Source organism: Streptomyces lanatus, from assembly GCF_014655715.1.
Lineage (GTDB): Bacteria > Actinomycetota > Actinomycetes > Streptomycetales > Streptomycetaceae > Streptomyces > Streptomyces lanatus.
Genome location: NZ_BNBM01000002.1, coordinates 1 through 56885 on the forward strand (window position 1 = coordinate 1; position 56885 = coordinate 56885).

Consider the following 56885-nt stretch of genomic DNA (forward strand, 5'->3'; position numbering starts at 1 on the left):
CTGGCGGCTGATGCCGTAGTAGCGGCAAGTGGCAGCCACACTCCCGCTCACCTCTTCCACGTGGCGCAGCACCGCCAACCGGTGCCTGGCACGCCTTGAAAGCTCGCGTTCGGTCATCATGGAGGTCTCCTAGATACGAGAGACCCACCTGTCAATAACGTCCGTCAGTTTTAGAACTAGGGCCTGACAGGTGGCCCTCAGGGCCCCGGTTACGTGCGGGTAGAGTGGCCGCGTCGTCATCACACCCGTACGGGGGAAAGCCGGTGCAATTCCGGCGCTGACCCGCAACCGTGAGCCGGTCGTCGAAAGCCGGTGAGCCGGATCGCCCCGGGCGGAGAAGTGACCGGCTCACGTGCCCGGCAGCCTGCCGGTGCGCGGCACCGTCGAGGTATACGGAGCCGAGCCGCCGGGGGTCCCCCCTGTGCTGCCCGGTCCCCTTAGGGAAGGGCACCCGCCGATCATGAACGTCCGTCGCAGCGCCGCGGTCCTGGCCGCCGCCGTCGTGATCGGCGCGGCCGCACCGGCCGTGGCCGCCGATTCGTCGCCCTCCGCATCGCCGTCCCAGGCGTTCCCCGCCGAGCTGTACGGCGGCACCGACCCGACGTACGACGGCGTCTGGCGTCAGTCGCTCGCGCTGCTCGCGCAGGACACGGTGGGTGTGCGGCCGGCCAAGGGGGCGGTGGACTGGCTGGTGGGGCAGCAGTGCGCCGACGGGGCCTTCGCTCCGTATCGTGCCGAGCCCGCCTCGGACTGCGGCCCCAAGAACCTCGTAGACACCAACAGCACTGCCGCCGCCGTACAGGCCCTCGCCGCCCTCGGCGGGCACGACGCCGCCACCGGGAAGGCGGTGACCTGGCTGAAGTCCGTGCAGAACAAGGACGGCGGGTGGGGATACACGGCCGGTGGGGCGAGTGACACGAACTCCACGTCGGTCGTGATCGGTGCGCTGGCCGCCGTCGGTGAGAAGCCGGACGGGGTGGTGAAGGGCGGGCAGTCGCCGTACGACGCGCTGCTCAAGCTCGCCCTGCCCTGCGAGGGCGACGGCGCGGGCGCCTTCGCCTTCCAGCCGGACAAGAAGGGCGCCCTCGTCGCGAACGCGGACGCCACCGCGGCGGGGGTCGTCGGCGTGCTCGGCAAGGGGCTCGTGGTCACCCCCGGTAAGGCGGCGTCCGCCCCGACCTGCGCCGACGCCCGCACCCCGGAGCAGGCCGCCGCCAACGGGGCCGCCCACCTCACCCAGGCCCTCGCCAAGGACGGCCACCTGATGTCCGCCCTCCCCGGCGCCGAGGACCAGCCGGACTACGGCAACACGGCCGACGCGGTCGTCGCGCTCGCCGCCCGTTCCGGTGCCGACGCCGCGCAGAAGCCGTTGCGCTGGCTGGAGCAGAACTCCGCCAAGTGGGCCCAGCAGAGCGGCCCGGCCGCCTGCGCCCAGCTGATCCTCGCCGCCCACGCCGCCGGCGCCGACCCGCGTGACTTCGGCGGCGCGGACCTGGTCAAGCAGCTCAACGCGACCGGCCCGGCACCGCAGCAAGCGGCGACCGACAAGCAGGAGGAGAAGAAGGACGACGACAGCCCCTTCGGCGTCTGGTGGTACGTCGGCATCTTCCTCGTCGTCGGCATCGGCATCGGTTTCCTGCTGAGCGGCCGTAAGAAGGGCCCACAGGCGTGATCCGCCGTGTACTCGCTCCGCTCCTGGCCGCGCTGGTCCTGCTGACCGGCGCGGCCCAGGCCGCCCAGGCGACCGGCTATCGGTACTGGTCCTTCTGGGAACGCGAGGGCAGTGCCTGGACCTACGCCACCCAGGGCCCCTCCCTCGCCCGCCCCTCCGACGGCGACGTCCAGGGCTTCCGCTTCGCGGTCAGCGCGGACTCGAAGGACGCGGCACAGCCGAGGGGCGCGGCCGAGTTCGCGGTGATCTGCGCACGCACGCCCGCGCAGGACGGCAAGAAGCGGGTGGCTCTCGTCATCGACTTCGGTACGGCGGCCGACGCCCCGTCGGGCGAGACGCCCCCGGCCCGCCGTACGGCATGCGCCCGGGTGGCTCCGGACGCGTCGACGGCGGAGGCGCTGGCGGCGGTCGCCAAGCCCCTGCGCTACGACACGAACGCCCTGCTGTGCGCGATCTCCGGGTACCCGCGGAAGGGATGCGGGGAGCAGGTGTCGGGGACGGACGAACCGGGGACCGGTGTCGAGAGGAGCACTGCGGACGACGACGGCCCGTCCGTGGGCCTGATAGCGGGCATCGCCGTAGTCGCCGTACTGGGGGCGGCAGCCGTCTGGCAGGCACGGCGGCGGCGTTCCTGATGGGGCTGCACCCCGGCGCCTGGTGGCTGTGGTCCCTCTCCCTCGGCACCGCCGCCACCCGCACCACCAACCCCCTCCTCCTCGCCCTCCTCATCGCCACCTCGGCCTATGTCGTGGTGACCTGTCGCTCGGACGCCCCCTGGGCCCGCAGCTACACCGCCTTCGTCAAGCTCGCCCTCGCCGTCCTCCTCATCCGCCTCGTCTTCGCCGTGGCCCTGGGCTCCCCCATCCCCGGCACGCACGTGATCGTGACGCTGCCCGAGATTCCGCTCCCCGACTGGGCCCAGGGCATCCGGCTCGGCGGCAAGGTGACCGCGGAGACCCTCGTGTACGCCCTCTATGACGGCCTGCGCCTCGCGACGCTGCTCATCTGCGTCGGCGCGGCGAACTCCCTGGCCAACCCCACCCGCCTCCTCAAGTCCCTCCCCGGTGCCCTCTACGAGATGGGCGTGGCCGTGGTCGTGGCCCTCACCTACGCCCCCCACCTCATCGCCGACGTCCAGCGCCTGCGCGCCGCCCGCAGGCTGCGCGGCCGCCCCCACACCGGCATCAGGGGCCTGCTGCACGTCGGACTGCCGGTCCTGGAGGGCGCGTTGGAGCGCTCGGTCGCCCTCGCCGCCTCGATGGACGCGCGCGGCTACGGCCGTACCGCCGACGTCCCGCCCCGTGTCCGGCGTACGACGACCGCGCTCACCCTCGGCGGCCTGCTGGGCGTCTGCGCGGGAACGTACGGCCTGCTCACCGCCGAGGGCGGCACCTACGGCCTCCCGGTCCTCCTCATCGGGCTGGCCGCAGCGCTGGCGGGGCTGCGGCTTGGCGGTCGCCGTGCCCTGCGGACCCGTTACCGCCCGGACCGCTGGGACGCCCGTGCCTGGCTGGTCGCCGCCTCCGGCGCGGCGGTCGCGGCCCTGCTGACCCTCGCCGCCGACCGCGACCCGGCGGCCCTGCACCCCGGCGTGGTCCCGCTGGTCGCCCCGACCCTCCCCCTCTGGCCCGCGGCGGCGGTACTCCTCGGCCTGCTCCCCGCCTTCCTCGCCCCCGCACCCCGAAGCCCAGCCACCCGCAAGGAGCCGTCGTGATCCGCTTCGAGAACGTCTCCGTGACGTACGACGGCGCCCCCGAACCGACCATCCAGGGCGTCGACTTCGAGGTCCCCGAAGGCGAACTGGTCCTCCTCGTGGGCCCCTCCGGCGTAGGCAAGTCCACCCTCCTCGGCGCGGTGAGCGGCCTCGTCCCGCACTTCACCGGCGGCACCCTGCGCGGCCGCGTCACGGTCGCCGGCCGCGACACCCGCACCCACAAGCCGCGCGAACTCGCCGACGTGGTCGGCACGGTGGGCCAGGACCCCCTCTCCCACTTCGTCACGGACACCGTCGAGGACGAACTCGCCTACGGCATGGAGTCCCTGGGCCTGGCCCCCGAGGTGATGCGCCGCAGAGTCGAGGAAACCCTCGACCTGCTCGGCCTCGCCGACCTGCGCGACCGCCCCCTGGCCACCCTCTCCGGCGGCCAGCAGCAGCGCGTGGCGATCGGCTCGGTCCTCACCCCGCACCCCAGCGCCCTGGTCCTGGACGAACCGACATCGGCCCTCGACCCCGCCGCCGCGGAGGAGGTCCTCGCGGTCCTGCAACGCCTGGTCCACGACCTGGGCACGACGGTTCTGATGGCCGAACACCGCCTGGAGCGGGTCATCCAGTACGCCGACCAGGTGCTCATGCTGCCCAGCCCCGGCGCCGCTCCGGTCCTGGGAACCCCGGCCGAGATCATGGCCGTATCGCCGGTGTACCCGCCGGTGGTGGACCTGGGCCGACTGGCGGCCTGGTCACCACTGCCGCTGACGGTGCGGGACGCAAGGCGCCGGGCGGCGGACTTGCGGCAACAGTTGGAGCAACGGGACGGCAACGCGCCCCTTAAGGGGCGCGGGGAACTGCGCGACCAGCCACAAACCACCCGCACTCGCCACCACACCACACCCCCCACCCCATTGGGCGAACCCACCCCCCGCCGCTGGTTCCAACGCAGACGCGCCACCCCCACCCCTGAATCCCTCTACGCAGCCGAGGTAAAGGCCCTCTCCGTAACCCGCGACCACATCCAAGCCCTCAGCAGCATCAACCTCACCATCACCCCCGGCGAGACAGTCGCCGTAATGGGCCGCAACGGCGCCGGCAAATCCACCCTCCTCAACACCCTCGTAGGCCTCATCAACCCCACCTCCGGCAAGGTCACCCCCGGCGGAGCCGTAGGCCTCGTCCCCCAAGAACCCAGAGACCTCCTCTACGCCGACACAGTCGCCGCAGAGTGCACAACCGCAGACGCCGAAGCCAGCGCAGCGCCCGGCACCTGCCGCGCCCTCGTCTCCGAGCTCCTCCCCGACATCGCGGACGACACCCACCCGCGCGACCTCTCCGAGGGCCAGCGTCTGACGCTCGCGCTGGCCATCGTCCTGACGGCCCGCCCCTCGCTGCTCCTGCTGGACGAACCGACCCGTGGCCTGGACTACGCGGCGAAGGCCCGCCTGGTGACGCTGTTGCGTGACCTCGCGGCGCGGGGCCACGCCATCGTCCTGGCGACGCACGACGTGGAGCTGGCCGCCGAGCTGGCGGATCGCGTGATCCTTCTCGCGGAGGGCGAGGTGATCGCCGACGGCCCGACCGCGGACGTCGTCGTGTCGTCCCCCTCCTTCGCGCCGCAGGTGACCAAGATCCTCGCCCCGCAGAAGTGGCTGACGGTCGCGCAGGTACGGCAGGCCCTGTCATGACCGGCGCTCAAGGGCAGGCGCGCCCCATCCCCCTCGGCCCCCGCTCCATCGCGGCCCTGATCCTGGTGAGCGCGGTCGGTGTCGCCGCCCTCGGCTGGCCGTTCCTCGCGCTGCCCGCCTCGCAGGTGAGCGCTCACGCTCAGGACGCGCCGTGGCTGTTCACCGGCCTTTTGGTCCTCCTGGTCGCCATCGTCGCGGCGACGATCTCCGAATCGGGGCTCGGCCCGAAGGCGGTGGCGATGCTGGGGGTGCTCGCGGCGACCGGTGCGGCGCTGCGTCCGCTGGGCGCGGGGACGGCCGGTCTGGAGCCGATGTTCTTTCTGATGGTGCTCAGCGGGCGGGTCCTCGGGCCGGGTTTCGGCTTTGTCCTGGGCTCGGTGACGATGTTCGCGTCGGCGCTGCTCACGGGTGGGGTGGGGCCGTGGATGCCGTTCCAGATGCTGGCGATGGGCTGGTTCACGATGGGGGCGGGGCTGCTGCCGGGCTCGGACCGGCTGCGTGGCCGGGGTGAGCTGGTCCTGCTGGCCGGCTACGGCTTCTTCGCCGCCTTCGCCTACGGCACGGTGATGAACATGCAGGGCTGGCCCTATCTGCTCCAGGACGGCTCGAACATCGCCCCGGACTCCGACGCCGGGCCGCTGGGGAACCTGGCCCGCTTCATCGCGTACTGCCTGGCCACCTCGCTGGGCTGGGACCTGGGGCGGGCGCTGGTGACCGTCGTGCTGACCTTCGTTCTCGGCGCGGCGATCCTCAAGGCGCTGCGCCGGGCCACGCGGCGGGCTGCCTTCGAGAGCCCGGTCACATTCGACGCACCCACAGGGTGAGCGCCCGCGCACGGACCGTCATACGAGCGGTGAAGCACCCCACATGACTCACATCACCTACGATCCACCTTAGTCGGGCAAATCGGACGCCATGTACATGCAATCACCATGCCTGACCTGCGCATTGAGAGCCAGCTCACACGATCACCGACTCCCCCGCATACGACGACAACTAGCAAAAGCGCCCATTGCGGACACCATCCCGACCTGTTTCTGTTGAGGACGTCGCACGGCGCCGATGTGCCCACAGGGCCACGGCGCCGACGCATGTCCCCGACGAAAGGTTCTCCGTGTCCGCCGTTTCTCTCTTCCGCCGCGTCTCCGCCCCGAAGAAGGCCCTCGCCGGTGCCGTCCTGGCCGCCGCCACCGCCGGCACGATGTTCGCCGCCGCGCCCTCGCAGGCCGCGGAGAGCGGGTCCTCCTCGGCGCAGTCGATCGCGAAGAAGATGATCTCGGACTCGGCCCAGTACCAGTGCTTCTCGAAGATCGTCGACCACGAGAGCGACTGGAACGTCAACGCCACCAACTCCTCGTCCGGCGCCTACGGCCTGGTCCAGGCCCTGCCGGGCAACAAGATGGCCTCCGCCGGCTCCGACTGGAAGACCAACCCGGCCACCCAGATCGAGTGGGGCCTGGACTACATGAAGGACCGCTACGGCAGCCCGTGCGGCGCCTGGGGCTTCTGGCAGTCCAACGGCTGGTACTGAGCCCGAGCCATCCCGGCCCGGCTCCCAGCCCCCTGAACCGAAGGCGGCGACCCCCGATCCCCGGGGTCGCCGCCTTCGCCATGCCCCCGCGCATCTGGGGGACGACGCCTCGGGGGAGGCAGGAACGGGGCGTAGGGATAGGGGGTGCTCCTGCCTCCCTCGGGACGGGTCAGCCTCAGCCGGTGCTGACCTGTAGTTCCTTCACACCGTTGATCCACGCGGAGCGAAGACGGCGCGGATCGCCGGCGAGTCGAAGATCCGGCATCGCGTCGGCGACGGCGTTGAAGAGGAGGTCGATCTCCAGGACGGCCAGGGACTTGCCCAGACAGAAGTGGGGGCCGCCTCCGCCGAAGCCGAGGTGGGGGTTGGGGTCGCGGGTGATGTCGAAGGTGTCCGGATTCTCGAAGACCTCGGGGTCGTGGTTCGCCGAGGCATAGAAGATGCCTACCCGTTCTCCCTTCTTTATGCGCTTCCCGCCCAATTCCGTGTCCTGAGTGGCGGTTCGCTGGAAGGAGACGACGGGGGTCGCCCAGCGGACGATCTCCTCGGCCGCCGTCGCCGGCCGCTCCGCCTTGTACAGCTCCCACTGTTCGGGGTGGGTGAGGAAGGCGTGCATGCCGTGGGTGATGGCGTTACGGGTGGTCTCGTTGCCGGCGACGGCCAGCATCAGCACGAAGAAGCCGAACTCGTCGGAGCGGAGGCTGCCTTCGTCCTCGGCCACCACCAGCGTGGTGACGATGTCCTTCGCCGGGCACTCCTTGCGGTCGGCGGCCATGTTCATCGCGTACGAGATGAGTTCGGTGGCCGACTCGGCGCCGACCTCCTCGGTGATGGCGTACTCGGGATCGTCGTAGGCGATCATCTTGTTCGACCAGTCGAAGATCTTGGCCCGGTCGTCCTGCGGTATGCCGATGAGTTCGGCGATGGCCTGGAGGGGCAGTTCGCAGGCGACCTCGGTGACGAAGTCGAAGGGGCCCGAACGGTCACGGGCGTTCGCGGCGATGTTCCGGGCCCGGTCACGCAGCCGCTCCTCCAGCGCCCGGATGGCGCGCGGAGTGAAGACGCGCTGGACGATCTGGCGGACGCGGGTGTGCTCGGGCGGGTCCATGTTGAGCAGGATCAGCCGCTGGGCGTCTATCGCGTCCCGCTCGATGTGCTCGTTGAAGCGGATGATCGCGGTGTTGAGGGAGGACGAGAACAACTCCGGGTGCGTCGACACATATCTGACGTCCGCGTGCCGGGTCACCGCCCAGTAGCCCTCGTCCTGGAAGCCGGCCACATTGGCCGACTGCGGGATCCAGCGGACCGGTTCGGCGCGGCGCAGCTCGGCGAACTCCGGGAGGGGCACGCGGTGGTGCAGTACATCGGGATCGGTGAAGTCGAACCCGTCGGGAAGCGCGGGACAGGGCGGCATGGGCAGCTCCTGACGGTTCATCAGCTAGGAGGGATCGCGGTGACGGTAGTAACGGGTTCTACAACTCGCAATAGGCATGGACTCCCCAATTGCCCGCACGACCCTTGCGGTAAGCGAGTGTCCATCAGCACACTGCACACAGAACTAGAACACGTACCAGTTCCGCAGCGCCCGGAGAGGATCCGCACCCATGGCTGCCGAACCCGTGATCGTCGAAGCCGTACGCACCCCGATCGGCAAGCGCGGCGGCGCGCTCGCCAACCTCCACCCCGCCTATCTCCTGGGCGAGACCTACCGCGAACTCCTGGGTCGCACCGGCATCCCCGCCGACTGTGTCGAACAGATCGTCGGCGGCACGGTGACCCACGCCGGCGAACAGTCCATGAACCCCGCGCGCACGGCCTGGCTGACCATGGGCCTGCCCTACGAGACGGCGGCGACGACCGTCGACTGCCAGTGCGGTTCCTCGCAGCAGGCCTCGCACATGACGGCCAACATGATCGCGGCGGGCGTCATCGACGTCGGGATCAGCTGTGGCGTCGAGGCGATGTCCCGGGTGCCGCTGGGGTCGGGCTCCAAGCACGGGCCCGGCAAACCGTTCCCCGACGAGTGGAACGTCGACCTGCCCAACCAGTTCGAGGCGGCGGAGCGGATCGCCCGTCTCCGCGGGCTGACCCGGGAGAACGTCGACTCGCTCGGACTGCTCTCCCAGGAACGGGCCGCCGCCGCGTGGGCGGAGGAGCGGTTCAAGAGGGAAACGTTCGCCGTCCAGGTCCCGACGACGGAGGACGAGCAGCGCGCCGGGCAGGGCATGTGGCGCCTCGTGGACAAGGACGAGGGCTTGCGTGACACGTCCATGGAGGCGCTGGCCCGGTTGAAGCCGGTCATGCCGACGGCCGTCCACACCGCCGGAAACTCCTCACAGATCAGCGACGGCTCGGCGGCGATCATGTGGGCGTCGAAACGGATGGCTCGCGCCCTGAAGCTGCGGCCCCGGGCACGCATCGTGGCCCAGGCGCTGGTCGGTTCCGACCCGCACTTCCACCTCGACGGCCCGATCGACGCGACCAAGGCGGTGCTGGGCAAGGCCGGGATGTCGTTGAAGGACATCGACCTCGTGGAGATCAACGAGGCCTTCGCGTCGGTCGTGTTGAGCTGGGCGCAGGTCTTCGAGCAGGACCTGGCGAAGGTGAATGTGAACGGCGGCGGAATCGCACTCGGGCACCCGGTGGGGGCCACCGGGGCTCGGCTGATCACGACGGCGCTTCATGAACTGGAGCGGGTGGACAAGGAGTTCGCACTGGTGACGATGTGTGCGGGTGGTGGGCTGGCCACCGGCACGATCATTCAGCGGCTGTAGTCCAGGCGAGGAACGCGGTGAAGGTGGCGGGCTCGATGGTGAGGATCGGGCCCGCCGGGTTTTTGGAGTCGCGGATGGCGACAGCGGTGGTCATTCCGGCGATTTCGATGCAGTCGCCGCCCTGGTCACCGCTGTAAGTGGACTTACGCCACTGGATCCCCGTCAGAATCCCGGTGCTCTCCATAACGCTCCTCCATCACACGCCGGATCAACTCCGCCGAGTCCTTGAGGGAGAGGGCGGCGGCCTGGAGATGATCGTATCGGAGCGAGCAATCCTTGACGCTGTCCGGGTTGGCGGTGGGATGCCCGCTGCCGTACCCCTCGGTGTAGACGATGGTGGGATCGCTAGGGAAGCGGTAGACGTTGAATGAGCCCTGCAAACCCGCGTGCGCTCCGGCCGAAAACGGCAACACCTGGATGTTGACCCTCGGGTTGTGCTCGAAGGACAACAAGTGGGCCAATTGCTCGCGCATGATTGCCGGACCGCCCACTTCCTGGTGGAGCGCCGCCTCACCCAGGATCATCCAGAAGACCGGCGGCTCGCCCTTCTCGAAGATGCGCTGACGGGACAGCCGTACCTCGGTGCGGTCGTCGAGGTCGGTGTCATCCAGCACGCCGAGTACGGCACGCGCGTACTCCTTGGTCTGTAGAAGTCCATGCACAACCTGCGACTGGAAGGTACAGATCTCCGTCGCCCGCGCCTCCAACTCCGCCACCTGCTGAAACCAGGCCGGAAGTTGACTACGCATCACCAGCTCATGCAGCCGGGACAACGCCCCGCCCGTCCCCAGCGCCGCATCCACCCGCTCACTGAAGGGCAGCGTCGGCAACTTGCGGGCCGTTTCGATCTGGCCGACCAGTGAGCCGGTGCAGTACACGATGCTTCCGAGCTGCTTCTGCGTCAGTCCCGCCGCCTCTCTGTACCGGCGTAGCTCGAAGCCGTAGTAGTCCAGCGGCGAGGCGCCCGGGTCGAGGGTGTTGATCTGGGTCACGCAGCGGCCCCTCTCTTGCAACTCGGCCCACTTCGGGACCTGTTGTGTCCGTTCGGTAGCCCAGAGTAGTTGCGCGAGGTCACGCTCGTACCGTGAACGGATACATTCCCCCCGCCTACCAGGCCCCCCGGCGTCCGCAGTACCGACTCCGACTCACCGTCAGCGAGCACTCCGCCCGGCATATCCGGGCCATCGCGCGCTCGCTGCTCGGTGAGTGGGAGATGGGCGAGCTGACCGACGCCGTGGAGCTGGGTGTGACCGAGCTGGTTTCCAATGTCGTACGGCATGTGCCCGACCGGCGTTGTGAGGTCCTGATCCTGCGGCAGATGGCGGGAGTGCGGGTGGAGGTGACGGACGGGGCGGATCAGTTGCCGTCGCCGTCCTGCGACCACCCCCCCGACGCGGAGACGGGGCGCGGCCTTCTGCTCCTGGGCGCGGTGACGGAGAAGTGGGGTGTGGCGCGCTGCGCGGCGGGCGGTAAGACGGTGTGGTTCGAGTGCGGGGCGAGCTGAAGGCGGGTGCGGCGGGAGACGAGGCGGTCCGCTTCCGGGGTGCGCTGGTAGTAGACGCGGTTGCCTTCGCGGGTGCGGTTGAGGAGTCCGACGCGGTACATCCGGGTGAGGTGGTACGACACCGTGGAGGCGCTCATGTGGTGGCGTTCGGCGAGTTCCGTGGTGGTGCGGGAGCTGCCGAGGTCCGCGAGGAGGAGCAGCCGGGCCTGTCCGATGACCTTGCCGAGTGAGTCCGCCCCGTTCGTGTCGTCGGCGGGGAGTTCGCCCTTCGGGCCGGGGCGTACCGGATAGGACAGGTGCGTTCCGTCCTCGCCCCAGGGGTCGTGCCGCAGCTGCCAGGTCCTGACCAGCGGGGAGGGGTGCAGGACGATGCGCCGCGTTTCGATGACGTTGCGCACGGCCGCGTCCTGGATGAGGAGCGTGCCCGACTCGTACGAGAACACGGGGTGCAGGGAGCTGAGCGTCGAGGCCAGTCCGCGTTCGGCCATGGAGGCGGCGCGGTGCCGGATGTCGCCCTCCATGAGCGGGCGCATCGCGTTCCAGCGGGTGGAGACGCAGGATGCCCAGAAGTGGCCCAGCTCGTCGGCCATCCGGCGGGCGAACGCCCGCTCCCCGCCCTCCAGCGCGGTGGTGATCCTGCGCAGTTCGCCATGGTCGGCGCGGTCGCCGCTTCTCGCGGTTCTCAGGAATCTGTTCATCTGGCGGGCGATCAAGTGGCCGGGAGTGTCTGCCACTTGCCGGAGTTCCTCCTCCAGTGAGGTGCGTCCGCCCCCGCCGGCGAACAGGAAACCCGGCACATAGTCACGCCGAGTTCTGCGGAACGCCATCAGCAGGGTGAGGTCGGGGCCTCTCAGGACCTTCGCGAGCGGCGGCTCGGCGAGGCGCCCGGCGCCGACGGCCGTCAGTCCGAAGTCGAGCAGAAATCCCATCTGGGCCAGCGGGGAAACCACGAATCTCGCGTCCATGAGAGCGTCAGAAGCCAGGCGAACCGATATCACCAATCCCCCAGGGTCGTTTACCGGCGCACCTTCGACCAGGTCAGGGATCGACCGGTGCGCGCAGACCACGCATACGGGAACCGGGAAACGGCCCCCGTCGCCGTTCGAACGGATCCTCACACGACCCCGCACGTTCCACCAGCATGATTTGTGGGACAGAATCGCCGAATAACAGACATTCGAGCGTGTTCAAAGGTCCTTAGGTGGGTCTTTAGGTGGTCCTTAGGTGGGTCCTTGGGTTATGGGCAGTTGCCGGGGCGGGCGTAGACCAGGATCTGCGCGCCGTGCACCGTGGTCCGGCGGCAGATCCGGAATTCGGTCCCGAGCACCTCGCGTTTGATCTTTTCCTGGGGGAAGGGGTCGAGCGGCTGGCCCGCGGGGTCGGTCAGTGCGATGACGCGGTCGGCGGCCAGGACGCGGCGCCGGATGGTCTCGGCGGGCAGTTCGGTGCCCTGGAGGGTGTGCGAGGCCGTCGGGGACTCGGCGAGCGCCACGTCGTCCAGGCGGTCGAGGACGGCCGGGCGGGACAGCAGCCACTCCCGGCGCCGGGCGGGCAGGAACAGCACGGCGTCCCCGTCGCGCGCGGAGGCCTCGACGGCTCGGGCGACGGCGACCACATCGTCCTTGCGGCTCTCGGGCGAGCGCACCAGCAGCGACCAGGGCAGCAGCACGGCGACCGCCGTACCGGCCGCCAGACAGGCCGTCAGGACGCGGGTCGGTACGGCGAGACGGTGGCGGTGCCGGATGGCGTGGGCCAGGGCGGCGCCGGTCAGCAGCGCCGGTCCGGTCATCCCGTACAGGACGTAGCGGTCGACGTACCAGGGCTTGGCGAGGGAGACCACCATCAGCAGACCGGTCGGGGCGAGCGCCAACGGGACGGCGAGGGTGGTCAGTTCGGATCGGCGCCGGAGAAGTCGGGCGAGCAGCAGAGTGACGGCGGCCATGGCCAGGAGCTGGAGCCAAGCGCTCAGGCTCGGGCGGCCCAGCCAGCCGAGTTGCCGGTCCGCCTGGCCCGAGCTCACCACCATCAGGGGCAGCAGGGCCAGCCCCACCCCGGCCGCCGCCACGCCCCACCCCCGCCACACCGACTGCGGCACCCGCAGGCGCCACAGCGTCAGGGCGTGGGCCACCAGCGCCAGGGCGGCGAACTCGTGCAGCCAGCAGGAGAGCCCGAGCAGCAAGCCGTACACGGCCCACCAGCGAGGCAGTCCGGGTTCGCGGACCGCGCGCAGGAAGGCGTACGTCGCCCAGGTGACACCCGCGGTGACGAGTGCGTACGACCGTCCCTCCTGCGCGTACTGCTGGGTCACCGGCAGCAGCGCGAAGACCAGCCCGGCCAGGGTGCCGGCGAGCCGTCCCGACAGCCGGGCGCCGATCGCACCGACCCCGGCCGCCGCGCCGGCGGTCGCCAGGACCGAGGGCAGCCGCAGGGCGACGAGGCCGCCGTCCCACAGGGCGAAGACGGTGTGCATGAGGAGGTAGTACAGGCCGTGCACGGCGTCGATATGGCCTAACAGGCCCCACAGTTCGGCGAGCGGGCGGTGGGCGACCTGGTAGGTGACGGACTCGTCGCGCCACATGCTGTCCTGCCGGTCGATCCCCCACAGGCCGAGGGCGAGCGCGGCCATGGCCGGGACGATCAGGTGCAGGCCCCTGGTCCTGGCCCTGGCCCGGTCCTGCCGCGCAACCGTCGTCCGGGGGGCGTCGGCGAGCTCGCGGTCGACTTGCTGAGTGATGGTCTCCTCCTGAGAAGTCGTGTCCTGAGAAGTCGTGCCGGTCTCCCGGCCTCTTGGTCAGCAGTGGTCACCGCGCCGGTACACCTCGATCCGGGCCGTGCCGACGGCCGTTCGGGCGCACCGTGTGAAGTGGTCGCGCAGCGTCGCTTCCTTCGTCTCCTCCCGCGCACCGGTCTCGTGGCGCTCGCGCGCGGGCTCGCGCACCACCACGACTCGTGAGACGAGCAGGAGCCGGTCGGGGATGAGTGAGGGCGGCAACTCGGTGCCGTAGAGGGTGTGCGAGCGTTGCCGCGACTCGGCGAGCGCGAGATCGAGCGCGCCGTAGGAGGCGGGTTCGTGGCCGAGCGTCCAGACGCGGCGGCTGCCGGGGAGGAAGAGCACGCCGTCGCCCGGGGCCACGGTCTCCCGTAAGGCGTGGGATATGGCGGTGACGTCGTCGGTCCGGCTCTGCGGGCCGCGCAGATGGGTCCCGACCGGGCCCAACGCGGCCCCTACGGCCACGGCGGTCGACAGTGCCAGGAGCGTGCGGGCCCGCCCGGACCGCCACAGCGCGTCGAGCGCGGCGCCTGCGAGGAGGGCGAGGCCGGCCTGGGCGTACAGCACATACCGGTCGACGTAGAGCGGCTTGACCGCCGAGGCCAGCAGGAGCAGTGCCGGGGGCAGGGTGAGGAGGGGCAGCGCCGTCGTGTCGAGGCCGGTGCGCGGGTGGGCGGGCAGTGCTCGGCGCCGTAGTGCCACGCAGGCCAGTCCGATGCCCGTCGTCAGCAGGAATCCGGTGACGTCCCCGCCCATGGACACCTCGATCCAGGCGACCTGGCCGGACTGACGCAGGCTCAGCAGCACCAGCGGCGTGACCGTCGCCGCCGCGCAGCCGCCGGCCACCGCCCACGCCACCACGGCCGCCCGGCCCGGGCGCGCGGCGAGCAGGGCGACGCCGTGCGCGACGAGCGCCAGCAGCGCGAACTCGTGCAACAGTCCGGCCGACGCGACCAGTACGGCGTAACCGGCCCACCACGCGCGACGCCGATGCCGGGCGGTGCACGCCCGTAGCAACACCCACGTCTGAGCCACGACCAGCGCGGTCACCAAGGCGTACGACCGGCCCTCCTGCGCATAACGCTGCACCGCCGGAAGCAGGGCGAACACGACACCCGCGGCCAGTCCGGCACGCGGCCCGGCGAGTCTGCGTCCCAGCGCGGCGACCCCGGCCGTCGCCGCGGCCATGGCGAGGACGGAAGGCAGCCGCAGCGCGACCAGACCGCCTTCCCAGAGGCGGAACAGGCCGTGCATGAGCAGGTAGTACAGGCCGTGCACGGCGTCGGCGTGACCGAGCGTCGCCCACAGCTCGGGCAGCTCGCGGTGGGCCATGTCGTAGGTCACGGCCTCGTCCTGCCAGAGGGAACCTTGGCGGCGGATGCCCCATAGGCCGGTCATGAGGGTGAGGAGTGGGGGCAGCCATACGGATGTGTGGTGGGCCGGGGTGGGTTGGGGTGGGGCTGGGGTTGGGGTCCGGCGGGCGGGTCGGTGGTCGAGGGGCGGGTGCAGCTGTGATGCGGCGATGGCGGACTCGGCTTTCGTCGTCGAGTGGTGGGCTCGGCAGCCGTCGAGTGGTGGGCTCCGCAGCCGTCGTGCGTTGGGCTCCGCAACCGACCTCACCAGCGCGCGCATTGATAGGCAGTCCCCTGATGGATCACCTATCAATTCGGTGACCGGCTAGCGTGACGTGCGGGTCCGTGGGCCGGGGCCCATCGACGAAGGAGTGAGCGCGTGGGACGCCGTGAGAGAGAGTTGGACCCCGACGAGGGGCCGGTCCAGCACCTCGCGCACGAGCTGCGTCGGCTGCGCGAGAAGGCGGGCAGTCCGTCGTACCGGGAACTGGCCCGCCGCGCCGGCTACTCCGCGCCGACCCTCTCCGAGGCGGCGGCGGGCAGGCGGCTCCCCTCCCTCCAGGTGACCCTCGCCTACGCCCGCGCGTGCGGCGCGGACCAGGCCGAGTGGGAGACGCGCTGGCGTGCCGTATCGGCCGGGGCCGAGCAGGAGGCGGCGGCCACCGCCGACGACACCGCTCCGGCGCCCTACCGCGGTCTGACCCGGTACGGCGCCGACGACCGGGACCTGTTCTTCGGCCGGGACCCGGAGATAGAGCGGCTGTTACGGCTGACGGCCGAGCACCGTTTCGCGGCCCTGGTCGGCGCCTCGGGCAGCGGGAAGTCGTCGTTGCTGCGGGCGGGGTTGGTGCCGGCGCTGCGGGAGGGCGACGGCATCACAGGCCTCCGCCCCGCCGCCGTACGGATCTGCACGCCGGGGCCCGATCCGGTGCGCGACCGGCGTGCCCTGCTGGCTCCGGTCGAGGGGGTGGAGGGGGACACGGTGGTGCTGGTCGATCAGTTCGAGGAGCTGTTCACGCTGTGTCAGGAACCGGCGCGGCGTCGGGAGTTCATCGAGATGCTGCTGACGGCGCGCGCCGCGGACAGCCGGCTGCGCGTTCTCATCGCCGTACGGGCCGACTTCTTCGGGCACTGCGCCGACCACCAGGGGCTCGCGGAGGCCGTCAACGACGCGCATCTGTTGGTCTCCGGCATGTCCGTGGAGCGGTTGCGCGAGGCGATCGTGCGGCCCGCGGGCGCGGCGGGGCTGCTCGTGGAACGGGCGGTGACGGAGCGCATCCTCGCCGAGGTCGCGGACGAGCCAGGCGGACTGCCGCTGATGTCGCACACGCTGCTGGAGCTGTGGCGGCGGCGCAAGGGCAAGCGTCTGACGCTCGCCGCGTACGAGACGATCGGCGGGGTGCGGGGTGCCGTCGCGCACACCGCGGAGGAGGTCTTCGAGCGACTGGAGCCCGCGGAGGCGGCGTCGGCCCGTGCCACACTGCTGCGGCTGATCTCGCCCGGTGAGGGAGGCCCGGACACCCGGCGGCCCGTCCCCCGTGCCGAACTCCAGGCCACGGGTGCCGCGGCCCTGGTGCTGGAGCGGCTGGTCGCGGCCCGGCTGGTGACGGCCGACGGGGACAGCGTGGAACTGGCGCACGAGGCGCTGATCACCGCCTGGCCCCGGCTGCGCCAGTGGGTCGAGGACGAGCGGGAACGGCTGCGGCTGCACCGGCGGCTGACCGAGGCGGCGAAGGTGTGGGAGGGGCTGGACCGGGACGCGGGGGCGTTGTACCGGGGGACGCTGCTGCGGGCCGCGCGGGCGGAGTTCATGACGGACAGCGGTACTCCGGCGCCCGAACTCAACGCGGTCGAGGCGGCCTTCCTCGCGGCGAGCGTGGCGGAGGACGAGCGGGCACTGCGCGAGGCGGCACGCTCGGCCCGGCGCGTGGAGGTGCTGATGACGCTGCTGGTCGTGGTGGTCATGAGCGCCCTGACCTCATGGGTGGTGTGGTTCTTCACCCGCGAGCACCCCTGACGGACCCACAACCCTCTATCGGCCGCGTTTTTCGGCCAACCAATAAACGGAGGGGACCCATCCGTCATTCGAAACCACTCTAAACACTCACGTGACCCATCCCGTCTTCTTCATTCGAATCCGGCTGCCGCAATTTCACGCCATTCCATATCCGGCCAATGCGTCGATGATTCATTGACGAGATCATGCCGGCCGGGTTGGAATTACTCGCGTCGGAACGCTCCACCCCCCGAATTGGAGAGAAGGACGAAATGCGACGCAGAATTACTGCCGCCATTGGCTCCGTCATGCTCATGGGTGCGGCTTCGGTCGGTCTCGCCCAGTCGGCGACCGCCGCCGAGGTCGGAACTCAGGCCACCTACTTCTGGCTCTTCCAGCACGACAGCTACGGCGGCAGCAGCAAGAACTTCTCGGGCGACGACCGCGACCTGAGCAACACGTTCTGGAACGGCACGTCGAGCAAGGTCGACAACGGTGCCAGCTCGATGAAGAACCAGACCGGCCGCGATGTGGCCCTCTACCAGAACGTCGGCTGCTCCGGCGACAACTACTTCGCTCGGGCGAACTCCGTCGACGCCGACTTCAGCAACAACGAGTTCGACAACAAGGCCTCCTGCGTCGACTTCCGGTAATCCCCTCGAAGGCGGTGCCGGTGCGCAACGGCACCGCCTTTCCCCTGCTCGAAGCCCTTGCTCGAAGCCGCTCGCCGGACGACGAAAGGCCCCCGCGTGACCCCGCATCGCGCCGCATCCCCGAGGCTCCTGGCGGCGGCCCTCATGGCGCTGCTCCTCACGACGGGATGCTCGACCGGTGAATCGACCGACGCCGGCCCCACCGCACCAAAACAAACCGCACCGAAACCGACCGCCGAGGTACTGGGCCTCGTCCTGCCCTTCGACGCGTACGAGATCTCCCACCAGGAGTCCTTCACCGTGGCGAAAGCACGCGACCTGCTGATGCGGAACTGTATGCGCCGACGCGGCCACGAATGGAAAACCCTCGACTATCCCGCACATGTCGACGATCTGCGGAACCGCCGCCGATACGGGGTCATAGAAATCGAAGTGGCCCGGAATTTCGGCTATCACGCGACCCCGGAAATCCTGTCCGCCGCGGACGATGTCACGGACCGCCGCAAAGAGCGCGACGAACACCTCGGATCCGACGCCGTTCGCGCCGCCTACGACGAGAAGAACGGATGCGGATACCAGGCGAACGACTTCCTGGAACGTGACGGCGGGAGCGCCGATTACGACCGCTTCAACGAGTTGAGCTCGAAGCTGCTGACCGAGGCCAAGAAGCAGCCGGAGGTGGTCGGGACACTGCGCGACTGGCAGTCCTGCATGCGGAAGAAGGGGTTCACCTACCGCACGCCCGACGACGCCATCGCCGATCGCCGTTGGTGGACCGAGAAGTCGGACACCGGGAAGTCGGACACCGGGAAGTCAGAGATCGCCACGGCCGTCGCGGATGTCCAGTGCAAGGAGCAAACCAGCCTGGTCAAGACGCTGTACACCGCCGAGTCCCGCCTTCAGCGGCAGGCCGTGGCCCGGGAGCGCTCCTACTTCGACGGGCTCGCCGCCGCGAAGGCCAGGAACCTCAGGAACGCGCGCGACGTCATTGACGGCCGCTGACGGCGGCGACGTCCGTCGAGGCCGCGTCCCGGCCGGATTGCGCCGTCCCCGCGCCCGTGCGGGCCCGCGGCCCCTGGAACAGATACGTCACCGCGAAGCCGGCGCCCACCACGACTGCACCGCCGACCGCGTCCAGCACCCAGTGGTTGCCGGTGACGACGATCGCGGTGAGCGTGAACAGGGGATGCAGCAGCCCGAGCCCCTTCATCCACCACCTGGGCGCGAGGATCAGGATGACCAGACCGCACCACAGGGACCAGCCGAAGTGCAGGGACGGCATCGCCGCGTACTGGTTGGTGAGCGCGGTGAGAGTGCCGTAGTCCGGCTGGGTGAAGTCCTGCGGGCCGTTGACCGTGTCGATGATGCCGAGGCCGGGCATCAGACGGGGCGGCGCGAGCGGATAGAGCCAGAAGCCGACCAGCGCGAAGATCGTGGCGAGGCCGATCGCGGTGCGGGCCCAGCGGTAGTCGACGGGCCGGCGCCAGTACAGGACGGCGAGTACGGCGAGCGGGACGCCGAAGTGGAACGACTCGTAGTAGAAGTCGAAGAAGTGCCGGAGCCAGTCGACCCCCACCACGGCATGGTTGGCCCAGTGCTCGATGTCGATGTGCAGGGCCCGCTCGACGGAATGGATGTCCCAGGCGTTGTCCTCGGCGGCGCCCCGCCCGGCCGCGCTCGACTCACCGGCCGCGGCCAGCCGGATCTGGGCGTACAGGTAGTAGGTGACCCGGATCAGCAGCAGCTCGAAGAACAGGTTCGGGCGGCTGATCACCCGGCGCAGGAACGGCACCAGCGGGATGTGCCTGAAGCGGGCCGGTACCCGGTCCGCGTACCGGGTCGGGACCGGTGTCTGCCAGTAGGGCGAGGCTCGCGACAGGAACGGCACCACGGCGGCCGTGGCGATCGCGGCCAGCAGGACGAGGTCGGCGCGCAGGGGGTGCAGGAACACCTTGTCCGGCACCATCATCTTCGCGGGCAGCGTCATGACCAGGACGATCGCGACCGGCCACACATACCGGTCGGAGGCTCGCCGCCCCACCTGCCCGACCACCGCGAGCAGCACCCACAGCAGCTGGTGCTGCCAGGCGGTCGGCGAGACGACTATCGCGGCACAGCCGGTGATCGCCACGGCCAGCAGCAGCTGACCGTCACGGGCGTACCGCACGGCACGGCGCACCGCGAGCACGGCGACGGCGGCACCGAGCGCGAGGAAGAGGGCGATCTCCAGCGGTCCGGTCAGCCCGAGCCTGAGCAGGGCGCCGTGCAGGGACTGGTTGGCGAGGTCGTCGGCCCGTCCGCCGAGTCCGACGCCGGCCAGGTGGTGCACCCAGTAGGTGTACGAGTCACGCGGCATCGCCACCCAGGCGGCCACCGTGCACGCGGCGAACGTGGCACCCGTGGCGAGGGTGGCCCGGCGGCGCCCGGTGAACCACAACAACGGCGTGAACAGCAGCAGCGTCGGCTGGAGCGCGGCCGCGAGCCCGATGAACACCCCGCTGACCCGCTCCCCGCGCACCGCGAAGCAGCCGAGCAGGACCAGCAGCACCGGCATGATGCTGGTCTGGCCGAGGTAGAGGGTGTTGCGCACCGGCAGCGACAGCATGAGCAGGCTGATCGCGACGGGCGCGGCGAGCAGCGAGGTCCGTCTGCTCACCGGCTGCGGCAGGGCACGGGCTGCGACCAGGCCCAGGGTGACGACGAGCAGGAGGGTGCCGAAGGTCCAGCCCCAGCCGAGGGCCTGCTCGGCGGCGCGGGTCAGCGGTTTGAGGACGAGCCCGCCGAACGGGGTGCCGGTGAACTGCGTCGAGTCGTACAGCGAACCCTTCACATGCAGGACGCCGTCAGGACCGACCCAGGTCTCCAGATCCGTCAGCCGCTCCCCGCGCGGCGTACCGAGGACGACGGCCACCTCACGTACGGCGAGGATCGCGACGACCAGCCACAGGCCGAGCCGCGCCACCCGCACCCGTGCCTGGACCGCGCCGACGGCCGTCGCTCCGAGCGCGTGCGCCGATCGCCCACCGTGTCCCGCGTTCACCACACCAGTCGGCCTCCCGCCCCGGTCGTCCCGCGCGTCCCGTGGTCCTACGTCCTCACGAGCCCGGCGGGCCCGCACCGCCCCTCCCGGAAGGACGCAGGAAACCCCCGCTCCACCTGACGTCCGCACTCCTTTTGCCCCCGTTGACGATAGTCGCGGGTCGGCCCGGCCGCCTCCGCTGGACGCGGGATGGATCACATCGCGCGGCCCGGCCCACGGAACCGGACCATCCGCCGTACCGTCAGATGCCCTGGCGTCGGCATGGTCAAGAGGGCTCGCGGGATGGCGGATCTACAGCGCGGGGGCACTCGGAGACGGGCACTCACCGTGATCGCGGCGCTGCTCGCGCTCCAGCTGGGCCAGCTCGTGGCGCCCGCGTGGGCGTGCGGCTGCGGCGCCATGGTGCCCGGCGACGACCGGCGGGTGTCCGTGGGTCGCGAGGAGTCCGTCGTGCGCTGGGACGGCGAGCGGGAACAGATAGTGATGCGCCTGACGGTCGGGGGCGACGCCGAACGCGCCGCATGGATCATGCCGGTGCCGGGACGCGCGACGGTACGCCTCGCCGACCCCGCCCTCTTCGACGAACTGCACGCCGCCACCGCCCCCGTGCACCGCACCCGCCACCACTTCTGGCCTCAGGACGGCGACTGGCCCCTGGTCACCGGCGACGACATGGCGGGCGCCCCGCCCGCACCCCGCGCCGGCCCACCCGTGACCGTCGTCGGCCGTCAGCGCCTGGGCCCCTTCGACGTGGCCCGCCTGACGGCCACCGACCCACGAGCCCTGGACACCTGGCTGGACGACAACGACTTCCCCCTGCCACCACGCCTGACGGGCGCGTTGAAGCCGTACGTCAAAAAGGGCTGGGAGTACGTGGCGGTGAAACTGACCCCCGACACCGCCAACCCCACAGCCACCCCCGCCACCCCCCTCACCGGCACCCTGGACCCCCTCCACCTCACCTTCCGAACCGACGAGCCGGTGTACCCGATGCGTCTGTCCCGCCTGGCCGACTCCCCGCAGTCCCTGGGCCTGTACGTCCTCGCCGCACACCGCATGGAACCGGCCTCTCCCATAGGCGGCGAACGCCCCCGGGTCACCTACGCCGGCCGGGTGCGGACGAGCACCGGCCCGCTCGCGGAACTGTCGGCGGGCACACCGTTCCTGACGGCGATCGGCCAGGAGTTCCCGTATCCCGGGCGCATCTCCGGCGACCATGTGCTGCGCCGAGCGGAGTCCGACGACACCTTCCGCCAGGTGATCCACGAGGACCGGCTGAGCACGGTGGCCGGCATCCCGGCCTGGCTGCTGACGGTGACCGCCGCACTCGCCGCGGCGGTGGCGGCACCGGTCGTACTGGCGGTGCGCCGCGGTCGGCGCACAGTGGCCGAATCCCCGGGCATGTAATTCCCGGCGGGGAACACGGCACGCGACTATATTCGGTTCGTTAGCACCTCTAACTAAACCCTATTTCTCACCGACCCGACGGAAGGCAAGGCGATGAGCGAGTCGCAGGTCTGGGACGACGTCGACGAGTACTTCTCCGCCCATCTCGCCCCCGAGGACGACACCCTCCGGGCGGCCCTGCGCGACAGCGACGCGGCGGACCTCCCGCAGATCAACGTCACGGCGAGCCAGGGCAAGCTGCTGCAACTCCTCGCCCAGCTCCAGGGCGCCCGCAACATCCTGGAGATCGGCACCCTGGGCGGCTACAGCACCATCTGGATGGCCCGCGCGCTGCCCGCCGACGGCCGCCTGATCTCCCTGGAGTACAGCGCGAAATACGCCGAGGTGGCCACGCGCAACATCGCGCGCGCCGGCCTGGACGCGATCGTCGAGGTACGGGTGGGCCCGGCCCTGGAGTCGCTGCCCAAGCTGGCCGACGAGAATCCGGCCCCCTTCGACCTGGTCTTCATCGACGCCGACAAGGCCAACAACCCGCACTACATCGAGTGGGCGCTACGACTGACCAGCACGGGCAGCCTGATCATCCTGGACAACGTGGTGCGCGACGGCAGGGTCGTCGACGCCGAGAGCGACGCCCCGGACGTACGGGGCACTCGTGCCGCGATCGAACTGATCGGCAGCCACCCGAGGCTGAGCGGCACCGCGGTCCAGACGGTCGGCGGCAAGGGCTACGACGGCTTCGCGCTGGCGCGTGTGCTGGCGTAGCCCTCCACGTCTCAACTCTCGTGATAGAAGCCGACGTTGACGCTGCGCGGCGCCGTACGGTCATGGACGACGATCTCGCCGCTGCCGCCCCTCGGCAGCGGCACGGTCCCGCCGTAGCCGATCGGCTGGGCATAGTCCCCCACGGTCAACCGCACCTCGGAGGACGGGTCGTCCTGCGAGCCGCGCAGCCAGGTCACCTGCCAGCTGCCGTCGGGCCCGCACAGGAACTCCAGGTGGACCCTGGACACGAACAGCCAGTCGTCCGGCGTCGCCAGCCGGCACACCGTCTTGTCGCGGCCCACCCGCAGCACGGCACCCGCCTCGCTGGGTGCGTCGGCCATGAGCATGCCGGCCGTGGCACCCTCGTCCGCCGCGGACACGGCGGCCATGGTGAGTTCGAGCACGTGCGCCCCTCCCGAAAACGTCCTTGTACAGCAGCCGTTTTGGCCACCGACGCCGCATGATAAATCGCCCGGCACCGCCGCGTCCGGCACAATGAACTCATGACCGAGCGAAAGCCCCCCGGCGTCCCGTTCGAGTCCTGGGTCGACAAGCAGATCCATGACGCCCAGGCGCGCGGCGACTTCGACACATTGCCCGGCACCGGCGAACCACTGCCGAACGACCTGGAAGCGCCGTACGACGAACTGTGGTGGGTCAAACGCAAGATGGCCCGCGAGGGCCTGTCGTCCCTGCCCCCGGCCCTGGCCCTGCGCAAGGAGGCGGAGGACGCGCTGACGGCGGCCCACGCGGCACCCTCCGAGCGTGCGGTCCGAAAGATCATCACGGACGTCAACGCCAAGATCCGCGACATGCTCCTCAAACCCCCACCGGGCCCTCCGCTCGGCCGCAAGCCGTACGACGTGGAAGAGGTCGTACGGCAGTGGCGCGAGCGGCACCGGACGGACGCATAAAAAAACCTCTCCCCGACGTGTCGATTCGCCGGCACCCCGATCGACGACATGGTGAAGGACATCGATCCGCACACCCGCCACGAGGAGAGAATCGCCATGTCACTAGCCCGGGTCCACAACTTCTCCATCTCGCTCGACGGCTTCGGCACCGGTGAGGGCCAGAGCCGGGAGACACCGTTCGGCCACGCCGGTGAACGGCTGCACCCGTGGATGTTCGCCACCCGCTGGTGGCACGAGAACACCGGCCAGCCCGGCGGATCGAGCGGCCTGGACGACGCCTTCGCCCGCCGCTTCCTCCCCAACATCGGCGCCGAGATCATGGGCGCCGGCAAGTTCGGCTACCCCGGCTGGCACGAGAACCCGGACTGGAAGGGCTGGTGGGGCCCCAACCCGCCCTTCCACACCCCGACCTTCGTCCTCACCCATCACCCGCGCCCGTCCATCGAGATGGAGGGCGGCACAACCTTCCACTTCCTCGACGCCACCCCCGCCGAGGCCCTCGCGACGGCCCGCAAGGCCGCGGGCGACCTCGACGTACGCATCGGCGGCGGAGTCTCCGTACTCCGCGACTTCCTCACCGCCCGCCTCATCGACCACATGCACATCACGGTCACCCCCATCCTCCTGGGCCGAGGCGAACGCCTCTGGGACGGCCTGGAGGACCTGGACCAGGACTACGAGATCGAGACGGTGTCCTCACCCAGCGGAGTAACGCACCTGACGTTCACCCGTCGTTGATCGCCTGCGGGAGCGTGGGGGCTGGTCGCGCAGTTCCCCGCGCCCCCGTGGGAACGCACCGGCACCCGCGTACCCGCCCCACGACGAACCACAAGGCGCTACGCGAACCCCCACTCACACAAGCGGGCCGCCGCAGGCACCCGGCTCAACCGCCGGAGGCACGCGGCTGCTCGCCAGACGAGCCACACAACTCCTCATTCAGCTCCTTCACCAGCTGAACAAGATCAGTAGGCCGCCCCGCCCCCCACCAGTCCCCCAACAACTCCGCCAACGACTCCTCCCGAACCCGAGCCAGCCGATCCGCGACCTCCCGCCCCTCCGCGCTCAACACCAGCTCCAGCCCCTCCCGCACAGCCAGCCCCCGCTCCTCCACCTGCCGCGCGGCATCGAGAATCACCGGCAGCGGCACAGAACTCCGCTCGGCGAGCACCCCCGGCTCCACCCACCCGTACTTCTTGATCCGCAGCAGCAGCCAACTCGCCGCGGGCAGCAGGTCGTACCCGGCCCGCTCGGTGATCGTCCGATACACCTCCCGCCGCCCTTCCCGCGTGCCGAGCACGGACAGCGCCCGGCACACCTCGTCGTAAGAGGACCGCTCCACAGGGTTGCTGGCCAGCGTCTCGGTGACGTCGGGCGCGGTGACGGACCCCCGCAGCTTGTCCTCCCGAAGGAACCACGCCAGCACGAACCCGACGACAGCGACAGGCGCGGCGTACAGGAACACGTCGGTGATCGCCGACGCGTACGCCTGCAACGCGGCCGGCCGCAACGCATCCGGCAACTCGGCGATCCCCCGGGGATCCCCCTCCAGCCCCTCCAGCGACACCCCCTCCGGCAGCCGCACCCCCGCGAACGCGTCCCCCAGCTTCCCGTCCAGCCGCCCCGCGAAGATCGTCCCGAAGATCGCGACGCCGAACGACGCCCCGATCGACCGGAAGAAGGTCGCCCCGGAGGTGGCGACGCCGAGATCCTGGTACGACACGGCGTTCTGCACGATCAGCACGAGCACCTGCATGACCAGCCCGAGCCCCACCCCGAAGACGAAGAAGTAGACGCTCATCGCCCAGGTGGAACTGTCGACTTCCAGCTGATGGAGCAACAGCAGCCCCACCACGGTGACCCCGGTCCCGGCGATGGGGAACACCTTCCACCGCCCGGTACGGCTGACGATCTGCCCGGACAAGGTCGACGCCAGCAGCATCCCGACGACCATCGGCAGCATGTGCACACCGGACATCGTCGGACTGACGCCCTGCACGATCTGGAGGAACGTCGGCAGATAGGTCATCGCGCCGAACATGGCGAACCCGACGATGAAGCTGATGACGGCGGACAGCGTGAAAGTCCGCACCTGGAACAGCTTCAGCGGCAGTACGGGTTCGGCGGCGCTCCGCTCCACGGACACGAACGCGGCGGCGAGCAGGAGCCCGAGGAGCGCCAGCCCGACGATCTGCACCGACCCCCACTCCCAGGTCGTCCCCCCGAGCGAGGCCACCAGCACCAGGCAGGTGGCGACGGAGGCGATGAGGAACGTCCCGAGATAGTCGATGACATGCCGGGTCGCCTTGTGCGGAATCCGCAGCACACCGGCGATGACGGTGAGCGCGACGACGCCGACCGGCAGATTGACGTAGAACACCCACCGCCAGCTCAGATGCTCGGTGAAGACGCCTCCCAGCAGCGGCCCGAGCACACTGCTCGCCCCGAACACGGCACCGAACAGCCCCTGGTACCGCCCCCGCTCCCGCGGCGGCACGATGTCGCCCACGATCGCCATGGACAACACCATCAGCCCGCCGCCGCCCACGCCCTGAACGGCCCGGAAGGCGATGAGCTGAGCCATGTCCTGCGCCATGCCGCACAGGGCGGATCCGACGAGGAAGATCACGATCGCGATCTGGAAGAGCCGCTTTCGCCCGTACTGGTCACCGAGCTTGCCCCACAGCGGAGTAGCGGCCGTGGACGCCAGCAGATACGCCGTCACGACCCAGGACAGATGCTCCAGGCCTCCGAGGTCGCTGACGATGGTCGGCAGCGCGGTGGACACGATGGTCTGGTCGAGCGCGGCGAGCAGCATCCCGAGCAGCAGCGCGCCGATGGAGACGAGGACGTTGCCGGCCACGTTCTCGGGCCCCTCGATCCGCCGCTCGGGGGGCTGCGCGTCACGCTCCCGAAGATCTCGTTGCACCCCTCCATCGTGATCGCTATGCCCGGTTATGGCCTGTCGAGTCCCTTTGGAATCACTCCTTCCGGGGGCTTGCGGAGATGACGTAAAGAGCGTCTGCATAATCTGGGGAGTTCGCGAGGGGAGGGACGAACACGTGACGGAGCCAAGGCATACGGAGGGCTGCCCGGAGTGCGGTGCGCCGAGGGCGACCGACAACACCCCGTCGTGCGGCTGCGGCGAGCGTGTGTCCGAGGCCCTGCGAGACGCCCGTACGGCGGAGGCGGCCGCGGCGGAGGACTTCGACCCGCTCCGGATACGGCCATACGTGGAACTGGAGGGCAACAACCCCGCGGAAACGATGCGGCTGCGCCCGATACCAGCACCGGAACAACCCACGCCACACGACCTGAGCCTGTTCGAGCCGACCTCGACACCACACGCCGCACCCGAGGACAGGGACGACACCCGCACCCGCCCCGCCCGACACCGCCGCACGGTCCTGCTCGGCGCAGCCGGCGCCCTCGTGGCCGTAGTCGCGGCGGCGGGCCTGGCGAGCGGCATGTTCACCTACGAGGCCCCGGCGAGGAAGACGGCCCTGCCGGAGGACGTACGGGCGAGCGTCCCGGCACCGTCGACCAGCGAGGCAACGGCGGAGCCGTCCGCCCCGACCACGGAGCCGGCGTCGCCGTCCCCCTCCCAGTCCCCCGCGGAGAGTCCGACCCCCTCACCGTCCCCGTCCTCGTCCCGCATCACGGCCTCCCCGACGCCGTCCCCCACCACCGAGCCGACGACCTCCCCCTCACCGAGCAAGTCGGACGACTCCGCCGAGGACTCCTCCTCCGCCGCACGCGAACCGGCCCCGCCGACGCTCCAACGGGGCGACCGGGGCCCCGAGGTCACCGAACTCGAACTCCGCCTCACCCAACTCGGCCTGTACACCCGGCAGGCGAGGGGCAACTACAACGAGGGCGTCGAGGACGCGGTGGCCCGGTATCAGTGGGCGCGGGGGATCCAGCGGGAGGAGTACGGGGTGTACGACCTGGAGACGAGGCAGAAGCTGGAGTCGGAGACGTCGGAGCCGTGACCGGGCGCGCGGCTCGCGTCACGCCCCGGCGGCTTCGTCCTCCGCGAGGAGTGCGTGCACATGTCGCAGGACGTCGAGTTGGGCCTCGTTGTAGAACTCGACCAGTGCCTGCGCGACGACCGATCGGGTGACCGCTCCTCCCCGGCGGGACGAGGCCGCCAGGTCGCCCAGGAACGGGTGGCCCTCCTGCTGTCTGCGGACTTCGGGCAGAAGGCGTCGCGCGAGCTGCCGCCGCACCTGCTCGGGCGCGTCCGCGGGGAGGGCCTCGAACTGCGCGGCGACATCACTGCGCGGCTCCGACAACTGCTCCTGGATCGCGGACATCGCCGAGGGAGTGAGGATGCTGGAGTACGCCAGCAGGAGGGCTCGCTGCGCCTCCGGCAGGTCGTCCAGGCCGTCGGCGAGTGTCTCGAATTCCGCCGGGAGATCGATCGAGGCCCGGTTCTCCAGGATCGCCGCCAGTTCCCGTCGCATCCGCTGCTGGCGTTCGATGCTCGCCGCGAGTTCCGCGTCCAGGACGCGCAGGACGCGCTCCGCGCTGTCGTCGGCCGCCTCGACGGAGGGGATCGCTGACAGCGGCAGGCCGAGGTCGACCAGTCTGCGGATGCGCAGCAGGCGGACCAGGTGCTGGACGCCGTACCGCTTGTAGCCGTTGGCCGCTCGCTCCGGCTCGTCCAGCAAGCCGATCTGGTGATAGTGGCGGACGGTCTTCAGTGTCGTACCGGCGAGTTCGGCCAGCTGACTCGTGCTCCACGTCATCGGCGGGCCCCTTCCCGTCTCCCGGAGGCGATCCATTGAAAACCGTGCCCCAGGGGCACGGTCAAGCCTGGTCGGCCGACGGCCACGGGGTTTGACCCGGCCCTTGGGGCACGGTGTGCGATGGGCGCCGACCACAGCCGCGAGACACGTTCGGAGACCAGACATGCAACGACGACGGCAACGCCGACCACGACGCCGAACGCCCCGTACCGGCGGGATCGCGTCCCTGACGGTCGTCCTCGGCCTCGGCGGCTCGCTGCTCGCCGTGCCCGCCCTCGCCGGCGGGGCGCAGGCGTCGCGGGTGGAATGGAAGACCTGCCCCGAGGACGTGGTGGCCGAAGCCGCCCCGACCCGGTTGCGGTGCGGCACCGTGTCCGTGCCGGTGGACTACGCCGACCCCGGGGGCGAGCGGATCGACCTCATGATCTCCCGGCTGGCCAGTACGAACCCGGACAAGCGGCGCGGCGTCCTCATGCTCAATCCGGGCGGCCCCGGCGGGTCGGGCCTCGCGCAGGCGGCGCTGCTGGTGTCCCGGGGCCTGCCCAGCAGTGTCACCGACAGCTACGACATCATCGGGATGGACACCCGAGGCCTCGGGCGCTCGGCACCGGTCCGCTGCGGGATCCCGGCCGACAGCCCCTACATCGGCAACATCCCGCCCTACGCGGTCGACGACGCGGCGGTCACCGCACGCGCGAAGGTCGTCAAGGAGGTGGCCGAGAGGTGCGCGCGCAATGACCGCGACGGCCGGCTGCGCCACATCACCACGGCGAACACCGCCCGCGACCTGGACCGGATCCGGGCCGCGCTCGGCGAGGAGAAGACCAGCTACCTGGGCTATTCCTACGGCACGGCACTGGGCGCCGCCTACGCGTCGATGTTCCCCGAGCGCTCCGACCGGATCGTGCTCGACAGCAACATCGGTGACACCCACCTCGACCGTGACGGCCTGCGCCGCTACGCCCTCGGGATGGAGCAGGCGTTCCCCGCCTTCGCGAAGTGGGCGGCCGCACGGCACGCGAGCTACGGCCTGGGCCGCACTCCGGAGCAGGTCCGCCAGACCTATCTCACCCTCGCCGGGCGGCTCGACCGGACTCCGGCGGCGGGCTTCGACGGCGGCCTGTTCCGCCAGTTCACCTTCGCCTACCTGTACAAGGCGTCGCAGTACCCCAAGCTGGCGCAGCAGTGGCAGGCGCTCGACAGCGGCGCCGGCAGCGCGCCTGCGGCGAACCCCACCGCGAGCTCGGCGCCGTCACCGGCCGACAACGCCCTGTCGGTGTTCCTCGCCGTGACCTGCAACGACGTCAGGTGGCCCAGGGACGTCGACACCTATCGGCGCGGTGTCGCCCAGGACCGCGAGCGCTACCCGCTGTTCGGTGCCGCCACCGCCAACATCACGCCCTGCGCCTTCTGGCCGTACGCCCCGGCCGAGCCGCCGGTCACGATCAGCGACGAGGGACCGCGCAACGTACTGCTCGTGCAGAACCTGCGCGACCCGGCGACACCGCATCAGGGCGGGCGGCTGCTGCGCGAGAAGTTCAAGGACCGGTCCCGGCTGCTCGGCGTCGACGACAGCGGTCACGGCGCCTACGTCCTCGGCGACGACTCCTGCGCGTTGAACACCACCACGCGCTACCTCGTCGAGGGCGCGATGCCCGCGAAGGACACCGTCTGCCGCGCGGGCTGACCGAACGAACGGGCAACGGAAGCGAACAGCATGATCAAGGAGTATCGGCGCCGTCGTGCCGCGCGCCGGGTCAGGCCGGGGGACGGGCGACCGTTGAAGCGTTTCCGCTGGTGGCAGCTGCCTTTCCGGGCACTGTTCCATCTACGGCTGCCGGGCGAGGACGGCGGGCACACGGCCTACGCCGTCGACATCAGGCACTGGCAGAACCATACGTCCGACGGTCTCAAGGCCCACCTGTACCGCGACGGCAGACAGCACGCCCTGTCCAGGCTCCCCGCCGCCTTCCCCGTCCCCGGCGGCACCGTCGAGGTGAGGATGAGCGCCTTCGGGATCAGGCGCTGCCACTACGTCCCCGACGAGGGTCCCGAGCACCAGCTCGTACCGGACCCCCGCTCGGCCGAGGGCCGCCGCGCACGCCTCGACCGCGAGCACCCCGCGCTGGGCCGTGCGATCGGTCTTCTCTCGCTGTGCGTGCTCGTCGGCGCCCTGGCGATCCTCGTCCCGCAGCTCGCCGAGCAGCTCACCGCCTCCGAGGGCATCGCCCGGCACACCGGGGCCTTCACCTCACCCGTCGACCTGCCGAAGTGGGGCAACATCGCGCTCGGCCTCGCCACGGCGGCGGCCAGCACGGAGCGGGCACTGCGGCTGCGCTACAGCCTGCTGCTCGACGGCGGAGCGGGATGACCGACGCCGCGAGCAGCCACCAGCCGACTAGCCGACGTACAGCCGGATCTCCCCACCGGCCCCCGCCTCGACCCGTACCTCCCGCAGATCCCCCACCAGCACATCCGGCCCATGCATCCCGGCCCGCGCCCCGACCCCGACCACCCGCATCCCGGCGGCGCGCCCCGCCTCGATCCCGGCCCCGGAGTCCTCGAACACGACACAGTCCTCCGGCGCGACACCCAGCTCCGCCGCCCCCTTCAGAAACCCCTCGGGGTCGGGCTTGCTCGCGCCCACCGACTCCGCGGTCACCCGCACCTCCGGCAGCGCCAGCCCTGCGGCGGCCATCCGGGCCGTGGACAGCGGGACGTCGGCGGAGGTCACCAGGGCATGCGGGAGCCCCCGCAGCGAGGCCAGGAACTCCGGCGCCCCGGGGATCGGCACGACGCCCTCCACGTCCGCCGTCTCCTCGGCGAGCATGCGCGCGTTGTCCGCGCGGTTGTGCTCCATCGGCCGGTCGGGCAGCAGCAGGGCCATGGAGGCGTACCCCTGGCGTCCGTGTACGACCTTCATCACCTCGTCCGCGTCCAGCCCGTGCCGCTCGGCCCAGCGGCGCCAGATCCGCTCGACGACGGCGTCCGAGTTGACGAGGGTGCCGTCCATGTCGAGCAGGAGGGCACGGGCGGTGAGGACGGTGGCCGGCGGCATCGGCAGCTCCAAGGCAGGAAACGCGAAGGGACAAGGTGGTCCCGCCCGCCGGTCAGGGAAAACGGGCGGGAACCACTTTGTTCCCCCACGGTACAAAACAGATCCCGGTGAGCGCCACCACCCCCGGAAACCATTCACCAACAGTTCAGCTCAGCCGGACACGGCCTCCCACAGACTCCACACGCCCAGCGCCAGCATCACCAGCGCCGCCACCTTGGTGATCAGCTTCAGCGGCACCCGCTTCATCAGCGCCTTCCCGCCGAGGATCCCGATCGCCGCCACGCTCCACAGCGCCAGCACCGCGCCGATGCCGACCGACAGCGGATCGTCGTAACGCGCGGCGAGATTCGCGGTCATGATCTGTGTCAGATCCCCGAACTCGGCGACCAGGATGAGCATGAACCCGGCCCCGGAGACCTTCCAGAAGGACTGGTTCTCCGGCTTGCGGACCTCGTCCTCGTCCTCGTCCTTCTTCATGAGCAGCACGGCCGCGCCGCCCAGGAAGAGCACACCGGTCAGGGCCTGCACGATCTGCTGCGGCAACAGCGTCAGCACGCTGCCGGCCGCGACGGCGAGCGCGACATGCACCGCGAACGCGGCGGCGACGCCGGCGAAGACGTAGGAGGCGCGATAGCGGGTGCCGAGGACGAGCCCGGCGAGCGCGGTCTTGTCGGGCAGTTCGGCGAGGAAGACGACGCCGAAGACGACGGCCGTCACGGTGAAGCTGATCAAGGTTCCTCAATCGGTCGGGGCTGCCCCACCGAGAGTGCTGCAGATCACGCAAAGACACCTCGGCACGGCAGCACACAGTCAGTGCACTGCTTGCCGAAGGTCTCGCTGGCCGACCTCATGGACGAGGCCTGCCTCCGGGCGCCGGCTCAGACGAGCTGAGCAGTATGTCGACGGTCCGGCGAAGAGCTACTCCCCTTCTGCGCTCCCCATCATACGAGATCGTTTCGCGGTAAACCTTGTTATGTCATGTACGCGTCACTAACTTCTAACCGAACGCACACCTCCCGGCAACAGGGCATGGCGAGCATTCCATCGCCCGCCCGCCAACACCCCCACCCCTCAAGGGAGTTCAGATGTCGAAGTTCTACGCGCGTCGACGCGTCAGCATACTCGCGGCGCTGACCGGCGTCATAGCCTCCGTCGGACTTTTCAACGGCCCGACCGCCTCCGCCGCGCTCCCCACGCCCGTCAGCGCCGCCACCGCCCGCGGCTACCTGGCCCAGCTCACCGTGGCCACCGAGGACCGCACCGGCTACGACCGCGACCTCTTCCCGCACTGGATCACCCAGTCCGGCACCTGCAACACCCGTGAGACCGTCCTCAAGCGCGACGGCTCGAACGTCGTCACCGACTCCTCCTGCGCCGCCACCAGCGGCAGCTGGTACTCCCCCTACGACGGCGCCACCTGGACCGTCGCCTCCGACCTCGACATCGACCACCTGGTCCCGCTGGCCGAGGCCTGGGACTCCGGCGCCGACAGCTGGACCACCTCGCGCCGCCAGTCCTTCGCCAACGACCTGACCCGCCCGCAGCTCATCGCCGTCACGGACAACGTGAACCAGCAGAAGAGCGACCAGGACCCGGCCGAGTGGATGCCGTCGGTCAGCTCCTACCGCTGCACCTACGTGCGCGCCTGGGTGCAGGTGAAGTACTACTACGGCCTCTCGGTCGACTCGGCGGAGAAGTCCGCCCTCACGAACTACCTCGCGAGCTGCTGACCCCTCAGGGCATGGGCCGCACGGAGTTCGGCAAACCGTGACCTGCGGAACCTCCCCGCCCACCTCCGTCGTTCCGTACCGTACGGGGCGACGGAGGAGGGTGATCACGTGGCGGAACTGCGCCTGGGGCCACTGCTGAGGTACGTCGACGGCTCGTCCGCGACCGTGTGGGTCGAGGCGAGCCGTCCGTGCACCGCCGAGGTGCGCGGCACGGACGGCTCCGGCGGCGAGTCCCGTACCTTCCAGATCGCGGGCCACCACTACGCCCTCGTCCCCGTGACCGGTCTCACCCCGGGGACGACGACGCCGTACGAGGTCCTGCTCGACGGCACACGCGTGTGGCCGCTCCCCGACGACCGCTTCCCTCCCTCGGTCATCCACACCCCCGCCGACGGCGACGCCGTCCGCCTCGCCTTCGGCTCCTGCCGCTGGGCCGCGCCGCCCGCCGACGAGAAGGACCCGGTGGGGCCGGACGCGCTGGACACCCTCGCCGCGCGGATCGCGGGCGACCCGGACGGCGAGCGGCCGGATGTGCTGGTGCTGCTGGGCGACCAGGTGTACGCCGACGAGACCTCCCCGGCGACCCGGCGCTGGCTGGCCGCCCGCCGCGATCTGAGCGAGCCGCCGGGCAACGAGGTCGCGGACTACGAGGAGTACACCCGCCTCTACTACGAGTCCTGGCTGGACCCGGAGGTGCGCTGGCTGCTCTCCACCGTCCCCAGCTGCATGATCTTCGACGACCATGACGTCATAGACGACTGGAACACCTCCGCCGCCTGGCTCGCCGACATGCGGGCCACGCCGTGGTGGCGCGAGCGGCTGCTGAGCGGGCTGATGTCGTACTGGGTGCACCAGCACCTCGGCAATCTCTCCCCGGCCGAACTCGCCACCGACCCGCTCTACGCCGCCGTACGCGAAACCCCGGACGGCACCGACGAGTTGCGCTCCTTCGCGTGCAAGGCGGACGCCGACCCGGCCTCGGTGCGCTGGAGTTACCGGCGCGATTTCGGGCGGGTGCGGCTGCTGATGGTGGACACACGGGCGGCCCGCGTCCTCGACGAGGGCGCACGCTCGATGCTCAACCCCGGCGAGGCGCAGTGGCTGCGCGAGCAGGCGCTCGACGCCCCCGGCTCCTACGACCACCTCCTCATCGGCACCTCCCTGCCCTGGCTGCTGCCGCACCTGGTGCATGACGCCGAGGCGTGGAACGCGGCCCTGTGCCGGGGTGAGCGCGGGGAGCGCTGGGCGCGGTTCGGGGAGGACCTGCGGCGCCGGGCCGACCTGGAGCACTGGGCGGCGTTCCCACCGTCCTTCGACGCGCTGGCGGCGCTGATCGCGGAGGCGGGTTCCGGGGCGGGGGCGCCGGCGACGGTGTGCGTGCTCTCCGGGGACGTCCATCACGCGTACGTGGCCGAGCCGACCTGGCCGGAGGGTCAGGGCCCCGACGCCCGCGTCTTCCAACTGACCTGCTCCCCCGTCCACAACGCCATCCACCTGGCGATCCGCCTCGGCTTCCGCTTCGGCTGGAGCGGGGTGGCGCGGGTACTGGGCCGACGGTTCGCGGGGCACGGGGGCTGTCCACGGCCGCCGGTCGACTGGCGTCGGACGGGTGGACCGTGGTTCGGCAACCAGCTGATGACGCTGACGTTGAGGGGTCGTTCGGCGGGGTTGCGGTTGGAGCAGGCGCGGGAGGTTGGTGGGGGTGGGGCGCGGTTGAAGGTGGTGGCGGAGTCGGAGCTCTCGCGGTGACGGGGGTGAGTGGGGGCTGGTCGCGCCCACGCGGCGGAGCCGCAAATCGATACAGCCCCGCGCCCCTAAAAGAAGGGCACTGCAGCGGGCGCCCCTTAGGGGCGCGGGGAACTGCGCGAGCAACCCACAACGACCCGCAGCCGCCATCGCACCGAACACCCCGAGCTCTCAGGCGAACACCCCCGCCCCCCACCACCCCCACTCCCAACGGCATGATGAGCCGGACCGTCCGCTTCCGTTAAGCGGCTGCGCCTCATACGCCCCGGAGTCAATCCTTGACCGCACCGACCTCCCCCACGGTCACCGTCACCGTCGCCCTCGTCGGCGCCGGCCCCCGCGGCACCAGCGTCCTCGAACGGCTCTGCGCCTCCGCCCCCGAACTCCTCCCTCCCGGCGCCCGCCTCACGGTCCATGTGATCGACCCGGCGCCGCCCGGGGCGGGACATGTGTGGCGGACCGCCCAGTCGCCCGAGCTGCTGATGAACACGGTGTCCTCGCAGGTCACCCTGTTCACCGACGACAGCGTGGACTGCTCGGGCCCGATCCGGACCGGCCCCAGCCTGTACGACTGGGCGGCGGGCGCCCTGGGCCCGGACGAGTACCCGACCCGCGCCCACTACGGCCGTTACCTGGAGTGGGTGTTCGCGAAGGTCGTGCGCGAGGCGCCGCCCGCCGTGCGCGTCGAGACCCACGCGGCCCGTGCCGTACGGCTCGACGACGCGCCCGACGGCCGCCAGGTCCTCACCCTGGACGACGGCCGCGTCCTGCCCGGCCTGTCCGCGGTGGTGCTGGCGCAGGGCCATCTGCCGACGGCCGCCGACCCGACGGAACGCCGGCTCACCGCATACGCCGCACGCCACGGCCTGCGCTACGTCCCGCCCGCCAACCCGGCCGACGTCGACCTGTCCGCCGTAGCCCCCGGTGAACCGGTGCTGTTGCGCGGCCTGGGGCTCAACTTCTTCGACCATACGGCCCTGTTGACGACGGGACGGGGCGGCCGGTTCGTCCGGGACGCGGAGAGCGGCCTCCTGCGTTACCTCCCGTCCGGCGACGAGCCGCGCCTGTACGCCGGTTCGCGGCGCGGCATCCCGTACCAGGCGCGCGGCGACAACGCGAAGGGGCCGTACGGCCGCCATCTCCCGCTCGTGCTCACCCCGGAGGTGATCGCCGGTTTCCGCAAGCGCGCGGACTCCGGTGAGGCACCGGACTTCCTCACGGAGATATGGCCGCTCGTGGCGAAGGAGGTGGAGACGGTGTACTGCGCGGCGCTGATACCGGAGGCGAGGCGGGCGGCGTTCACCGGGCGCTTCCTCGCCGTCCCGCATCGCGATCCCCAAGAGGCGTGTCTGCTGGACGAGTTCGGGGTGGAGGAGCGCGAGCGCTGGAGCTGGGACCGGGTGTCACGGCCGTACGCGGAGCGCGCTTTCCCCGATCCCCGGCGGTGGCGCGACTGGCTGCTGGCGTATCTGCGCGAGGACGCCGCGCAGGCCGCCCGGGGCAATGTGCACGGCCCGCTCAAGTCGGCCCTCGATGTGCTGCGCGATCTGCGCAACGAGCTGCGTCTGATCGTCGACCACGGCGGCCTCAGCGGCGATTCGCGCCGGGACCATCTGGACCGCTGGTACACCCCGCTCAACGCCTTTCTGTCCATCGGCCCGCCCCGGCGGCGGGTGGAGGAGCTGGTGGCCCTGATGGAGACGGGTGTGGTGGAGGTGCTCGGGCCGCGGCTGGAGGTGCGCGAGGAGGCGGGGGCCTGGGTGGCGCACTCGCCCGAGGTGCCGGGTTCGGCGGTGCGGGCGACGACGCTGGTCGAGGCGCGGCTGCCCGGGACGGATCTGCGGCGCACGGCGGACGAACTGCTGGCCGGGCTGCTGGAGACGGGGCAGTGCCGGCCGCACACGGTCGACGGCTACGAGACCGGCGGGCTGGACGTGACCGCGCGCCCGTATCGGCTGATCGACCGTCAGGGGCGGGTGCACGCACGGCGGTTCGCGTTCGGTGTGCCCACGGAGGGTGTGCACTGGGTGACGGCGGCGGGGGCGCGGCCGGGTGTGGATTCGGTCACCCTTTCGGATGCGGATGGGGTGGCGAGGGCGGTGCTACGTGCGGTGATTCCCGGGGTCGGTGGGGATTCCGGGGCTCAATCATGGCCAAATGTTGAACTTGCAAGCATCAATTAGGTCACCCTAACGTGAACTCCTACCGATCAGTATCCGTCCCCCGCCGTTCCTCACAGGGACCGGTGAGATACCAGACCGAGGGAGTCCCCCACATGACCGGACGCCTTAACAGCGCCCAGCCGTACGCCATCGGCCTGTTCCGCATCGTCGTCGGCCTGCTCTTCGCCTGCCACGGCGCCAATTCGCTCTTCGGCACCTTCGGCGGCGAGACCTTGCCGTCCGGCACCTGGCCCGGCTGGTACGCCGCGGTGATCGAACTCGTCGGCGGCAGCCTCGTCCTGCTCGGCCTCGGCACCCGCGCCGCGGCGTTCATAGCCTCCGGCGCCATGGCGTACGCGTACTTCAAGGTCCACCAGCCACAGGCCCTGTGGCCCATCGAGAACCAGGGCGAAGGCGCCGCCATGTACTGCTGGGCCATGTTCCTGCTGATCTTCACCGGCTCGGGCGCGTTCGGCCTGGACCGGCTGTTCGCCAAGCGCTCCGGCGCGCAGAGCCGGACGGCGGCCGAGCAGACGACGCCGGTCGCGGCCTGACGGCACGGCTGCCGCCGGACGTAGTCGTCCGGCGGCAGCCGGGTGAACATGCTGTGCCGAACACACGAGCCCCCGATGAATCACCTGTCACACCCTCGGCGTACGCTGTATGGCTGTCATAGGCCGCCCCTGCCGCTCCCCCGGGACGTCGCGGCACGGTCTGGCCACGGGGGTTGAACGGGGAGTTTTACGGTGCTCGAGGGGATCGAGGACGTGGGGTCGCTGACCGCGGGCCCATGGATCTATGTAGTGGTCGCGCTGTCGGTCCTGCTCGACGTGTTCCTGCCGGTGCTGCCCAGCGGCGTCCTGGTGATCACGGCGGCCATGGCGGCGGCCGCGGGCTCGGGTGCGGCGACCGGGCAGGTCCCCGGCGAGGTGCCCGACATCCTGGCCCTGACGCTCTGCGCCGCGACCGCCTCCGTCCTCGGTGACCTGGTCGCCTACCGCCTCGCCTGGCGCGGCGGTGCCCGACTGAACCGCGCCATCGCCCGCTCCCGCCGCCTCACAGCAGCGCAGGAACGTCTCGGCGCCGCCCTGGCCCGAGGCGGCGGCGCCCTGGTCGTCCTCGCCCGTTTCGCCCCCGCGGGCCGCTCGGTGGTCTCCCTCGGCGCCGGCGCGACCCATCGCAGCCCCCGCGACTTCCTCCCCTGGTCCGCGCTGGCCGGCCTCGCGTGGGCCGTCTACAGCGTGGCCCTCGGGTATTTCGGCGCCCAGTGGCTGGGCGCGACGTGGCTGGCGACGGGGGTGTCGGTGGCGGCGCTGTTCGCGGCGGGAGCGGTGGCCACGTACCTGGTGCGACGTGAGCCTTCGGCGGAGCCGGGCGCCTAGGGCTCGGGGCGATCGGTGCGTTATAGCCCCGCGCCCCTAAAAGAACGCCTGCTGCACGTGCCTGCTTTTCAGGGGCGCGGGGAACTGCGCGACCAGCCCCGAACAACCCGCACCCGGCAAACCAGCGAACCCGGCAGACGCACCCCCGCTACCTAGCGGCAGCGCCCCGCACCTCCAACCCGTCGAGCAGCTCGGCCGTGGCCTCGGCGATGGCATCCACCGCGCGGTCGAAGACCTCGCGGTTGTGCGCGGCCGGGGCCCGGAAGCCGGAGACCTTGCGCACGTACTGGAGGGCGGCGGCCCGGATCTCGTCCTGCGTGGCCTCCTCGGGCAACGCGGGCGGGCGGAGAGTCTTGATGCTGCGGCACATGCCAAACAGTCTCCCTCGGGGTGGGCCCTTCGTGCCATGATCGAGTCCGAGGCGGCCACCGCACCCTGGCGGGGCCGACCGAGGAGAGGACACGCATGTCTGCGAACGACGGACTCACCGTGGCGATACTCGGCCCCGGCGGCATAGGCGGCCTGCTCGCCGCACTGCTGTCCAGGTCCGGCCACCGCGTCATCTGCCTGGCCGGCGACGAGACCGCGAAGACCCTGCGTACGACCGGCCTCCATGTCCGCAGCGGGATGTTCGGCGACTTCACGGCCGAGGTCGAGGCGGACACCGAGCTCCGCGAACCGGTCGACGCCTGTCTGATCGCGGTCAAGGCCACCCACCTCGACGCGGCCCTGACCCGCGTCCCGCCCGGCACCCTGGGCGACGCCCTGGTCGTACCGTTCCTGAACGGCGTGGAGCACCCCGCGTCGCTGCGCGCCCGCTACCGCCCGGACCGTGTGGCCCCCGCCGTCATCCGCGCCGAGTCGACCCGCGTCGCCCCCGGGGAGATCGAGCACGCGACGCCCTTCGCCGAGGTCGACCTCTCCGGCGACCCGGTCCCCGACGAGCGCCTGGACGCCCTGGCGAAGGCCCTCGGCGAGGCCGGCATCACGACCCGCGTCCTCCCCGACGAGGCCGCCGCCCTCTGGGCGAAGATGTCCTTCCTGGCCCCCTTCGCCCTGCTCACCACCCGCCACGCCCTCCCCCTCGGCGACGTACGCACCCACCACCGCGAGGAATTGACGTCCCTCGTCGAGGAGACGGCGGCCGTCAGCCGCGCCTGCGGCGGCCCCGCCGACCCGGCCGGGGCCCTCGCCCGCTACGACGGTTTCCCGCACGGCATGAAGTCGTCGATGCAGCGGGACGCGGAGGCGGGCCGCCCCCTCGAACTGGACGCCATCGGCGGCGCGTTGCTGCGCGCGGCGGAGCGGCATGGGGTGCCGGTGCCGGTGACGGCGCGGGTGGTGGGCGAGTTGAGGGCGTCGGGTCACTGACCCGCGGCTACCGCGCGCTCCACATGCGCCCGGAAGTCACGCGGCCGGCGGCCGGTGACACGCAGGACGGTGTCGGTGACACGGTCCTCGGCGCCGTCCGCGACCGCCGTGTCCATGCTGGCGAGCATGGCCGCGAACTCGGTCGGCATCGCCGCGGCGAGGTGATCGCGCATCTGCGGGTAGGTCAACTGCCGGTGGGTGACGGTGCGTTCGGTCACCTCGCTGAGGATGGTGGCCACGTCGGTGTAGCTGAGCGTCTCCGGGCCGGTGATGACCAGGTCGGTGTCGGGCGCGTGGCGATCGGTCAGCGCGTGTGTGGCGACGGCGGCGATGTCGTCGGCGTCGACGAACGCCACCCGCCCCTCCCCCGCCGCGGTCCGGATCGTCCCCTCCTCGCGGATGCTGTGGGCGTGCATGTGGTCGCCGGTGAAGTTCTGCATGAACCAGGACGGCCGAAGCACCGCCCACTCGTCGAACAGGGAGGGCAGCGCCTGGTGCACCTGCCCGACCGCCGGGCCGCCCGCGGGGATCGCCGAGGAACTGAGCAGCACGGCCCGCCGCACACCGGAGGCGCGGGCCAGCTCCAGGAAGGGCAGCATGATCGCGGCCGGGTCGGCGGAGGCCAGGGGCGGGACGAGGTAGACGTGGTCCGTGCCGCTGAGGGCCTCCTCGTGGGTCGTACGGTCGTACCAGTCGAAGCGGACGCCGAGCGGGCCTTGGGCGCGCCGGCCGGCGGCCTTGACGCGATGCCCTCGCGCGGCGACGCCCCGGGCCACCCGGCTGCCGGTGGTACCGCTGGCCCCGACGACCAGCACAGTGACGGGCGTGGTCATCGGTCCCCCTTCGGGATGCCGAGCGGGTTCCAGTAGTCGCGGTAGTGGGTGATACGGCCGTCCGTGGCCGACACGACCGCGATGTACGTCATGTCGAAGGGCTCTCCGCTCTCGACCCAGCGCCCCACGCCACGCATCTCGACGACGATCGTCCGCGGATCGACGGTCTGGTGGATCTTCAGCTCGGGGAACTCGTGGAGGTCGATGTGGTCGGGATAGTCGCGCATGTAGTCGAGCACGGCGGCCTTCCCCTCCAGCCGCTTCGGCCACCCGTCCGGCGCGAAGGGGAACTCGAAGACACCGTCGTCGTCCCACAGGCCGACCCAGCCGGGGATGTCCTTGTCGAGCAGCAACTGCAAGCCATGGCGGTACAGCTCAGCGGGCGACTGCGCAGGCGTGGCCATTCGGGCTCCTTCCGATACGATACGGACCCGGGGTCCGCTTAACCCCGCCGCCACCATAGCGGACCCAAGGTCCGTTTACGCAACCGTGCGCAGTCGTACGCAACCGAAGGACATCCGACCCGTGCCCGAACGCAAGCCCCGCGCGGACGCCGTACGCAACCGCGAGGCCGTCCTCGCCGCAGCCGACCGGCTCTTCGCCACCTGCGACCGGCCCGAGCAGGTGACCATGGCCGACATCGCGGACGCGGCCGGCGTCGGCAAGGGAACCCTCTTCCGCGGCTTCACCGACCGCACCGGCCTGATCCACGCGCTCTACGAGACCCGCCTCGAACCGATCCGCCAGGCCATCACGGACGGCCCGCACCCCTTGGGCCCCGGCACACCACCCCTGGAACGCGCCCTGGCCCTCCTGGACGCGATCCTGTGCTTCAAACTCGACCACCGCCATCTCGCCCTTGCCCTGGAGGCAACGGGGACCGACAGCCCCTACGGCGCGACGCACTACGACTGGTGGCACGGCACACTCCGCGACGTCCTGGCCGAACTCCCCGGCTTCACCACCGTCGACTTCACCGCCCACGCCCTCCTGGCAGCCGTACGCGCCGACCTCATCGACCACCTGACCGACCACCGGCACCTGCCCCGCGAACAACTCCGCACGGACCTGGCCGAGTTCACCACCCGGGTCCTGACCAGCACCGCAGGGCCGGGCACCCACTCGTTCGCATGAACCCCCCAAAGGCACTCGCGACCCAAATTCGAACAGGCGTAGCATTGCGCCGTGGCTACGCCCTATGACTTTCCGAGTGACCTCCTCGCCGGCCAGGAGGAGTTGCATCAGGTCCGGGCCGAGCTGTCGGCCCTCCTGAAGCGTCTCCCCTGGTCGGTCGTGCCCCTGGAGGGCTTCAGCGACGACAACGGCTGGCGCAAGATCGAGCGCCCCGCCTCCCCCGGCTGGACCCAGGACGAACAGGCCGAGGTGGAGAAACTCCGGCGCCGCGAACACGAACTCGCGGTGTTCGTCAGCGGCCACCGCTTCTGGTCGGAGGTCTCCGCACCGGACCGCATGGACGCCCGCACCAGGCTGAAACACGCCCATGAGGCGCGCGAGGAGACCTGAAACAGAAAGGGCCCCGACCGTGAACGGCGGGGCCCTCTGCTGCGGTGGGCGCGGACGGTTTCGAACCGCCGACATCCTGCTTGTAAGGCAGGCGCTCTACCCCTGAGCTACGCACCCGAGAACGAGTCGACAGCCTACCTTGCCGGGGGCCATGTCCCGCAAACCCATATCGGAGGGCTGTGGGGGATCACCTGGGGTTATCCCCACCCCTGATCCGGGAGCAGCCCGGATCCCCAGCTGGGCCCGGGGTCCGTACGGTCGAAGCACCATCGCACTCCCGGCCCGAACAGGTCGGCCCGGGACGTCTCAGGGGGAGATCGTCATGGCCCGTACCGTTCCCGCTCGTGCCGCCGCAGTCGCCGCGGTCGTCGTGGTGCTCGTCGCCGGTGTCGCCGCCTGTGGGGCCGACGCCGGGGACGACAAGGAGCCCGAGAACCGGTCCTTCCCGCTGCAGGGGCGGACGCTGACCATCGACTCCGACGACTCGGCGCTGGAGATCGTGGCAGGCGACGAGAACAAGGCCGGGACGGTGGAGGTCACCCGGTGGTTCAAGGGGTCCGTCGCGGTCGGTTCGGAGCCCAGGGTGACCTGGGAGATGAAGGACGACGACCGGCTGGTGCTGCGGGAGAAGTGCTCCGGCATGATCGCGAACTGTGCCACCAAGCACCGCATCGAGGTGCCGCGCGGCGTCACCGTGAAGGTCGAGGACGGGGACGGGAGCGTGCGGGCGCGGGGGTTCAAGGATGCGCTGAGCATTCGTACGGGGGACGGGTCCGTGCAGGTCACCGACTCCAGCGGGCCGCTCGATCTGAAGACCGGGGACGGGTCCGTGCGGGTCTCCGACGTCGCCTCGCGGCGGGTGAAGGCGCAGACCGGGGACGGGTCCATCAGGCTCGAACTGGGAACCGTGCCGGACCGCGTGGAGACCCGCAGCGGGGACGGGTCGGTGACGATCGAGCTGCCGCGGTCGACGTACGACGTCGAGACCCGGACCGGCGACGGATCCGTGGATGTGTCCGTGCCCCGGGACAACGCCAGCTCCCACGCGGTGTCCGCCCACACCGGCGATGGAAATGTCACCGTGCGAACCGCGAACTAACCGGGCCGTGTGTTCGTCCTATACCGGTGGGAGAATGACACCGGGCAGGGTGAATGACAGCACGGGAGAGGGATGTGACGGCGACACCTCCGCAGCCGAACTCGCCGTCAGGGCCGCGTGCGCGGGCACGTTCCATGCGGGCGGCGCTCCATGACACCCTCGCCCTCGCCGCGCTCCCCCTCGTCGTCGCCCTGGCGCTGCCCGCCGCCTTCGCCGGTGGCGGCACCCGGCGCTGGTTCGGCGGGCGGGCCGAGAGCCAGCGGGCCGAGGCGCAGGCCGCGAAGGACGCCGCGGCGGCGGCGTTCTACGAGCTGGACACGGCCCAGCGGGATCTGCGGATCTCGATCGAGACGATCGCGGCGGTGGACGACTCCCCCGCCGCCCGCCGCGCGATCAGCGACTTCGAGGCCCTCGGGCGGCGCATCGACGAGGTCTCTCACCAGTACATCAATGCCGTTGACGCCCATGATCTCGATCGTGATGATCTGGAAGCCTCAACCGCCGCCCGAGCCCGTGCCGAGCTCGCCAAGGCCAAGGACGATCTCGACAACGTCAAGCGCGAGCTGGACCGGTTCGGCGACTCGCTCGGGCCGCTGCTCGGCAAGGCCGAGACCCAGCTGGCCCGGCTCGCCCCGGCCGTGGAGCGCGCCCGCCAGGGGCTGCTCGCCGCGTCGAACGCGCTCGATGCCGTACGGGAATCGGGGCTGAAGGCGGATGATCTCGCGGCGCGGCTCGCCGTCCTCGCCCCCGAGCTGACCAAGCTCAACCAAGGCGCCGGGCAGCATGGCGTGCCGCAGACCCTGGAGCGTGCCGAGCGGGTCGCGAGGGAAGCCGAAGCCGTACGGGTGGAGGCCGAGCGGCTGCCTGAGAAGGCCGCCGAGATCGATCATCGGCTCGTTTCGCTGCGGACGCGTGCGCAGGCGCTCACCACCCGTGCCGAGCAGGTGGAGCCGGTGCTGAGCGAGCTGCGGCGGCGGTTCACCGCCGCCTGCTGGCAGGACTTGCAGGGCGTTCCGGAGCGGGCCGGGGAGAACGTACGGCAGGCCGAGGTGAAGCTGAAGGAGGCCCGGGCCGCGCGGGACGAGCAGCGCTGGCCGGATGCCACCGCCCTCCTGTCCACCGTCCGGGCGCTGCTGAACAGCACCGATGAGTCGGTGTCCGCCGCCGGTGACCGGCTGCGGCAGCTGAACGCCGTACAGAAGGACCCGCAGCAGGAGATCGACCGGACCCGTTTCGCGATCCGGGACGCCCAGCGGCTGGCGATGGCGGGGCGGAACACCCCGGATCCGGCCCATGCGCGTCCGCTGGACGACTCCGTCGCCCGGCTGGAGCGGGCGATCGGCACCCTGGAGGGGCGTCATCCGGACTACTGGCACTTCCTGACCGAGACGGAGGCGGTACGGGAGACGGTGGCCCGGGTCGTCGCCCGGATCCGCGAGGAGCGCGGATCCGGACACTGAGCATCTGCCGGGGGACGGTCAGGTGCGGTAGGCGTAGTACGCCGCGTTCGGGTCCGACGCGATGATGCTGGTCAGCGAGCGCCGGTAGGTGTTCGAGGAGTGGTACGTCAGATACGGCACGCCCTGCGGGCTGCGGTAGGTGACGATCATCGTGTGGTCCTTGGAGCCGTCCTTGTCGAAGTCCATCTGGAGGACGTCACCGACGTCCATCTGGTAGACGTTGGCGAGGCTGGTGGTCCGCTTGGAGTTCTGCGCGAACCAGGACCACTCGTTGACGCCGACGAACGAGTGCGACTGGATCTCGGCGTTGCCGAACCACTTGGTGTAGTCGTAGACATAGCCGGGCGCGTGCTTCCAGCCGCCCGCCTTCAGGGACTGGCTCACGAAGTTGGTGCAGTCGCCGCCCGCGCCGTGGCCGTTGAAGTCCGGGTAGTCGGTGTTGTAGTTCCTCCAGTACTTCTCCGCGTACGCCGCCATGGCCTTGTAGTCCAGGGCCGTACCGGTGAGAGTCTTCGGCTTCGCCGGGGCGGGGTAGGTGGTCGCGGCGCGCGGGGCGGACGGCATGGTGTCGTCCACGGCGGGTGCCTTGACGTCCTTCACCATCGGCCGCGCGACCGTGTTGACGGCGGCGCCCTGGTCGGTGGCGCGGATGCCGCTCAGCTGCCAGTCGCCGGTCGGAGCGGCGGTGAAGGTGAGTTCGTGGTGCGCCTGGAAGCCGGTGGTGCCGGGCTGGTCGGCGTACGTCAGGGTCGTGGTCTCGGTGACGGTGGCCTTGGCGGTACGGCCCGTCACGCGCGCGGAGTTGAGGGTGACGGCCGTGTCGGCCTTACGGTACCTCTCGCCGAGCCGCGCGAGAAGGTCCTTGCGGTCCTCCAGCGTGGCCAGGGCGGTCCGCTCACCGCGGGCCATGCCGGCCGACAGCCGTACGCCGCCGAGTGGGTTGCTGTCCTGCCCGCCTGCGACCAGGGCCTCGGTGCGGTCGGTGAGGACCGCGTCCGCCAGCCGCTGGAAGGTGGCCCTGGTCCGCGCGTCCACCGTCGGGGCGTCGGCGGCCGCGGCGCCGGCGCTCCAGGTGGGCAGCAGGGCCGCTCCGGCGGCGATGGAGGCGGTGGCCGCCGCGACTATGGAGGCGCGACGGCGGGTACGGATGGGTCTTCTTGATCTCACGGAAGTTCTCACGGGGATTCTCCTTGCGCGGGGTGGTCGAACCCGGGCAGGGAATGTCTACACGATCTCCCCAACTGTGAAGAACCCGGGGGTAGTTGATCGTTCATCCGGCTACTTCACGACCGTCGACCAGTCCGGCGACTGCGCCGGATCCAGGCCGCGCAGCCGCTGCAACGTCTCCGGCTTCTGTACGTCCATCCAGTCGGCCAGCTCCTTGAAGGACACACACTTCACGTCCTTCTTCGTGCACACCTTCTCGATGACCTGGTCGACGGCCTTCATGTAGATGCCGCCGTTCCACTCCTCGAAGTGGTTGCCGATGAACAGCGGGGCCCGGCTGCCGTAATAGACCCGGTTGAAGCCGGCCATATAGGTGCCAAGGGTCTCCTGCCCCCACTCGGCATACCGGGACGGGTCGCCGTCGGTCTCGCCGTCGGACTGGTTGTAGAGGAAGTTGAAGTCCATGGACAGGCCCTGGAAGTCGCCGCCCTCGTACGGGAGCATCTGGAGCGGGAAGTCCCAGATGCCGTTCTTCTTCCTGGGCCATATCTGGAAGTCGCCGGTGGAGCTGGCGTCGTAGCGCCACTTGTAGTCCTTGGCGGCCTTCAGCAGGTTGTCCTGGCCCTCCAGACAGGGCGCGCGGCCCCCGGTGACCGCCTTGCGGAAGTCGAACGGCAGCGGGGCGATGTCGGTGTAGCCGGTGTTGGTCTTCCACTTCTCCACGAAGTCGTAGAACTGGTCGATCTCGCTCTTCCACTCCGCCACGCTCCAGTCGCCGCCGCCCTTGGCGCCGCAGAAGTGGCCGTTGAAGTGGGTGCCGATCTCGTTGCCGTCCTGCCAGGCCTTGCCGAGCTGTTCCAGCGTGGTGCGGATGTGGTCGTCGGTGGGGAAGCTGATCGCGGCCGAGCCCTTGGGGTGCTGGGGCGGGGAGTAGAGGTTCTTCTTGTCCTTGGGCAGGAGGTAGATGCCGGTGAGGAAGAAGGTCATGTGGGCGTCGTACTTCTTCGCCAACTCCCGGTAGTGGGAGAAGAGTTCGTCGTCACCCTGGAGCGCGCCGTCCCAGGAGAAGACCACGAACTGGGGCGGCTTCTGGCCGGGCTCGAGCGGCACCGGCTTCAACTGGCCCTTCTGCGGGCCGGTGTAGGAGGTGGAGCCGTCGCCGAGGACCTTCGTCCTGCCGTCCCAGGAGGGCTCGGGGCCCGGCTCGGGCGTGGCCCGTCTGCCGCCGTCCCGGGTGGCGGAGGACGCGGTCGGGGTGCTGTGCGTGCGGTTCAGGACCAGATAGCCGCCGACGAGGGAGGCCACGACCAGCAGGACGGCCAGGGTCAGCATGCTCGGGGGCGGATTGCGGCGGGGTTCACGGGGGCGGCGGCGACGGCCGGACGGTGACATCATGCGCGGCTCATTCTGCGAGGGGGGTGGGGGGTGGTGACCGGATGCCGGGTCAGCGGAGGCCGACGGCACCGGACCAGATGTCGTACGGGACGCTGTCGGCCGGGGTGCCGGCGACGCCCTTCAGCGGCAGGGGTTCGAGGCTCTTGCCGAGGTCGATGCGGTAGGCGACGACGGCCGTGGACACGTCGGAGGCGGTGCCGACGTACCAGGCCGCGGTGTCGTTCTGGGTGGTGCCGGCCTTGCCCGTGGCCCGCGCGGTGGAGGCCGGGTGGGCGAGGCTGAAGGCGGAGCCGAGCGCGGCCTGGACCTGCTCGGCCACCTTCGCCGTCACCGCGCGCCGGGAGGCGGGCTTCGCGAGCCGTACCCGGGAGCCGTTGCGGGTGATCCGGGCCACCGAGTACGGCTCGACATGCGTGCCCTCGGCGGCGAACGTGGCGTACCCGCTCGCCATCCGGATCGCGCTGGGCGTGGCACTGCCCAGGGACAGCGCCGGCACCTGCGGCCCGAAGCTGGAGCCGAGCAGCCCGGCCGCCACCGCGGTCCGGCGCACCTTGTCCAGGCCGGTGTCCATGCCGAGCTGCATGAACGGCGTGTTCACCGACTGGGCGAGCGCCTGGTGCAGGCTGATCCGCCCGTAGTCCTTACGGCCGTCGTTGCGGGCGGTGACCTGCTTGCCGCCCCGGTCCCAGTACGGCCCCTCGGGCGTCATCACGGGGACGCCGTCGTCACCGTCGTAGAGCGTCTCCGGGGTGACCTCGGTGGGGCCGCCGTCGCGGGTGCGGTGGACGCCGTTCTGGAGCGCGGAGGCGTAGACGAAGGGCTGGAAGGCCGAACCGGCGGGCACGGTGGTCGCGTTGGACTCGTTGAAGCCCTGTTCACGGTGGTCGGGGCCGCCGTGGACGGCGAGGATCCGTCCGTCGGTGGCGACGGAGGCGGCGCCGTAATGTGCGGTCTTCGCGGTGGCCGGGTGGTCCTTGGCAGCCTTCTCGCGGGCCTTGGTCACGGCGTCGGTGAGCGCGGTCTCCCGTTTGCGGTCGAAGGTCGTGTAGATCTGGTAGCCGCCGAGGTCGAACTCCTTGTCCGTGAGACGTGCGGCCTTCTTGGCGTACTGCGCGGCGAGTTCCACCAGGTAGTCGCTCTGCTTGCCGGTGTCGTAGCCCCGGGTCTGCTTCAACGGCTCGGGAAACTCGCGGTACTTGGCCCGCTCGTCCGGCGACAGCCTGCCGATGTCGACCATGCGGTCGAGGATCCAGGACCAGCGCTCCACCGCCCGCGCGTGGTTGGCCTTGCTCAGCGCGGGGTCGTAGAGGGCGGCGCCCTTGAGGAGGGAGGCGAGGAAGGCGGCCTCGCTGACGTTCAGTTCGCCGACGTCCTTGCCGTAGTAGGCCTGGGCGGCGCGCTGCATGCCGTAGGTGCCACGGCCGAACCAGCTGGTGTTGAGATACCCCTCCAGGATGTCGTCCTTGCTCATCCGGTTGTCGAGCTTCAGGGCGAGCATGGCCTCGGTGAACTTACGGCCCACCGAGCGGTCCTGGTTGAGGTACACGTTCTTGACGTACTGCTGGGTGATCGTCGAGCCGCCCTGTGTGTCGCCCTCGCCGAAGGTGCGCCATACGGCGCGGGTGACGCCGCTGAGCGAGATGCCGGGGTCGCTGTAGAAGCTGGCGTTCTCGGCGGCGAGCACCGCCCAGCGGACGTCCTCGGGTATGTCCTTCAGCGGCATGTCCTGCCGCCGCACCCAGCCGGTACGGGCCATCGGCGTCCCGTCGGACCAGAAGTAGACGTTGTCCTGCTGGGTCGCGTACGAGTTGAGGTTCGCCGGGATGTCGGTGGCGGCGTAGGCCACGGTCAGGGCCGCGCCGGTCAGCCCGAGGAAGGTCAGCACGGCACCGAGCCACTGCCGCCAGGAGGGCATCCAGCGGCGCCAGCCGGTGCGGCCCGGACGCGGGTACCGCGGGCGCAGTCGGCGGAGGTGGGGCGCGAGGCGGGACAGGGCGCGGGACACGGCCGATGCCGGGGAACGCGTGGCTGTGCGCCGGTGACCCCGTAAGCCGGATTCAGGCGTGGTTGATTCGGTCGTACGGGATAATTCCGTCTCGACCGTCCGCAATTGAACGGTCTCGTCCGGCGGGAGCGCGGGGACCTTCAATTGCATGGTCTCGTCCGGCTCTCGCCCAGCCCTGGTCACGGCTGCGCCCCTCCCCGCATTCGGTCGTGCCCGCGCGGAAAGGCACGGCTGCCGCGGTCAACGGCAGCGAGCCCCCACTTCCCCCGGTCTTACGGTTCCTCGCGGCGATCGAAAACTATCAGTGCTCTTTTCAATTTCTCCACACTGGTATCGGACAGCGTCGAGCACAAACGGCCGCAGAGGGGTGTGTAACCGGTCAGGCCGATTAGTCTGTCGGCATGCCTCGCTATGAATTTCGCTGCCGCACCTGCGGTGACACCTTCGAACTGAGCCGTCCGATGGCACAGTCCTCCGACCCGGCCGACTGCCCGGCCGGTCATGAAGACACCGTGAAGCTGCTCTCGACGGTCGCGGTCGGCGGCACGGCGAACGCCCCCGCGGCCGGGCCTGCCGGCGGCGGGGGCGGTTGCTGCGGTGGGGGCTGCTGCGGCTGACGCCTACCTGGAAGCCCTGGTCTCCTTCAAGAACTCCCGCAGGATGCGCTCCCCCGCCAGCACGCCCCGCTCCGGCAGCGCGCTGATCGCCGGTGCCGTCCAGGCGGCGTCGGCCAGTTCGCCGTGGCCCGGGCGCCAGCCCTTGTCGGCGGCGAGGAGCAGGTCGGCGTCCAGCAAGGAGTCACCGGCCGCCAGCGTCAGGTCGGCGCCCGTGCGGCGGGCCACCTCGTGCACGGCGGCGCTCTTGGTCAGCGGCTTCGGGACGGCGTAGATCTTGCGCCCCTGGAGGGACACCGTCCAGCCGCGGTTCTCCGCCCACACCGCGAGCTCCTTCACCCACTCCTCGGGCAGCAGCTCGCGCTCGACGACGAGATAGGCGAAGAGGTCCTCGGCGATGCGGTGCTTGCGCACCCACAGCGGGTCGGCGGAGGCCAGCAGATGGTCCCGGATCTCCGCCAGCGGCGCGCACTGCTCGGCCAGCCGGGCCTGGACCTGTGCGTGCCAGTCGGGATCGGTGACGCCGTCGACCAGCAGATGGCCGCCGTTGGCGCAGATCGCGTACTTCGGCTCGGGGCCCGGCAGGTTGATCCGCTGGTACTGCTTACGGGTCCGGGTCGTCGTCGGCACGAAGACCGCCGCGTCACCGAGGTCGGTCAGCAGCTGGGCCGCCGTCTCCGTCATGTACGACAGGGGCCGGGCCTCGTGCACCTCCACGCACAGCAGCCTGGGCGCCCGCGCGTCCGGCATGGTCAGCGCGAGGGCCGCCGCGGAGTAGATCAGCGTACGGTCGAGGTCGCTCGCCACCAGCACCGGCATCAGACGTTCACCGCCCTGCCGTCGGCACCCGTCGCGCCCCGCGTGTACTTGGGGTGGATCAACCCCACACAGGTGTACGGCAGTTCGGCGACCTCTTCCACCGGAACCCCTCTCTGTTCGGCCAGCAGTCGGACATGGTCCAGGTCGGCGCCTGCCCCGGCCCGCGCCAGGATCTTCCACGGCACCCGGCGCAGCAGCACCCGCGTGGTCTCGCCGACACCCGGCTTGACGAGGTTCACGTCGTGGATGCCGTACTCCTCACTGATGCGCTCGACGGCCGCCCAGCCCTCCCAGGTCGGCTCACGATCGCCGGACAGCAGTTCCTTGACCGTCGCGTCGACGGCGTCCACGACCTCCGGGAAGCGGGCGGAGACGGCGTCCAGGAAGGCCACGGAGACATCGGCGCCGGCGAGTTCGCGGTAGAACTTCGCGCCGTGGTAGTCGTACGGCCCGACCAGGTCGGCTCGGAGCACCGTACGCGAAATCAGCCCGGAGACCGTGGAGTTGAGGCACGCGGACGGGATGAGGTAGTCCTCGCGGGTGCCGTACGTCCGCACGCAGGACCCCGGGTCGGCCAGTACGGCGATCTCCGGGTCGAAGCCGGTGATGCCGTCGGACGCCTCGAACTCCCGTATCGCAGCGGTCAGTTCACGGGTGATGGCGCCCTTGCCGGTCCAGCCGTCGACGAAGACGATGTCGCGGGGGTCGTGGTGGGCGGCCAGCCAGCGCAGGGCGTTGGCGTCGATGCCGCGCCCGCGCACGATGGACACGGCGTAGTGCGGCAGGTCCAGCCCATGCCGGAACTGGGCCCATCGGCGCATCAGGACGCCGACCGGGGTGCCCGCGCGGGCCAGCGACACCAGCACCGGGCGGGGCATGGGGGTCCCCCCACGCTTTCGGCCGTGGGGGCGCTCGGCGAGCACGATCTCCGTCACCGCGCCGGCCGCCTGCGCGAGGCGCGCCGCCGACTCCTCAAGCGCCGTGTGGAACAGCTCCTGGTACTGCTCGCTGGGCTGGTACTCCACCGGCAGCGACTCCGCGTAGTGCGCGCCGCCGCTCTGGATGGCCTCTTCCCTCTCCTCCGTCGGCGCCTCCAGCGTCACGTCCGAGAGATCCTGCAGCAGCCAGCCGACCTCCTCGGGGGCGTACGAGGAGAACGCGGGGCCACGGAGGGGCTCGGGCAGCATCGGGTGCCTTTCGGGACCGGCCGGGGGGCCGGGGACGTACGACGGCACGACCGTCAGCAGGACGTGCGGGGTGTGCGCGGCCAGCTGCGCCAGCAGGCCGCCGGGCGCGTGCAGTTCGGGGGTGTCGGCGGTCGAGTCGACGACGGCTATGACGGCGTCGAATCCGGCGCCGGCGACGTTGTAGGCGTAGCGCTCACCGGGGCCGTCGGCCGGGTCGTCGTGGGCCGGGAAGACCAGGCGGGTGCGGATCGCGTAGCCGGGGTCGTCGACCGCGAGGACGGGTGAGCGGGTGGTGGTGGAGTACCGCACCTCGACACCCTCGGCGACCTGCTCCAGCTCGCGGGCGAGGCGGAGGGGGGCGTACATCAGCTCCTCGAAGCCGAGGACGAGTATGCGGCGGGCGTCGGCGGGGAGTGCCTCTGCGAGGCGGGCGGCCATGTCGGGGAGGGCGGATTCGAGGCGGATGCGGTGAGTGGGGGTGAAGCCGTGGCGACCGCCGTCGGGGAGGTCGGTGGGCCAGTGCAGGTCTATGCGGGGTGTGTGGTTGCCGTTCGGGTGCGGGTTCGATTCGGCTTCGAGGGCAACGCCGCTGTCTTTCAGGGGCGCGGGGAACTGCGCGACCAGCCCCCACTCACCCGCAGCCGACGAACCCTCCGCCTCATACCGCGCCACCAACGCCTGCCCCTTCTCCAACACCCCCTCCGGCAACCGCACCGTCCCCGACGCGGCCGTCACCAGATCCACCCGCGCACCGATCTCCCGCGCGAACTCCTCCAGCCGCCCCGCATCCTCCGCCGACCGCATATCCACCAGCGCCACCACCACATACCGACGCCGCGGATACCGCGCATGAAGATCGCGCACGGTGTTCAGCACCGTGTTCCCCGTCGAGAACTCGTCATCGACGAGGATCAGAGCCCCATCCCCCGCCAGCAGCGCTGGATCCTCCGGCAGCAGCAGATGCGACGTCGCATGCGAGTGGGACTCCTCGAAGCCGCCCGCGGGGGCGACCCCGGCGACGGGGCGCCGCGTGGAGTGCAGATAGGCCGCGGAACCCACCCCGTCGGCGACGGAGTGGCCGAGCCCGGTCGCCGTCTCCGCGTAACCGAGGACGACCGCGGCGCTCGCCTCCTCCTCGCCGAGCAGCTCCCGCACCCGGCGGCCGAGGGCGAAGCCCGCGCCGTACACCACGGACGGTGACTGCGGTACGTGCTTGCCGAGCACGTTGGAGACCAGCAGATGCGCCCGCTTGGGGTTGCGGCGCAGGGCGAGCCCCAGCATCTCCGTGAGCCCGTCGTCGCCCACGAGCCGGACCCCGAGCCGCTCGGCGACCCAGCTGCCGGACCAGACCCCGTCGTTCACTGCGTTGTTCATGCGTCCCTTGGAGATATCGGAAAAGGAGAGAGACCGGCCGCTCAGGCCGGGATTCCGGCGGCGAGCAGCTCCACGAAGCCGATGTCCTCGTGGGCCACGCCGAAGACCTCGGCCCGCAGCATGGTCCGCTCGGCCCAGGCGCGGTGCGGCTTCACCTCATTCATCTTGTTCGTGTACTGCGATCTGAGCACTCCCCCGCCGCAGCGCTCCGGCTTGAGGATGTCCTTGGCGTCACTGAACTCCTCGTGACTGACCACGGACAGCGCGTGCACGGGCAGTACGTGGGAGGGGTGGATGCAGGTCTTGCCGGTCAGGCCATTGGCGTGGTCCAACGTGATCTCGCGCAGCAGGCCGTCCATCGAGTGCTCGATCAGGGCCTCGCGCAGCTCCTCGGCCTGGCCCTCAAGGAAGGGGCTGCGGCGCAGCTGGGGCTTGAACATACGTTCCTGCACCCGGAAGTACTCCCACACCGGCCCGGTCACGGTGAACCCGGTGCCGTCGGCCCGGCCCAGCATGTTCACCACGTCGGCGATCACGGAGGCGACGAGTTGGACGTCGTAGGCCGTCATGTCGGGGGCCCGGCGCAGCCCGTACGACGAGCAGAAGTCGGTGACGCCGAGGCGCAGCGCGAGGACCCGGTCGCGGTATTTGTCGACGGCCCGGAAGATGCCCTCCAGGGTCTCCACGCGCGACTCGCGGTACATCAGCTCGGGCGACTCCAGCACCGGCATGGCGAACAGCCGCCGTCCGCTGTACGACTCGGCGCTCGCGAGGGCCTCCAGGAAGGGCATGCCGCGTTCCTCGGTGAACTTCGGCAGCACGAAACCGGACAGCAGCCGTACGGCGGGGCCGAGCCGGCGTACGAGGTCGGGGATCTGCTCGGGAGCGCGGACCCGGATGAAGAGCAGCGGCAGGTCGTCGCCGTCGCGGGCCGCGAGGTCGGTGAACTGGCGGACGAGGTTCTCCTCGCCCTCCGCCACGTCCTCGTCCCCGATCGAGTCCTCCAGGCACAGCACCATCGAGACCACGCCGCGGCCGGTCTGCTTGACGATGTCGTCGGCGAGCCGGGGTCTGGTGGCCGGGCTGTAGAGCGTGGCGCCCAGGGCCACGGACAGCAGCCTGGCCGGGGAGTCGGCGGTGAACGCGCACGGCTCCTGGTGGAAGAGGCGCTGCCGCACCTCCGGGGCGATCTGCCCGAAATGACGCATAGAGCTCCCCCGTGGTGACTCTGTGACCCCTGTGACCTGTTCACAGGTGGCCGGTAATAGTACGTAGATACCCATGTCAGGGGTTCCCGACGGGCATGAATTTCTGGTAACGCAGGCAAACACGGGCGCGCACGGTATGTGTACCCCCGCGTTGTCGTGACCAGGACGGAGAGGGCAGGATGACCGCATGACGCACGCGATGTTGAAGGGGTCGAACGTCCCGCTGGAGGCCACGACGGTACGCGCCGTGCTGCGCTGGACGCCCGGGCAGGGGGTCCCGGACGTCGATGCCTCGGCTCTGCTCCTCGGCCTCGACGGTCGTGTGCGCTCCGACGAGGACTTCGTCTTCTACAACCAGCCCCGGCACCCCTCCGGGAAGGTCTGGCGGCTCGGCAAGAAGCGACTCGCCGAGGGCCTCACCGACACGATCCAGACAGATCTCACCGGTGTCGAGCCCGGCGTCGGCCAGATTCTCCTGGTCGCTTCGGCGGACGGCGTCGCCTTCGACCGCGTACGCGATCTGCGCATCCTGCTGTACGACGCCACGGCCCCCGACGGCGATCCGCTGGCGTACTTCGACATCAAGCCGGAGACGGGCCAGGAGACGGCCCTGATCTGCGGCGAGCTGTACCGCCGCGGCGAGGGCTGGAAGTTCCGCGCGCTCGGCGAGGGCTACTCGGACGGCCTCAGGGGCCTGGCCACGGACTTCGGCATCTCGGTGGACGAGTCGGAGGCCATGGCCGACCCCGCCCCTGCCCCGGAGGTCTCCCAGCCCCTGCCCCCCGAGCAGCCCACGACGACGGTCCCGCCCCAGCCCGCGTACGGCTATCCCCAGCAGCCCCCGCCGACCCAGCCGGCATACGGCTACCCCCAGCCGGCCACGGCCCACTCGGGCTACGGCTACCCGCCCCCGGTGACGGCGGCGGCCCCGGCCACGGACTTCCGCCTGCCGCCTCAGGGGCCGCAGTTCATCGGACGCTGACGGCAGCGCCCCCGTCGAGGGGCGCCTACTTCTCCGCCTTGGTCTTGTATCCGCGACCCCACTGCAACCCCCATCCGAACAACCGATCGAGCTCGGCCTGGAACCCGTACACGAACTTCACCTCGCGCCGGACCCAGATCTCGCCCTTCACGTTCTCGATCATCACCACCGCACAGGACCGGGCCTGCGGATGCCGCTCGTCCAGGCCTATCTCGATCCGCGGGCCATTGCTCGGATACAGCGTGACGATCGCATGCGTACGGTCGAACGCGGGCGTCTGGTCGTAGATGTACACGAAGACCAGCAGCCGCTTGATGTTCTCCCGGTGATCGAGGTTGACGTAGATCGTCTCCCCGGACGCCGAACCGAACCGGTCGTCACCGCTGAGCTTCACATAGGGCGGCGCGTTGACGTCCCCGAGGAACCCGCCCAGCGGCTGGACGACGCCCTTGGTGCCGTCGGTCAGCTCGTACAGCGCCCCGAGGTCGAGGTCGACGTTGACCATGCTCTGGCTGTGCCCGAGGACCTCCGGCGGCTTGAGTGCCTTGAAGGGGTGCCGCAGCAGACTCTCCCGCTGTGAGCCCCCGAAGTCGGACGTCCGCATCCGCCAGGTCAGGTTGATCCGCAGATGCCCGGTCGCCGCGCCCTGCTTGGTGAGCGAGACCCGGTCGTGCCGTTTCGTCAGCTCGATCGAGTTCGATGACGCGCTGCCCGAGTCGAATTCGGCCGCCCGGCCACGCCAGAGCCCGTCGAAGAAGCCCATTTAGCCCCCACCTTCTGCAAGCCGACGGGGCGGCCGGACGTCCGGCCGCCCCGTCGAGAGCGTTCCTCACCAGCGGGGGTGTCACACCCCGGACGAGACCTCAGTCTTCGCGTCCGAGCCCTCCGCGTTTCCCTCAGCGGCCGCCAGCGCGCGGTTGCGGCGCACCGAGGACCAGAAGGACCAGGCGATCAGGATCACGCCGACCGAGCCGGTGATGAACTCGTTGATCTCGTACTGGATGGTGACCAGCAGGATCGCGGCGAGCGCGCCGATCGCGTAGTGCGCGCCGTGCTCCAGGTAGACGTAGTCGTCGAGGGTGCCCTGGCGGACCAGGTACACGGTCAGCGACCGGACGTACATCGCGCCGATACCGAGACCCAGCGCCATCAGGACGATGTCGTTGGTGATGGCGAAGGCGCCGATCACACCGTCGAAGGAGAAGGACGCGTCCAGGACCTCGAGGTAGAGGAACATGAAGAACGCG

General features: G+C 70.6%; 52 protein-coding genes, 1 tRNA gene, 2 pseudogenes and 1 riboswitch (1 of these 56 running past the window's edge). Of the genes and pseudogenes, 30 read left to right on the forward strand and 25 right to left on the reverse strand.

Translation table 11 applies throughout. The annotated features are described in order from the left end of the window. Nucleotides 1-120 (reverse strand): annotated as a pseudogene (locus IE325_RS47210) (IS481 family transposase); the annotation flags it as partial. 137 nt (nt 121-257) lie between these two features. Continuing rightward, nucleotides 258-338: riboswitch (cobalamin riboswitch) on the forward strand. A 122-nt stretch (nt 339-460) separates the two neighbouring features. Here IE325_RS47210 and IE325_RS05275 point away from each other — a divergent pair. From IE325_RS05275 to IE325_RS05300, 6 genes are all read left to right on the forward strand, one after another. Further along, nucleotides 461-1672 (forward strand): SCO2321 family membrane protein, encoded by a 1212-nt coding sequence (locus IE325_RS05275; RefSeq protein WP_190068532.1) that lies wholly within the window; start codon nt 461-463, stop codon nt 1670-1672. After that, nucleotides 1669-2307 carry an SCO2322 family protein gene (locus IE325_RS05280; protein WP_190068533.1) on the forward strand — a complete coding sequence of 213 codons (639 nt, stop codon included), beginning with the start codon at nt 1669-1671 and terminating at the stop codon, nt 2305-2307. Before IE325_RS05275 ends, IE325_RS05280 begins: the two co-directional genes overlap by 4 nt. Then, nucleotides 2307-3386, forward strand: coding sequence for an energy-coupling factor transporter transmembrane component T (locus tag IE325_RS05285; protein ID WP_190068534.1), 1080 nt, complete (start codon nt 2307-2309; stop codon nt 3384-3386). Before IE325_RS05280 ends, IE325_RS05285 begins: the two co-directional genes overlap by 1 nt. After that, a complete protein-coding gene (locus IE325_RS05290; protein WP_190068535.1) occupies nt 3383-5068 on the forward strand; it encodes an ABC transporter ATP-binding protein in 1686 nt (561 codons plus the stop codon). The genes IE325_RS05285 and IE325_RS05290 overlap by 4 nt, the downstream gene beginning before the upstream one ends. Continuing rightward, complete coding sequence (locus IE325_RS05295) at nt 5065-5892, forward strand: ECF transporter S component (RefSeq protein ID WP_190068536.1); 828 nt, start codon at nt 5065-5067, stop codon at nt 5890-5892. The genes IE325_RS05290 and IE325_RS05295 overlap by 4 nt, the downstream gene beginning before the upstream one ends. Before the next feature lie 290 nt (nt 5893-6182). Next, the gene (locus IE325_RS05300; protein WP_190068537.1) at nt 6183-6599 is read left to right on the forward strand and encodes an aggregation-promoting factor C-terminal-like domain-containing protein; all 417 of its coding nucleotides are present in this window, start codon (nt 6183-6185) and stop codon (nt 6597-6599) included. Nucleotides 6600-6774: 175 nt separating this feature from the next. On the opposite strand, the gene IE325_RS05305 is transcribed toward IE325_RS05300, so the two are convergent. Further along, on the reverse strand, nt 6775-8013 hold the full coding sequence (locus IE325_RS05305; protein ID WP_190068538.1) for a cytochrome P450: 1239 nt from the start codon (nt 8011-8013) through the stop codon (nt 6775-6777). 190 nt (nt 8014-8203) lie between these two features. Here IE325_RS05305 and IE325_RS05310 point away from each other — a divergent pair, with 190 nt between their 5' ends. Beyond that, the gene (locus IE325_RS05310; RefSeq protein WP_190068539.1) at nt 8204-9373 is read left to right on the forward strand and encodes a steroid 3-ketoacyl-CoA thiolase; all 1170 of its coding nucleotides are present in this window, start codon (nt 8204-8206) and stop codon (nt 9371-9373) included. On the opposite strand, the gene IE325_RS05315 is transcribed toward IE325_RS05310, so the two are convergent. Together IE325_RS05315 and IE325_RS05320 are read right to left on the reverse strand one after the other, a co-directional pair. After that, on the reverse strand, nt 9357-9557 hold the full coding sequence (locus IE325_RS05315) for a DUF397 domain-containing protein (protein WP_190068540.1): 201 nt from the start codon (nt 9555-9557) through the stop codon (nt 9357-9359). The two genes, IE325_RS05310 and IE325_RS05315, sit on opposite strands and share 17 nt — an antisense overlap. Further along, nucleotides 9517-10365, reverse strand: a complete 849-nt coding sequence (locus IE325_RS05320) for a helix-turn-helix domain-containing protein (protein WP_190068541.1) — start codon at nt 10363-10365, stop codon at nt 9517-9519. The genes IE325_RS05315 and IE325_RS05320 overlap by 41 nt, the downstream gene beginning before the upstream one ends. A gap of 92 nt (nt 10366-10457) precedes the next feature. Here IE325_RS05320 and IE325_RS05325 point away from each other — a divergent pair, with 92 nt between their 5' ends. Further along, nucleotides 10458-10877, forward strand: coding sequence for an ATP-binding protein (locus IE325_RS05325; protein ID WP_190068542.1), 420 nt, complete (start codon nt 10458-10460; stop codon nt 10875-10877). Nucleotides 10878-10966: 89 nt separating this feature from the next. Here the strand turns inward: IE325_RS05325 and IE325_RS46820 are convergent. The 3 genes and pseudogenes from IE325_RS46820 to IE325_RS05335 form a co-directional block, all read right to left on the reverse strand. Further along, nucleotides 10967-11842, reverse strand: a pseudogene (locus tag IE325_RS46820) (ArsR family transcriptional regulator); the annotation flags it as partial. Nucleotides 11843-12114: 272 nt separating this feature from the next. After that, the gene (locus tag IE325_RS05330) at nt 12115-13503 is read right to left on the reverse strand and encodes a glycosyltransferase family 39 protein (RefSeq protein ID WP_190068543.1); all 1389 of its coding nucleotides are present in this window, start codon (nt 13501-13503) and stop codon (nt 12115-12117) included. 165 nt (nt 13504-13668) lie between these two features. Then, nucleotides 13669-15045, reverse strand: a complete 1377-nt coding sequence (locus IE325_RS05335; RefSeq protein WP_190068544.1) for a glycosyltransferase family 39 protein — start codon at nt 15043-15045, stop codon at nt 13669-13671. Nucleotides 15046-15378: 333 nt separating this feature from the next. Between IE325_RS05335 and IE325_RS05340 the strand changes: the two genes are divergently transcribed. The 3 genes from IE325_RS05340 to IE325_RS05350 all read left to right on the forward strand — a co-directional run bounded on the left by IE325_RS05340 (nt 15379) and on the right by IE325_RS05350 (nt 18650). Next, complete coding sequence (locus IE325_RS05340) at nt 15379-17016, forward strand: helix-turn-helix domain-containing protein (protein ID WP_190068545.1); 1638 nt, start codon at nt 15379-15381, stop codon at nt 17014-17016. Nucleotides 17017-17309: 293 nt separating this feature from the next. Continuing rightward, nucleotides 17310-17648 (forward strand): peptidase inhibitor family I36 protein, encoded by a 339-nt coding sequence (locus IE325_RS05345; RefSeq protein ID WP_190068546.1) that lies wholly within the window; start codon nt 17310-17312, stop codon nt 17646-17648. A 96-nt stretch (nt 17649-17744) separates the two neighbouring features. Further along, complete coding sequence (locus IE325_RS05350) at nt 17745-18650, forward strand: hypothetical protein (RefSeq protein WP_190068547.1); 906 nt, start codon at nt 17745-17747, stop codon at nt 18648-18650. On the opposite strand, the gene IE325_RS05355 is transcribed toward IE325_RS05350, so the two are convergent. Beyond that, on the reverse strand, nt 18634-20691 hold the full coding sequence (locus IE325_RS05355) for a bifunctional glycosyltransferase 87/phosphatase PAP2 family protein (protein WP_190068548.1): 2058 nt from the start codon (nt 20689-20691) through the stop codon (nt 18634-18636). The two genes, IE325_RS05350 and IE325_RS05355, sit on opposite strands and share 17 nt — an antisense overlap. Before the next feature lie 279 nt (nt 20692-20970). On the opposite strand from IE325_RS05355, the gene IE325_RS05360 reads away from it, so the two are divergent. Further along, complete coding sequence (locus IE325_RS05360) at nt 20971-22095, forward strand: DUF2330 domain-containing protein (protein ID WP_190068549.1); 1125 nt, start codon at nt 20971-20973, stop codon at nt 22093-22095. A 93-nt stretch (nt 22096-22188) separates the two neighbouring features. Then, the gene (locus IE325_RS05365; protein WP_190068550.1) at nt 22189-22860 is read left to right on the forward strand and encodes an O-methyltransferase; all 672 of its coding nucleotides are present in this window, start codon (nt 22189-22191) and stop codon (nt 22858-22860) included. An 11-nt stretch (nt 22861-22871) separates the two neighbouring features. Here IE325_RS05365 and IE325_RS05370 read toward each other — a convergent pair whose 3' ends face one another. After that, nucleotides 22872-23264: an FHA domain-containing protein gene (locus IE325_RS05370; RefSeq protein ID WP_190068551.1), complete on the reverse strand. Its 393-nt coding sequence runs from the start codon at nt 23262-23264 to the stop codon at nt 22872-22874. Between the two features lie 99 nt (nt 23265-23363). Here IE325_RS05370 and IE325_RS05375 point away from each other — a divergent pair, with 99 nt between their 5' ends. Continuing rightward, the gene (locus tag IE325_RS05375; RefSeq protein ID WP_190068552.1) at nt 23364-23774 is read left to right on the forward strand and encodes a DnaJ family domain-containing protein; all 411 of its coding nucleotides are present in this window, start codon (nt 23364-23366) and stop codon (nt 23772-23774) included. A 96-nt stretch (nt 23775-23870) separates the two neighbouring features. After that, nucleotides 23871-24512 carry a dihydrofolate reductase family protein gene (locus IE325_RS05380; RefSeq protein ID WP_190068553.1) on the forward strand — a complete coding sequence of 214 codons (642 nt, stop codon included), beginning with the start codon at nt 23871-23873 and terminating at the stop codon, nt 24510-24512. Nucleotides 24513-24657: 145 nt separating this feature from the next. Here the strand turns inward: IE325_RS05380 and IE325_RS05385 are convergent, their stop codons facing one another. After that, entirely contained in the window at nt 24658-26700 is a 2043-nt protein-coding gene (locus IE325_RS05385; protein WP_373315099.1) for an MDR family MFS transporter, read from the reverse strand. Between the two features lie 133 nt (nt 26701-26833). On the opposite strand from IE325_RS05385, the gene IE325_RS05390 reads away from it, so the two are divergent. Continuing rightward, the gene (locus tag IE325_RS05390) at nt 26834-27763 is read left to right on the forward strand and encodes a peptidoglycan-binding domain-containing protein (protein ID WP_229911670.1); all 930 of its coding nucleotides are present in this window, start codon (nt 26834-26836) and stop codon (nt 27761-27763) included. 18 nt (nt 27764-27781) lie between these two features. On the opposite strand, the gene IE325_RS05395 is transcribed toward IE325_RS05390, so the two are convergent. Next, entirely contained in the window at nt 27782-28522 is a 741-nt protein-coding gene (locus tag IE325_RS05395; RefSeq protein ID WP_190068556.1) for a MerR family transcriptional regulator, read from the reverse strand. Between the two features lie 163 nt (nt 28523-28685). Between IE325_RS05395 and IE325_RS05400 the strand changes: the two genes are divergently transcribed. Together IE325_RS05400 and IE325_RS05405 are read left to right on the forward strand one after the other, a co-directional pair. Continuing rightward, nucleotides 28686-30209 carry an alpha/beta hydrolase gene (locus tag IE325_RS05400; RefSeq protein WP_190068557.1) on the forward strand — a complete coding sequence of 508 codons (1524 nt, stop codon included), beginning with the start codon at nt 28686-28688 and terminating at the stop codon, nt 30207-30209. A gap of 30 nt (nt 30210-30239) precedes the next feature. Next, nucleotides 30240-30893, forward strand: coding sequence for a hypothetical protein (locus tag IE325_RS05405; protein WP_190068558.1), 654 nt, complete (start codon nt 30240-30242; stop codon nt 30891-30893). 27 nt (nt 30894-30920) lie between these two features. On the opposite strand, the gene IE325_RS05410 is transcribed toward IE325_RS05405, so the two are convergent. Both IE325_RS05410 and IE325_RS05415 read right to left on the reverse strand, forming a co-directional pair. Further along, nucleotides 30921-31580: an HAD family hydrolase gene (locus IE325_RS05410; RefSeq protein WP_190068559.1), complete on the reverse strand. Its 660-nt coding sequence runs from the start codon at nt 31578-31580 to the stop codon at nt 30921-30923. A gap of 150 nt (nt 31581-31730) precedes the next feature. Further along, the gene (locus IE325_RS05415) at nt 31731-32312 is read right to left on the reverse strand and encodes a TMEM165/GDT1 family protein (protein ID WP_190068560.1); all 582 of its coding nucleotides are present in this window, start codon (nt 32310-32312) and stop codon (nt 31731-31733) included. 353 nt (nt 32313-32665) lie between these two features. Here IE325_RS05415 and IE325_RS05420 point away from each other — a divergent pair, with 353 nt between their 5' ends. The 5 genes from IE325_RS05420 to IE325_RS05440 all read left to right on the forward strand — a co-directional run bounded on the left by IE325_RS05420 (nt 32666) and on the right by IE325_RS05440 (nt 38600). Continuing rightward, nucleotides 32666-33310, forward strand: a complete 645-nt coding sequence (locus IE325_RS05420; RefSeq protein ID WP_190068561.1) for an HNH endonuclease family protein — start codon at nt 32666-32668, stop codon at nt 33308-33310. 108 nt (nt 33311-33418) lie between these two features. After that, nucleotides 33419-35059, forward strand: a complete 1641-nt coding sequence (locus IE325_RS05425) for an alkaline phosphatase D family protein (protein WP_190068562.1) — start codon at nt 33419-33421, stop codon at nt 35057-35059. A 275-nt stretch (nt 35060-35334) separates the two neighbouring features. Next, complete coding sequence (locus tag IE325_RS05430; RefSeq protein WP_190068563.1) at nt 35335-37239, forward strand: FAD/NAD(P)-binding protein; 1905 nt, start codon at nt 35335-35337, stop codon at nt 37237-37239. Nucleotides 37240-37331: 92 nt separating this feature from the next. After that, a complete protein-coding gene (locus IE325_RS05435; protein WP_190068564.1) occupies nt 37332-37772 on the forward strand; it encodes a DoxX family protein in 441 nt (146 codons plus the stop codon). A gap of 192 nt (nt 37773-37964) precedes the next feature. Next, on the forward strand, nt 37965-38600 hold the full coding sequence (locus tag IE325_RS05440; protein WP_190068565.1) for a DedA family protein: 636 nt from the start codon (nt 37965-37967) through the stop codon (nt 38598-38600). Nucleotides 38601-38748: 148 nt separating this feature from the next. Here IE325_RS05440 and IE325_RS05445 read toward each other — a convergent pair whose 3' ends face one another. After that, nucleotides 38749-38970, reverse strand: coding sequence for a DUF2277 domain-containing protein (locus IE325_RS05445; RefSeq protein ID WP_190068566.1), 222 nt, complete (start codon nt 38968-38970; stop codon nt 38749-38751). A 95-nt stretch (nt 38971-39065) separates the two neighbouring features. Here IE325_RS05445 and IE325_RS05450 point away from each other — a divergent pair, with 95 nt between their 5' ends. Next, nucleotides 39066-39971: a ketopantoate reductase family protein gene (locus IE325_RS05450; RefSeq protein ID WP_190068567.1), complete on the forward strand. Its 906-nt coding sequence runs from the start codon at nt 39066-39068 to the stop codon at nt 39969-39971. Here IE325_RS05450 and IE325_RS05455 read toward each other — a convergent pair. After that, nucleotides 39965-40804 (reverse strand): NmrA family NAD(P)-binding protein, encoded by an 840-nt coding sequence (locus IE325_RS05455; protein ID WP_190068568.1) that lies wholly within the window; start codon nt 40802-40804, stop codon nt 39965-39967. The two genes, IE325_RS05450 and IE325_RS05455, sit on opposite strands and share 7 nt — an antisense overlap. Beyond that, nucleotides 40801-41208 carry a nuclear transport factor 2 family protein gene (locus IE325_RS05460; RefSeq protein ID WP_190068569.1) on the reverse strand — a complete coding sequence of 136 codons (408 nt, stop codon included), beginning with the start codon at nt 41206-41208 and terminating at the stop codon, nt 40801-40803. The genes IE325_RS05455 and IE325_RS05460 overlap by 4 nt, the downstream gene beginning before the upstream one ends. A 121-nt stretch (nt 41209-41329) precedes the next feature. On the opposite strand from IE325_RS05460, the gene IE325_RS05465 reads away from it, so the two are divergent. Then, nucleotides 41330-41938 carry a TetR/AcrR family transcriptional regulator gene (locus IE325_RS05465; protein ID WP_190068570.1) on the forward strand — a complete coding sequence of 203 codons (609 nt, stop codon included), beginning with the start codon at nt 41330-41332 and terminating at the stop codon, nt 41936-41938. A gap of 51 nt (nt 41939-41989) precedes the next feature. Continuing rightward, nucleotides 41990-42328 carry a DUF8825 domain-containing protein gene (locus tag IE325_RS05470; protein ID WP_190068571.1) on the forward strand — a complete coding sequence of 113 codons (339 nt, stop codon included), beginning with the start codon at nt 41990-41992 and terminating at the stop codon, nt 42326-42328. A 45-nt stretch (nt 42329-42373) separates the two neighbouring features. Here the strand turns inward: IE325_RS05470 and IE325_RS05475 are convergent. Beyond that, nucleotides 42374-42445 (reverse strand) — tRNA-Val (locus IE325_RS05475). 205 nt (nt 42446-42650) lie between these two features. Here IE325_RS05475 and IE325_RS05480 point away from each other — a divergent pair. Together IE325_RS05480 and IE325_RS05485 are read left to right on the forward strand one after the other, a co-directional pair. Further along, nucleotides 42651-43427 carry a DUF4097 family beta strand repeat-containing protein gene (locus tag IE325_RS05480; protein ID WP_190068572.1) on the forward strand — a complete coding sequence of 259 codons (777 nt, stop codon included), beginning with the start codon at nt 42651-42653 and terminating at the stop codon, nt 43425-43427. A 74-nt stretch (nt 43428-43501) separates the two neighbouring features. After that, nucleotides 43502-44887, forward strand: coding sequence for a hypothetical protein (locus IE325_RS05485; RefSeq protein ID WP_190068573.1), 1386 nt, complete (start codon nt 43502-43504; stop codon nt 44885-44887). A gap of 18 nt (nt 44888-44905) precedes the next feature. On the opposite strand, the gene IE325_RS05490 is transcribed toward IE325_RS05485, so the two are convergent. The 3 genes from IE325_RS05490 to IE325_RS05500 all read right to left on the reverse strand — a co-directional run bounded on the left by IE325_RS05490 (nt 44906) and on the right by IE325_RS05500 (nt 49604). Next, nucleotides 44906-46054, reverse strand: coding sequence for an amidase domain-containing protein (locus IE325_RS05490; RefSeq protein WP_190069190.1), 1149 nt, complete (start codon nt 46052-46054; stop codon nt 44906-44908). A gap of 111 nt (nt 46055-46165) precedes the next feature. Continuing rightward, nucleotides 46166-47449 (reverse strand): polysaccharide deacetylase family protein, encoded by a 1284-nt coding sequence (locus tag IE325_RS05495; RefSeq protein ID WP_190068574.1) that lies wholly within the window; start codon nt 47447-47449, stop codon nt 46166-46168. 49 nt (nt 47450-47498) lie between these two features. Then, on the reverse strand, nt 47499-49604 hold the full coding sequence (locus IE325_RS05500) for a transglycosylase domain-containing protein (protein WP_190069191.1): 2106 nt from the start codon (nt 49602-49604) through the stop codon (nt 47499-47501). A gap of 251 nt (nt 49605-49855) precedes the next feature. On the opposite strand from IE325_RS05500, the gene IE325_RS05505 reads away from it, so the two are divergent. Further along, on the forward strand, nt 49856-50071 hold the full coding sequence (locus IE325_RS05505) for an FmdB family zinc ribbon protein (RefSeq protein ID WP_190068575.1): 216 nt from the start codon (nt 49856-49858) through the stop codon (nt 50069-50071). A 3-nt stretch (nt 50072-50074) separates the two neighbouring features. Here the strand turns inward: IE325_RS05505 and IE325_RS05510 are convergent, their stop codons facing one another. The 3 genes from IE325_RS05510 to IE325_RS05520 are packed head-to-tail and all read right to left on the reverse strand — an operon-like array spanning nt 50075 to nt 54656. Beyond that, on the reverse strand, nt 50075-50887 hold the full coding sequence (locus IE325_RS05510) for an HAD family hydrolase (RefSeq protein WP_190068576.1): 813 nt from the start codon (nt 50885-50887) through the stop codon (nt 50075-50077). Next, complete coding sequence (locus tag IE325_RS05515) at nt 50887-53448, reverse strand: phosphoribosyltransferase (RefSeq protein ID WP_190068577.1); 2562 nt, start codon at nt 53446-53448, stop codon at nt 50887-50889. The genes IE325_RS05510 and IE325_RS05515 overlap by 1 nt, the downstream gene beginning before the upstream one ends. 41 nt (nt 53449-53489) lie before the next feature. Beyond that, nucleotides 53490-54656 carry an HpcH/HpaI aldolase/citrate lyase family protein gene (locus IE325_RS05520; protein ID WP_190068578.1) on the reverse strand — a complete coding sequence of 389 codons (1167 nt, stop codon included), beginning with the start codon at nt 54654-54656 and terminating at the stop codon, nt 53490-53492. 187 nt (nt 54657-54843) lie between these two features. Between IE325_RS05520 and IE325_RS05525 the strand changes: the two genes are divergently transcribed. Further along, nucleotides 54844-55638 carry a TerD family protein gene (locus IE325_RS05525; RefSeq protein ID WP_190068579.1) on the forward strand — a complete coding sequence of 265 codons (795 nt, stop codon included), beginning with the start codon at nt 54844-54846 and terminating at the stop codon, nt 55636-55638. A 25-nt stretch (nt 55639-55663) separates the two neighbouring features. Here IE325_RS05525 and IE325_RS05530 read toward each other — a convergent pair whose 3' ends face one another. Continuing rightward, on the reverse strand, nt 55664-56401 hold the full coding sequence (locus tag IE325_RS05530; RefSeq protein WP_190068580.1) for a TerD family protein: 738 nt from the start codon (nt 56399-56401) through the stop codon (nt 55664-55666). An 81-nt stretch (nt 56402-56482) separates the two neighbouring features. After that, a protein-coding gene (locus tag IE325_RS05535) for a DUF475 domain-containing protein (RefSeq protein ID WP_190068581.1) crosses the window boundary here: on the reverse strand, nt 56483-56885 show its 3' portion. 746 nt of this gene lie beyond the right edge of the window; only the last 403 of its 1149 coding nucleotides appear in the window; its start codon lies beyond the right edge, outside the window — the gene reads right to left on this strand; it ends in the stop codon at nt 56483-56485.

Bases quoted from the DNA above. Each gene is read 5' to 3' on its own strand.
- IE325_RS05330 (WP_190068543.1), bottom strand. From the start codon at position 13,503: ATGGCCGCGCTCGCCCTCGGCCTGTGGGGGATCGACCGGCAGGACAGC.
- IE325_RS05445 (WP_190068566.1), bottom strand. From the start codon at position 38,970: ATGTGCCGCAGCATCAAGACTCTCCGCCCGCCCGCGTTGCCCGAGGAG.
- IE325_RS05530 (WP_190068580.1), bottom strand. From the start codon at position 56,401: ATGGGCTTCTTCGACGGGCTCTGGCGTGGCCGGGCGGCCGAATTCGAC.
- IE325_RS05405 (WP_190068558.1), top strand. From the start codon at position 30,240: ATGATCAAGGAGTATCGGCGCCGTCGTGCCGCGCGCCGGGTCAGGCCG.
- IE325_RS05435 (WP_190068564.1), top strand. From the start codon at position 37,332: ATGACCGGACGCCTTAACAGCGCCCAGCCGTACGCCATCGGCCTGTTC.
- IE325_RS05510 (WP_190068576.1), bottom strand. From the start codon at position 50,887: ATGCCGGTGCTGGTGGCGAGCGACCTCGACCGTACGCTGATCTACTCC.
- IE325_RS05480 (WP_190068572.1), top strand. From the start codon at position 42,651: ATGGCCCGTACCGTTCCCGCTCGTGCCGCCGCAGTCGCCGCGGTCGTC.
- IE325_RS05345 (WP_190068546.1), top strand. From the start codon at position 17,310: ATGGGTGCGGCTTCGGTCGGTCTCGCCCAGTCGGCGACCGCCGCCGAG.
- IE325_RS05285 (WP_190068534.1), top strand. From the start codon at position 2,307: ATGGGGCTGCACCCCGGCGCCTGGTGGCTGTGGTCCCTCTCCCTCGGC.
- IE325_RS05400 (WP_190068557.1), top strand. From the start codon at position 28,686: ATGCAACGACGACGGCAACGCCGACCACGACGCCGAACGCCCCGTACC.
- IE325_RS05450 (WP_190068567.1), top strand. From the start codon at position 39,066: ATGTCTGCGAACGACGGACTCACCGTGGCGATACTCGGCCCCGGCGGC.
- IE325_RS05500 (WP_190069191.1), bottom strand. From the start codon at position 49,604: ATGCAATTGAAGGTCCCCGCGCTCCCGCCGGACGAGACCGTTCAATTG.
- IE325_RS05335 (WP_190068544.1), bottom strand. From the start codon at position 15,045: ATGACCGGCCTATGGGGCATCCGCCGCCAAGGTTCCCTCTGGCAGGAC.
- IE325_RS05410 (WP_190068559.1), bottom strand. From the start codon at position 31,580: ATGCCGCCGGCCACCGTCCTCACCGCCCGTGCCCTCCTGCTCGACATG.
- IE325_RS05360 (WP_190068549.1), top strand. From the start codon at position 20,971: ATGGCGGATCTACAGCGCGGGGGCACTCGGAGACGGGCACTCACCGTG.
- IE325_RS05375 (WP_190068552.1), top strand. From the start codon at position 23,364: ATGACCGAGCGAAAGCCCCCCGGCGTCCCGTTCGAGTCCTGGGTCGAC.
- IE325_RS05310 (WP_190068539.1), top strand. From the start codon at position 8,204: ATGGCTGCCGAACCCGTGATCGTCGAAGCCGTACGCACCCCGATCGGC.
- IE325_RS05365 (WP_190068550.1), top strand. From the start codon at position 22,189: ATGAGCGAGTCGCAGGTCTGGGACGACGTCGACGAGTACTTCTCCGCC.
- IE325_RS05520 (WP_190068578.1), bottom strand. From the start codon at position 54,656: ATGCGTCATTTCGGGCAGATCGCCCCGGAGGTGCGGCAGCGCCTCTTC.
- IE325_RS05380 (WP_190068553.1), top strand. From the start codon at position 23,871: ATGTCACTAGCCCGGGTCCACAACTTCTCCATCTCGCTCGACGGCTTC.
- IE325_RS05515 (WP_190068577.1), bottom strand. From the start codon at position 53,448: ATGAACAACGCAGTGAACGACGGGGTCTGGTCCGGCAGCTGGGTCGCC.
- IE325_RS05505 (WP_190068575.1), top strand. From the start codon at position 49,856: ATGCCTCGCTATGAATTTCGCTGCCGCACCTGCGGTGACACCTTCGAA.
- IE325_RS05420 (WP_190068561.1), top strand. From the start codon at position 32,666: ATGTCGAAGTTCTACGCGCGTCGACGCGTCAGCATACTCGCGGCGCTG.
- IE325_RS05455 (WP_190068568.1), bottom strand. From the start codon at position 40,804: ATGACCACGCCCGTCACTGTGCTGGTCGTCGGGGCCAGCGGTACCACC.
- IE325_RS05315 (WP_190068540.1), bottom strand. From the start codon at position 9,557: ATGGAGAGCACCGGGATTCTGACGGGGATCCAGTGGCGTAAGTCCACT.
- IE325_RS05460 (WP_190068569.1), bottom strand. From the start codon at position 41,208: ATGGCCACGCCTGCGCAGTCGCCCGCTGAGCTGTACCGCCATGGCTTG.
- IE325_RS05395 (WP_190068556.1), bottom strand. From the start codon at position 28,522: ATGACGTGGAGCACGAGTCAGCTGGCCGAACTCGCCGGTACGACACTG.
- IE325_RS05295 (WP_190068536.1), top strand. From the start codon at position 5,065: ATGACCGGCGCTCAAGGGCAGGCGCGCCCCATCCCCCTCGGCCCCCGC.
- IE325_RS05275 (WP_190068532.1), top strand. From the start codon at position 461: ATGAACGTCCGTCGCAGCGCCGCGGTCCTGGCCGCCGCCGTCGTGATC.
- IE325_RS05305 (WP_190068538.1), bottom strand. From the start codon at position 8,013: ATGCCGCCCTGTCCCGCGCTTCCCGACGGGTTCGACTTCACCGATCCC.
- IE325_RS05495 (WP_190068574.1), bottom strand. From the start codon at position 47,449: ATGATGTCACCGTCCGGCCGTCGCCGCCGCCCCCGTGAACCCCGCCGC.
- IE325_RS05525 (WP_190068579.1), top strand. From the start codon at position 54,844: ATGACGCACGCGATGTTGAAGGGGTCGAACGTCCCGCTGGAGGCCACG.